Source organism: Rhizobium sp. CF142, assembly GCF_000281145.1.
Classification (GTDB): domain Bacteria; phylum Pseudomonadota; class Alphaproteobacteria; order Rhizobiales; family Rhizobiaceae; genus Rhizobium.
Window position 1 is genome coordinate 1 of the sequence record NZ_AJWE01000088.1, and the last position, 55,857, is coordinate 55,857.

Sequence of the window (55,857 nt, forward strand, 5' to 3'; positions counted from 1 at the left end):
GGCGGCTGCCGTTGCGCTGTCCTGTACAGTTGTGACCGTCAGCGCGGAACCGGTCATGACGGCTACGGACGCCGTACGCGGTGTCAAACAGACCCGCGAAATCAAGCCGCAGTTCCGCAAGCGTGTCGTCCGTCTTGCCACCAGTGAAAAGCCCGGCACCATTATCGTCGACACCAACAACAAGTTTCTCTACCTCGTCGAAGGCAATAATCGCGCTACGCGCTACGGCATCGGCGTCGGCCGCGACGGCTTCGGCTGGTCGGGTGTCGTGACGGTCGGTCGCATGGCCGAATGGCCGAGCTGGACGCCACCGGCTGAGATGCGCGCCCGCGAGGCCCGCGAGGGTCACAATCTTCCCGCCGTTCAGCCCGGCGGCCCGGATAATCCGCTCGGCGCACGTGCCATGTATCTCTACAAGGGCGGCCGCGACACGATCTTCCGCATTCACGGCACCAACCAACCCTGGACGATCGGCCTCAACATGTCGTCAGGCTGCATCCGCATGATGAATAGCGACGTGACGCATCTTTACAACCGTGTATCGGTCGGCACCAAGGTCATTGTCGTCGGCCCCGGCAACAAGCAGGGCAATGTCGCCTTCCAGGACAAGGGCATCGATATCCTGCGGACCATGTTTGGCGGTTGAGCAAGACTTTCAATAAGAAAATAAAGGCGTATCTGGTGCGCCTTTTTATTTTTTAAGATTGTGACCAGAACTCTGCCACAGACAGCGGCGACTGCCTGAAGACGAACATCGTCACCAACGCGGTCAACGTCGGTATTTCCTACCATTGGTGATTTTGAGTGCAGGCTGCGGACTATTTGGTACCGCAGCTCACCTTGCCTTCGACGACGAAGAAGCTTGTGCTGCCTTCGATCCGCAAAGCATAAGTGCCGCTAAAATTCGGTGAAGTCTTGCCGTGCTCGCCGGCGAGAACCGCGAGATCCAGAGATTCGCTTTCAGCATCGGCACCTTCCGTCGTGAAAACTTCCAGGCGCAGATCGCCATCGCGCGACCAGCGGTTTGTCAAATCCTTCGATTCGAGGATCCGCTTGCCAAAGTTCTTGGATTTATTGGCGTCCTTGAGCATCAGCGCACCACGGAAATGGATCAGTTTGTGGCCGCCTCCGTCTTCAAATGCGCTTTCTAGCGTGAAGCGCAGATCCTTGTCGTCTGCAGAACAGAAATACCTGACATCGGCGTGCGCCGCACCAGCCGCGCCGAGCAATACGGCAAGCACCATCAATCCACGCCACATAGTCAAAGCTCCTGAGATCGGCCCCGCGATCTGCCAATGAATCGGTGCTCTCAGGCTAGCGGCAAATCCCTTAATTTTTCAGGCACAGCACCACCATAAGCCCAGTCCAGGAGCTCGACGGTGTGCAGGATCGGCGTTGATGTGCCTGATCCGATCTGGGTGATGCAGCCGATATTGCCGGTGGCGATAATATCGGCCTTGGTCGCCTCGATGTTCTTGACCTTGCGAACCTTCAGGGCTGCGGAAATATCCGGCTGCATGATGTTGTAGGTGCCGGCCGAGCCGCAGCAGAGATGGCCCTCGGCCGGATCGCGAACGGTAAAACCTGCCGCCTTGAGCAGATGCTTTGGCGCCATGGTGATCTTCTGCCCATGCTGCATGGAACAGGCTGAGTGATAGGCGACTGTGATGCCCTTCGGCATATGTGCGGGCAGATCGAGGCTGGCCAGATATTCGGTGATGTCCTTGGCCAGTGCCGAGACGCGCGCCGCCTTGCCGGCATAGGCGGGGTCAAGGCGCAGCATATGGCCATAGTCCTTGATCGTCGTGCCGCAGCCGGAGGCGGTGATGATGATCGCGTCGAGGCCGCCAGCCTCGATCTCGCGGGTCCAGACATCGACATTGGCGCGCGCCGAGGCGAGAGCCTGCTCTTCGCGCCCCATATGATGGACGAGAGCGCCGCAGCAGGCCTCGCCCTCGGGGACGACCACCTCCACGCCCAATCGTGTCAGCAGCCGGATGGTCGCCTCATTGATGGCGGGATCGAGAACGGGCTGCGCGCAACCGGTGAGGATCGCGACGCGGCCGCGGCGTTCGGCCTGCGGCTCATACCGGCCAGGCCGGGCAAAAGGCGACGGCGCGGGAATGCTTGATGGCGCAAGCGCCAGCATGGCTGCAAACGGCTTAAGTGCTGCCCCGCGCATCAGGCCGGCAAAGGGACGACCAATGCGGGCAAGTGCAAGTGCTGCGCGAAACCGGCCGGGATAGGGCAGCACTGCCGCCAGAATGGCGCGCGTCAGCCGGTTCATGAACGGCCGCTTATAGGTCTTCTCGATGTGAACCCGGGCACGGTCGACGAGATGCATGTAGTCGACGCCGGAAGGACAGGTCGTGGTGCAGGCAAGGCAGGAGAGACAGCGGTCGATATGAGTGACGACTTGCGTATCTGCCGCGCGGCCGTTTTCCAGCATGTCCTTGATGAGATAGATGCGCCCACGCGGGCTATCGAGCTCATTTCCGAGCGTGACGTAGGTCGGACAGGTGGCGGTGCAGAAACCGCAATGAACGCATTTACGCAGGATCTGCTCGGATTCGGCCACATGCGGATCGGCAAGCTGGGCAAGGGTGAAGTTGGTCTGCATTTCAGTGTCCCGCCATCTTCCCCGGGTTGAAGATCCCCGCCGGATCGAACTTTTCCTTCACGCGGCGCGAAAGAAGTGCCACTGCCTCTTCCTCGGGATGGAAGGCCGATGTCGCCGCTCTTGCCTGAGCCGAGGCGCGGATGAGCGTCGCATGACCGCCGCCGAGCGCCTTGATGAAGCGGCGGACCAGACCGGCTTCCGGATCGGCTTCCATACGCATCCAGACGAGACCACCCTGCCAATCGTAGAAAGCATCGACACCGGCTTCCAGCCGGAGCGCCGCGACAAGCTGATGGCCAGTGCCCGGTGCGACGGAAGCACGCCAGACAGGTCGGGCGGTACCATCGGCATAGGGCGCGACATCGCGGACTTCCTGCCAGAGCTGGCGGCTGGCGGCCCGATCCAGGCTCGCGACCTGGCCGAAGGGCGCCATCGCCGACAGAAGCTTTGCCACGCGCGATTCCACCGAGCCGGGGAGGCCTTCGATGCGCAGCACGGTCGCCTCTCCCTCGGGCAGCTTGCCGGCGAGGAATTTCCAGGTGACGGTCAAAGGCAGATGCGCAGCACCCGAGACCTCCACCGGCAAAGCCATGGCCGCTGCCATAGCATTTGCGGCCTCGGCATCGTTGAGACCAGAGATGACGACAGTCTCCCCTGTCTTCGCACGCGGCGGTACACGGAAAGTCACCTCAGTCAGGAAGCCGAGCGTACCGTGCGAGCCGGCGAGCAGCTTCACCAGATCGAGGCCCGTGACATTTTTCATCACGCGGCCGCCCGCCTTGATGATCTCGCCTTTGCCGTTGACGAAACGGATGCCCAGCAGGCTGTCCCGCGCAGCGCCCGCCACGAAGCGACGCGGGCCGGAGACATTGGCGGCAAAGACGCCGCCGATCGTCGGTTCGCCCGAGGTGCCCATCACGGCGCGATGATCCATGGGTTCGAAAGCCAGCATCTGGTTGTTTTCGGCAAGGGCCGCCTCGACTTCGGCGATTGGCGTGCCGGCCCTCGCGGTCATCACCATCTCACCGGGATTGTAGGAGACGATGCCGGACAGACCAGTCGAGCGCAGGCGATCCTCCGCCTCGACCGCATTGCCGAAACCCGAGCGCGTATCGCCGCCGCTGATGGCGAGCCCACGCCCCTCTTGCGCATGCGCGCGGATGATCGCCGCGGCTTCTTCTTCGCTTGCAGCCACCAGATCGATCATGCGGCAGGACGCCCCTCGAGCGGGAAGACCTTGGAAGGGTTCAGCAGCCATTGCGGATCGAAGGCGGCGCGGGCCGCCATCTGCTGGGCAAGATCGACCTCGGAATATTGGTGGCGCATCAGGTCGCGTTTCTCGATGCCGACGCCGTGCTCGCCGGTCAGGCAGCCGCCGGCATCGACGCAGAGCTTCAGGATATCGTTGCCCGCCGCCTCGGCCCTGGCGGCATCCTCGGGGTCATTGGCATTGAAGAGGATCAGCGGATGCATGTTGCCGTCGCCGGCATGGAAGACATTGGCGACGCGCAGGCCGTAGCCGGCGACGATCTCGGACGTCCGCTGCAGCACATGCGAAAGCTGGCTCAGCGGCACAGTACCATCCATGCAGATGTAATCGGCGATGCGACCGGTGGCGCCGAAGGCGGACTTGCGTCCTTTCCAGATCAGCGCCGCCTCGGTTGCCGACTGGCATTCACGCACCGTCTTGACGCCGTGTTTGCGGGCGATGTCGACGATGCTTTTCAGCATGTCGTCCATTTCCGCCTCCGATCCCTCGACCTCGACGATCAAGAGCGCACCGACATCGAGCGGGTAGCCGGCATGAGCGAAGGCCTCGCAGATTTCGATCGCCGGCTTGTCCATGAATTCGATGGCGACGGGAATGATGCCGGCGGCGATGACGTCGGCGACACAGCGGCCTGCCTCTTCGGAGCTTTCGAAACCGAAAAGCACCGGCCGGGCGCCCTCCGGCTTGGCGATCAGGCGTACCGTCGCTTCGGTGACGATACCGAGCTGGCCCTCATGACCGCAGACGAGGCCGAGCAGATCGTAGCCCGCCGCATCCAGAGCCTTGCCGCCGAGTTCGATCACCGTGCCGTCGGTCAGCACCATCTTGACGCCGAGCAGATTGTTGGTCGTGACACCATATTTCAGACAATGCGCACCACCGGAATTCATGCCGATATTGCCGCCGATCGTGCAGGCCAGCTGCGAGCTCGGGTCGGGAGCATAGAAGAAACCGTCCGCCGAGACTGCTTCGGAAATATTGAGATTGGTGACACCGGCCTGAACCACGGCGCAGCGATTGGCGAAGTCGATGTCGAGGATGCGGTTCATCTTCGACAGGCCGAGCACGACGGCATCTTCCTGCGGGATGGCGCCGCCCGAAAGCGACGTGCCGGCCCCACGAGGGACGACCGGAATGCCGTAGCGATGACAGTATTTCATGATGGCTGCCACTTCCGCGGTCGAGCGCGGCAAGGCAACGGCGAGCGGCAGGCGACGGTAGGAGACGAATGCATCGGTCTCGAAGGGCACGAGTTCGCGCGCTTCGTGGATCAGACATTCCGGCGGCAGGAGATCGACGAGATCGGCAACGATTTCCTTCCGGCGCGCAAGAACTTGGGGGCGCGGAGCGAGGAACGAAATGGCGTCGGACATGGCGTTCTCCCTCGGCCAACATGACGGAAACCGGTGACAAATCCTCCCTGTGACCGGCTCTCTCGGCTTAGCACTTTCCCGAAACCGGCGCAAATGTTAAGCACTTATTCCAAAAGGGAAAAAGTTGTAAAAGCTTATGACCAATCTGGGTGATCTCGAAATCTTTGCCAAGGTCGTTTCGACCGGCAGCATGTCTCTCGCCGGCCGCGCGCTCGGCTTTTCCCCTGCCGTCGTCTCCAAGCGTATCAAGCGGCTGGAGGACCGGCTCGGCACGCGGCTTCTGCAGCGCACGACGCGGCAGATTTCGCTCACCGAATCCGGCCAGGGTTTTTACGACCGTGTTCTCGGCATCCTTGCGGGGATCGAGGAGGCGGAATTCTATATTTCCGGCCGCTCTGCGCAGATGCATGGCACGCTGAAGATCTCCGCGCCCACCTCCTTCGGCCGCATGCATATCGCCCCTTATCTGAAGGCTTTCATGGAGGCGCATCCGGAACTGGCGATCAATCTGGTGCTGACCGACGAGTTCAGCGATATCGTCGGCGGCGGCTTCGATCTTGCCATCCGGATCGCGGAGCTGACCGATTCCAGCCTTGTCGCACGCCGGCTCGCGCCTGTGCGCCGGGTGCTCTGCGCCTCGCCTGATTATGTTGCTGCCCATGGCATGCCAAAACATATCGAAGAGCTGAAGCAGCACCGCTGTCTGCCGGCCCATAACAATGATGTCTGGCGACTGGACGGCCCGGATGGCGCCTTCAGCCTGCGGCCCGAAGGCATGCTGATTACCAATTCCAGTGAGGTGATCCGCGAAACAGTCATTGCTGGCCTCGGCATTGCGCTGCGTTCCACCTGGGACATCGGCGAAGAGCTGAAGAACGGCAAGCTCGTGCAGGTGCTGCCGGCCTACGAGGGATCGCACAATGTTACGCTTTCGGCGGTTTACCCGAGCCGGCAGTTTCTGCCGGCCAAGGTTCGGCTGTTCATCGATTTTCTGGCCGAGCTCTACGGCCCGGTTCCCTATTGGGAGCGCTGAGGCTCAGGTGAGCAGGCGACTAATCAGCCAGCCGCTCGATGACGAGATCGAGAAGCGCCCTTAGCCGCGCCAGCCGCTTCATATCGCGGTGGTAGCCGACCCAGGTATCGCGGCCGGGCGGCGCTTCGCCGAGATCGACGGGCTCGATGGATGGGATGGCATCGCCGAGCGGGCGCGGCAGGACGGCAAGGCCGGCGCCGTTAGCGCAAAGGGTCGCCTGCACATCTCTGTTGTTGCTGCGCATGGCGATATCAGCCTTCGGCAGCAGACGCTTCAGCCAGCCGACATCCGGCATGCCGCCGAAGGCCTCATCCATGGTGACCAGCCGGGCGCCGGTCCCATTACCGGCCTCGGGATGTGGCAGGCCGCGGCGGATATAGAGGCGGTAATCGATATGCAGCAGCTTGCGGGATATGACCTCCGTCTCGGTGAATGGGGCGATGCGGAAGACGATATCGGCCTCGCGGCGCGCGAGACTCATGAGGCGGCTGTCGGTCAGGAGTTCGATGACGACTTTCGGATAGATAACCGAGAACTCCGCCAAGACAGGTGAAAGCACATGCGCGCCGAACCAGTCCGACGATGAGAGCCGTAGCAACCCGTCGAGCTGCCTGTTCTGGCCGGCAAGTTCGCGCTCCAGGCCGAGCGCTTCCTCTTCCATACGTTCTGCATGGGCAAAGACGGTCGCACCCTCATCCGTCAGGATGAAACCATCAGCGGTACGCTGGAAGAGCGTCTGGCCGAGCGAGATTTCGAGTGCACGCAGCCGCCGGCCCATGGTCGGCTGCGTCAGGCCGAGGCTGCGGGCGGCAGCACCCAGCGTTCCAAGACGCGCGATGGCGAGAAAGAGTTTGAGATCGCTCCATTCCAAGGGTCTAGCCTCAAACAAAAATGCATGATCTACATACGTTATCTTTGATTTTCATTCAGAATTCAATGCGGCATTCTGCATCCAACAGATCAAGGAGACGTTCCATGAGCAGCATGAAAGCAGCGCTTGTCGAAGCGCAGAATGCCGAATTCACCATTGCCGATATTGCAAAGCCTGTCGCGGAAGCCGGTCAGATTCTCGTGCGCATCAAGGCCGCCGCGCTCAATCCGCTGGATATGAAGATCCGGGCCGGCGAGGCCGCCCATGCACGCCATCCCCTGCCCGCCATTCTCGGCATCGATATGGCCGGGATCGTCGAGGCGGTAGGTGCCGGTGTGACCAGTTTTCGCATCGGTGACGAAGTCTATGGCATGACGGGCGGCGTCGGCGGGTTGCAGGGATCGCTAGCGGAATATGCCGCCGTCGATGCCGATCTCGTTGCGCTGAAGCCGCGCAATCTCACCCTGCGCCAAGCGGCGGCCCTTCCGCTAATCGCGATCACCGCCTGGGAAGGTCTGGAGGAGCGCACGCAGGTCAAGGCAGGGCAAAAGGTGCTGGTTATCGGCGGCGGCGGCGGTGTGGGCCATATCGCCGTGCAGATGGCGGTTGCCGCCGGTGCACAGGTCTATGCCGTCGATGGAGCTTCGAAAGGTGACTATATCAGCAGTATCGGTGCGACGCCGATCGACTATGCGAAGGAGACGACGGAAGAGTATGTCGCCCGCATTACTGGCGGGAAAGGCTTCGCCATCGTCTATGACACGATCGGCGGAAAGGGTCTCGACGCCGCCTTCCAGGCCGTCGCCAAGTTTGGCCATGTCGTCAGCAGCCTCGGCTGGGGCATGCACTCGTTGGCGCCGCTCTCCTTCAAAGGCGCCAGCTATTCCGGCGTTTTCACGCTGGCGCCGTTGCTGACCGGCGAAGACCGCACCCACCACGGCGAAATCCTCAAGCAGGTTGCACAGCGCGTCGAAGCCGGAACGCTGAGGCCAAACCTAGACCCGCGGCCGTTTTCTCTCGCCGAGGTAAGCGATGCCTATCGCCTGCTCGAAAGCCGGCGAGCCGAGGGCAAGGTCGTCGTGGAGATCTGACGCTCTATCTATTCGTTTCCCGCAATTCCACACGCAAAACCGCCAGACACCTTTACTGGAATTGCTTAGCGCGCCAGATCGAGATAGGCGCTCGCGACCATTGCATCGATATCCGCGGGCACCGGCACGATACAGGATTCGGCGCCGACACCGCGCTTTGCGACCCGCTCCAGGCAGCGGGCCTGCAGGGTGAAGCCGAGGTCCATGGATTCGACCGAGTTCCCAAGCGGGCGCGGGCCGGCAAGATTGGCCATATGGCCGCCACCGAGCACGTGGAAGGACCGACCATCCTTCAGATGGAAGGTCTCGATAAAATCGGCCTCGTAGCGGTCGATATCAACGACATCGGGATGGCTGCGGAAGGCTGCGACATCGATCTCATGGGGGAAATGACCCCCGTTCATGAGGATCGCGCCGTCCTTGATCAGCGGCAGATCGGCGGCAGTGACGATGCCGGGGAAACCCGTGACGGTGGCGATCACGTCCGCCGAGCGGATCGCCTGTTCGCGGAGCGGCGTGATGAAGCCGTCGAGATGCGCCTCGAGGCTGGTAACGGGATCGATATCGACGACGCTGACCGTCGAGAAGGCATTGCGGAAGGCGGCGGCCGTGCCCTTGCCGCAGGCGCCGTAACCGAAGACGGTCACACGCTTGCCATTGGTGGAGCGGTTGGTGAAGCGCATGTAGCTTTCGAACAGGCTCTGGCCGACGGCATGCCGGTTTTCGGCAAACTGCTTGATCGGGCTGTCATTGATGACAAGGATCGGCATTGCCAGCTTATCGCGCATCGGCAGCAGGCGGGTCCGGCCGGAGGTCGTTTCCTCCGTGCCGCCGAGCAAATTGGCATAGGGCCTCTCGGTTGCGATCGCGAAGAGATCACCACCATTGTCCAGCAGGAGATCGGGTTTTTCGGCAACGACGGCTTCAAGGCTCTGGTGGTGGGCGACGGGATCGGTCGTCTGGGTTGCGAAGACAGTGATGCCCTGCGCGCGCAGGAATTCCACAGTTGCCGGCTGGGTGCTGTTCAGATTGCCGGTGCAGATCAGGCGCGCCCCACCTGCCCGCAGGGTCATCAGCAGAGCGACCGTCTTCGGTTCCAGATGGATGCCGGTGCCGATTGAAAGATCGGCAAAGGGGCGCGTCGTTTCGAATTCCGCCGCCGTTGCCTTCAGCAGGCGGCAGCTATTGCCGATCCAGTCTATGCGTGTCGCAGGTTTTTCCATCTCGTGCCCTTTGGTTCCCCTCTGTTCTAGCGAGGCAAAGATGGGGCGGGCATGGAGATATTTCTGATGAAAGGGCAGAAAAACTGCCCTTTCAGGATGCGCCGCCCGAGCGAAGCAGCCAGTTGCGGAGCGCTGCGAAGGCCGGCCGTTTCGCATCCGATGTCCGGCAGCAGAGGCTGTAACCAGCCGGCCGGCGGATGAAGCCGTAAGGGGCGGCCAGAATGCCGCGGGCGAGATCGTCCTCGATCGAAGCTTTCGGCGCCAGCGCAACGCCGAGGCCCGCACGGGCAGCGCCCACTGCCAGAAGAAGATCCTCAAATTCCCGAAGACGGGAAAAGGCAACAGGGGGCGTACCGCTTTCTGCAAACCATTCTGTCCAGAGTTTCGGCGCGCTGCGGCTGACAAGGATGTTTGCTTCCGCCAAGGCCGCGGCGTCGCCTGCAAGTCTGCCGGCCATTGCGGGCGTTGCAACCGGGCCGAATTCATCCTCCATGAAGCGTGTTTCGGTGATACCGGCAGAAGATCTGATCTCGCCGCCCATGATCACGGCGTCGAAATCCGGATGTTGCGACAAGGGTTCGACTACCGTCATCGGCACGATATCGATCTCGATATTGCCAAGGCTTGCCTGCATGTCGGCCGCTCGCGGCATCAGCCACCAGATGGCGAAAGCCGACGGCACGCCAAGGCGGATGCGCTGCCTGCCCGCCTCTTCGAATTCATCGGCGGCGCGTTTCAATATGGTCAGGGCAGCACCGGCAGCCTCGGCAAAGGCGCTTGCCTTCTCGGTCGGAACCAGCCTGCGGCCGTCACGCACGAAGAGCTTGCTGGCGAGGTGATCTTCGAGCGTCGATATCTGCTGGCGCACGGCGCCGCGCACCACGCCCAGCTCTTCGGCCGCCTTCAAAATGCTACCGTGACGACAGACAGCTTCAAAGGCGCGGATCGCGTTGAGGGGTGGGAGTCGCATGGTTACCACATTGTAGAAAATCACGGTGGATCAGAAGATCTCGCCATTGAATGAAAGGCAAGGTCGGGCCATATTGTACAGCTGTGCAAAACGACGCATTCGGGACAGGAAATGGCGAGATTTCCGAACCTGCCTGGTCTCGATTTTTCCTATGTACAGTGGATAAAATAGTTTTTCGGTTCGTTTTGCACGTATGGATCGCGCAAGCTTTTCATATCATACTAATATAATAACGACTCAGCCTAACGAACGTAAAGGTGACCCGACAATTGACCCTTCTTGCCCGCCTGGCTTCTGATGTGCAACTCATGTTTCGGCGTCCGCCGCGACAGCAATATGCTGCGCTCTGTTACCGGGTCAAAAAGAAGACGGGTGAGCTCGAAGTTCTGCTGATGACCAGCCGCGATACCGGGCGCTGGGTGATCCCCAAGGGCTGGCCGATGAACCGCAAATGTGCCTATGAAGTTGCGGCACAGGAAGCCCTGGAAGAGGCTGGCGTACGCGGCACGGTGGAGACCGAAACGCTCGGCGACTATACCTACCCCAAAGTTTTGCGCGACGGCATGAAGGTGACCTGCAAGGTCCAGGTCTATGCCCTCGAAGTGACTGGTGTGGCGAAGAATTTCAAAGAAAAGGGCGAGCGGACCGTCGAGTGGGTTTCCTGCGACGAAGCGGTCAAGCGCGTCCAGGAACCCGAACTGCGTAACCTGTTCCTCGCCTTTAAACGGCGCATGGCTGAAAAACTTTCTGGCGGCATTCCGAAACAAATTCCGGCGGAATAAGTCTTGCCATCTTGTGCCGCTAGAAAAGGCGGCGCAAAAGCAGGACTTAGCCAGGAAACAGAATGCCGCAACGCAACGCCGTCCTTACGAAACGCACGCTTGATAAGGATCTCGACAAGGTCACCCATGTCGAGGATGCGGCCAAATATGTCTCGCGACGGCTGGTGGCGCCCGGGCTTGGCTTGATCTTTCTCGGCCTGGCGATGCTTTTTGCCGGTGTCTATGTGTTTGACAGGCCCGGCGCGGTGCTGGTGATTGCGGCTGCAGCACTTGCCGCCTACATGGCGATGAATATCGGCGCCAATGACGTGACCAACAATGTCGGCGCAGCGGTTGGTGCACGCGCCATCACCATGAAACAGGCGCTCATCATCGCCGCGATCTTCGAGGTGCTGGGCGCGACGATTGCCGGCGGCGAGGTCGTCAAGACAATTTCGTCCAGTATAGTCGATACGGTTCAGGTCCCGCCGGCAACACTCGGCTGGATCATGATGGCGGCGCTCACGGCTGCCGCACTCTGGATCAACCTCGCCACCTGGATGAATGCGCCGGTTTCGACGACGCATGCGATCGTCGGTGCTGTGATCGGTGCCGGCGTGGGAGCGGTCGGATTCGAGCCGGTCAATTGGCGGGTCATGCTGGAAATCACCGCGAGCTGGATAACCTCGCCGTTGATCGGCGGGCTGGTCGCCGCGGGGCTCCTCTATCTGGTCAAGACCCTCATCCTCTATCGCGAGGACAAGATCGCCGCCGCCAGGCAATGGGTTCCCATCATGATCGCCGTGATGGCCGGCGGTTTCATGGCCTATATGGTGCTGCAGCTCGCGCCGCGGGGCCGATACTCGTCGCTGACGATCCTCCTGATCGGCATCGGGATCGGTCTCGTCAGCTGGCTCGTGGTGCGGCCGGTCGTCTTGCGGCAGGCAGAGAATCTCGAAAACCGCAACAGCTCGCTTCGCACATTGTTCCACTTTCCGCTGATCGGTTCGGCCGCCCTGCTCTCTTTCGCGCATGGCGCAAACGATGTCTCCAATGCGGTCGGTCCGCTTTCGGCGATCGTTCACTCTGCCGGTATTGCCGACAACAGCATGATCGGCCACCCGCCGCTCTGGGTGATGCTGATCGGCGCCTTTGGAATCTCGGTCGGCCTTTTGCTTTTCGGGCCGCGCCTTATCCGGCTCGTCGGTGAGGAGATCACCAAGCTCAATCCGACGCGCGCCTATTGTGTAGCGCTCTCGACCGCCTTCACGGTCATCGTCGCCTCCTGGCTCGGCCTGCCGGTGAGCACCACCCATATCGCCGTCGGCTCGGTGTTCGGCGTCGGCTTTTTCCGCGAGTGGTACACGCGCAATTCGAAGCGCCGTATCAAATTCATACGCCGCAAGACTGAAAGCTTCGAGATCGACGAACTGGAGCCGAACGTTCATGAAGCCCGACGGCGTTATCTGGTTCGCCGGTCGCATTTCATGACGATTGTCGGGGCGTGGGTCATCACAGTGCCGGTCTCGGCCGCGCTTGCGGCGGTGATTTATTGGGCTATGTTCGCGCTCTTCATGTGAGTCAGGGTCTCAGAATGCGCGCCAATTTCCGCATGCAGCGGCTTTTCATCAATGCTCCCCTGTCAAAAGGTGCCGCCGTCGAGGCCAATTCGGAGCAGTTCAACTATCTCGCCAATGTCCTGCGCATGGACGAGGGTGCGGAAATTCTGCTCTTCAACGGCCGCGACGGCGAATGGAAGGCGAGCCTCTCCTTCCCGACCCGCAAGCGCATCCTGCTCGCGGCGACGGAAGAGACCAGGCCGCAGCCTGCCCCATCCGACCTGCACTATCTCTTTGCGCCGCTGAAGGTCGGCCGCATGGATTATCTGGTGCAGAAGGCGGTGGAAATGGGCGCCGGCTTTTTGCAGCCGGTCATGACCCAGCATGTGCAAGGCAAGATCACCAATCTCGACAAGATCCGCGCCAATGTCATCGAAGCGGCGGAACAGTGCGGCATCCTCGGCATTCCCAATGTGGCCGAGCCCGTGCGGCTTGCCGATCTGCTCGACCGCTGGCCTGCGGACCGGCGCATCATCTATTGCGATGAGGGCGACGCCGGGCAGAACCCGCTGCCGCTGCTTTCCAAAGTGACCGAAAGGAAGCTCGCGCTTCTGGTTGGCCCGGAAGGCGGCTTCTCCGGGGAGGAGCAGACGCGCCTGCGCAGCCTGGATTTCGTGACCGCAATCCCGCTTGGTCCACGCATCCTGCGCGCCGATACGGCGGCGGTCGCGGCAATGGCAGTGATACAGGCTGCAATCGGCGATTGGAATTAACTGCCGAAGGCCGATCGAAAGGAAAGTGCTGCTATTTTTTTGATGACATATTGAAAGAATTTCACTTGCAACTTAGCTGGCTTGGGCACTAATCACCCTTCAAATTGCCCCGGCCCCGGCGCCTTCCCGAATACAGGTATTTTCATGGCTCGCGACACCACCGACCAGACGCCGATCTCTTCGGTTCAGGAGCTGACCGACTATCTCGCCGCCGGCAATAAGCCGAAGGACCGGTTCCGCATCGGCACGGAACATGAGAAGTTCGTCTTCTTCCGCAAAGACAACAGCCCGGTTCCCTATTTCGGCGAAGCCAGCATCTCCGCGCTGCTGAAGGGTCTGCAGGCCAAGTCCGGCTGGGAGCCGATCACGGACGGCGACAATATCATTGGTCTTGGCGAGCAGAATGGCATGGGTGCCATCTCGATCGAGCCCGGCGGCCAGTTCGAGCTCTCGGGAGCGCCACTCGAAAACATTCACCAGACCTGCAAGGAATCCAACCAGCATCTGGCGCAGGTGCGCGAGATCGCAGAGCCCATGGGCATCGGTTTCCTCGGTATCGGCGGCAGCCCGACATGGACCTATGCGGAAACCCCGCATATGCCGAAGTCGCGCTACGAGATCATGACCAGCTACATGCCCGACGTCGGCAGCCGCGGTCTCGACATGATGTATCGCACCTGTACGATCCAGGTGAACCTCGATTTCTCCTCGGAAGACGACATGCGCCGCAAGATGCGCGTCTCGATGAAGCTGCAGTCGCTGGCGACCGCGCTCTTCGCCTCCTCTCCCTTCACCGAAGGCAAGCCCAACGGCATGCTCTCCTGGCGCGGCGATGTCTGGCGCGACGTGGACAACAGGCGCAGCGGCCTCCTGGACTTCACCTTCCGCGACGATTTCGGCTTCAAGGACTATGCCGAATGGGCGCTCGACGTGCCCATGTATTTCGTCATGCGCGACGGGCACTATCACCGGGCGACCCACGTCACCTTCCGCCAGTTCATGAACGGCGCGCTGAAGGGCGAAATCGCGGCCTATGAGCCGACGATGGGCGACTGGACGAACCATCTTTCGACGCTTTTCCCGGATGTGCGCCTGAAGCGGTTCCTGGAAATGCGCGGCGCGGATGGTGGCCCGTGGCGTCGCATCTGTGCCCTACCGGCCTTCTGGGTCGGCCTGCTCTACGATGATGATGCGCTCGCCGCCGCCGATGAGCTGACCAAGGACTGGGGCTTTGCCGAAGTGAATGCGCTGCGCAACACGGTGCCGGAGGAAGGGCTGAAGGCCACGTTCCGCGGCCATCAGCTGATCGGCACGGCGCGCGAAGTCGTCAATATTTCCCGGGTCGGCCTCAAGGCACGCAACAGGCTAAACGGCGACGGCGTCGACGAGAGCATCTTCCTGGCACCACTCGACGAGGTTCTGGCCAAGAAGGCGACGCTCGCCGAGGATCTGCTGGCGCTCTATCACGGCCGCTGGAACGGCTCGGTCGAGCCGGTCTTCCAGGAATATCAATACTAAGAGGCAAGCCGTCCCTTCCAAAAAGCCGTTTGCGCAATCCCATTTCGAGCTATAGTGGCGCGAATATGCGCCGCTATCCGGGAAAGGGACTTTCATGCTGCCACTCTTCGACATGATGATGCAGGCGCAGAATGGGGCGGCGATGGATGCCGTTGCCAAGCAGTTCAACCTCGCGCAGGAACAGGCAACGAAGGCGATGGCCGCGCTGACGCCGGCTTTTTCCGCCGGCCTCAAGCGCAGCACCAGCAACCCTTACGATTTCGTCGGCCTTATGCAGGCCGTGGCGTCGGGCAATTATGCCAAATATTTCGAGGACATGAGCAAGGCTTTTACCCCCGAAGGCATTTCCGACGGCAACAATATCCTCGCCCAGCTTTTCGGCTCCAAGGAGGTCTCACGCGCCATCGCCGCGCAGGCGGCGCAGATGACCGGCATCGGTCAGGAAATCTACAAGCAGATGCTGCCGGTCATGGCGGGCACGCTGATGGGCGGGTTGTTCAAGCAATCGATGGGGCAGATGGCCACGCCGGTCAATCCCTTTGTCAATACCGCCATGGGCGAGACGATCCAGAAATGGCTTGAGAGCACCGGTTTTGCGCCGAAGCCGAAGGCAGCACCCGAGCCCAGCATTTTCGATAATCCGTTCACACAGGCCATGCAGCTGATGTTCAGCGTGCCGAAGCCGGAAGCCGCACCGCAGCAGCCGGTCAATCCTTTCCTCGACAATCCCTTCGCCAAGGCATTCCAGGAAATGATGGCCGGCTTCCAGCAGCCGGCAGCCAAGGCCCCGCTGCCCAAGGAAGAACCGAAAGCCGGCGACAGCTATACCGAGATGCTGAACGCCATGTTCGACAGCGGTCTCGAAGTGCAGAAAAGCTATCAGAAGAACCTGGAAGCGATCTTCGAAGCCTATCGGCCGAAGACTGCCCCCTCGCCTGACAGCCCTCCTGGCAACAAGGCATAAAAAAACCCGGAGATGGCTTGGGAAAGCCGATCACCGGGTTAAGCAGCAGGGCTATTGGCTATCACCCTGCGGGGAAAAGACTTGCTCAGTCCCTGTAAGGGCGCCTGATCGTGAGCAGGTGGCGGCGCTTGGCCGCCTGCGTCAGGTGCTCCGACGGATCTTCAAAGAAGGTCGAAGCGAGGAATGCGGAGGTGACGTCGGCCCGCGACAGGCCGATATCCCGCAACTGATTGTCATCGAGCTCGTGCAGCCCATTCACCTGCGAGCGATTGCGCAGAATGCGAAGAGCGGTTGCCAGCGGCGCAAAGGCGGCCATCAGACGCTGCATGAGCGTCGGGGCGAGCTTGCCGCAGTCGAGTTCTAGTGTCTGTTCATGAGTGCGCATCGAACTCTCCTTTCTTCGGGGCGCAGAACAGCCCGCCCCGCCTGCGAGGTCGAGCAGGAAGGGTCAGCTGGTCACAGGCTGGACAGGCAGGGCGTCTGTCCTTCACTTTGCTTGATTTGCATCCCGAAGATGCCAAAGACCTATTGATCAGTCCAACGAATGTTTCTAATGATTAACATCAGAGATCTTTATGGATGGAGAGGATCATGTCGGCGCCGCTTGATATCGACCAGTTGCAGACCTTCATCGCGATCGTGGATTCCGGCAGCTTCACCAAGGCGGCCGACAAGGTCTACAAAACACAGTCCGCCGTCTCCATGCAGATGCGGCGCCTGGAAGAACGCATCGGCAAGCAGCTCTTCATCAAGGACGGCCGCGGCAACCGGCTGACGGTCGAAGGCGAGAAGCTGCTGAATTATGCGCGGCGCATGATCCGCCTGAACAATGAGGCGATCGCCGCCTTCGACGACAACAGGCTGGAAGGCACGTTGCGCATCGGCACGCCCGACGATTATGCCGACCGCTATATGCCCGAGATTATTGGCCGCTTTGCCAAGACGCATCCAAATGTCGAGCTCTATATCGTCTGCGAGCCTTCGGTCGACCTTGCCGAACGCATGCACAAGGGCGAGCTCGATATCGCACTTGTCACCCACAATCCGCGCGAGCGCATTTCGGATGTGGTGCGGACAGAACCGCTCTGCTGGGTGAGTTCCGCCAACCATCCGATCCGCGACGATGCGCCGGTGCCGCTTGCCGTCGGCCGGCGCGATTGCCAGTGGCGCCAGCTCGCCTGTTCGGCACTCGATGCCGTCGGCCGTGAATATCAGATCCTGTTCACCAGCTGGTCCTGTACCGTGGTCGCCTCGGCCGTGCTCGCCGGCATGGCGGTTTCGATCATGCCGGAATCGGCACTTCGGACAGGGATGAAGGTGTTGAGCCAGGCAGACGGCTTCCCGGCACTGCCGCCGGTGCAGATCGGGATCATGAAGCGACCCGGCGTTTCGCTGTCGCTGATGAACGCGATTACGGCACATATCACCGCCTGCCTCGACAACATCACGCCGACCGTCATCGAAGATGGGCTGGAGCAGGATGGGAAGACAGGCTACGCCCGCCACTATCCACGGCTCAAGGCTGCGGCGAGCATGATGCCGAGCTGGTAGGTCGTCTCAAGGTGCCGAAGCGGACGTCGGAGCAAACAGGGAAGCGCGGATCACGCGCTTCCATTCGTCGAGGATGCGCTCGCCGTCTTCGCTCAGCACCGCAAGGCGGATCGCCGCGCCGATCAGGTGGCTGAAAAGGTAAGTGCGCGCTTTCATCTGCTCATTGCAGAGTTCCGGCGACAGACGACGCACAGCCTCCTGGAAGATCTCGGCGACCTGGCCGCTATGCTCAATGTTCAGGCGCAGGAGATCCTGGTCTGTCTCCGTGCCCATCCAGACGCCGAGATAGGCGGCATCGTTGCGGTATTCGGCATAGTACCAGTCGATCATCGCCGAGATCAGGTCGAGCGCTTCATCGAAGGACCGAACATCCGCAAACATCTCCGCCGTCTTCTGCTGGATCGCCTGCGCATGGCGGTCGAATAGCGCTTTGACGATCGCCGCCTTTTCCGGGAAATACTGATAGACCGAACCGATCGGAACTTTTGCGGCGACGGCAAGCTCAGTCATCCGCATGGCGCTGACGCCCTTTTCGGCGATGATGGTGGCTGCCGCGTTGAGGATGAGATCCAGCCGCTGGATGCTTCGCTCCTGTTTCGGCTTCCTGCGAAGAGCAATACGATCCGAAATGTCCGCGCCCATGTGGTTCCCATCTGTCTCGTTATTGAGCGGCGGAGATGATGTGTCATACCGGCGCGTCGGGCGGATATGACATGCAGGTATTCATCCGTCGTAAAGGGAAATGGTCGGATTTTAAGCAATGGCAAGAGCGCAGGGGCAAAGGGGCGTTACGCCCCGTTTTGGCCTGTGTAAAAGTCAGTCTTAACACTTCATTCAGCAAGGCAGGCTGCGCACTTGTCACCCTGCCTTTTTCGCCTTGCGGCACACTCTCCAGGCCTGGTCAGGCGAGGTTCTGCTTCAGAAATTCGACCGTGCGGCTCCAGGCGAGATCGGCTGCCGCCTTGTCATAGCGGGCAGCGGACGTGTCGTTGTTGAAGGCGTGGTTGACCCCCTCATAGACGTAGATCTCAAATTTTTTACCATTCTCCTCGAGCGCCTTCTTGTAAGCGTCGATGCCGGCATTGATGCGATCGTCGAGGCCGGCATAGTGGAGCAGCAGCGCCGCCTTGATTTTGGGAACGTCAGAGGCCGGCGGCTGTGCACCGTAATAGGCCACGCCTGCCTTTAGCTCGGGTGACTTGACCGCGAGGTTGTTGACCGCGCCGCCGCCCCAGCAAAAGCCGATCGCGCCGACATTGCCGTTCGCAGCCTCGAGCTTGGAGAGGTAGACGACGGTCGCCTCGCCGTTCGCGACGGTTGTGGCCGCATCGAGCTTGCTGAACATATCGCGCGCCTGATCCTCGTTTTCAGGTGTGCCACCCTGCGGCGAAAGGAAATCCGGCGCGAGCGCCACGAAGCCTTCGAGCGCCATGCGGCGGGCGACATCGCGGATATGCGGATTGAGGCCGCGGTTCTCATGGATGACGATGACGGCGCCGAGTTTGCCGGACGCATTCTTCGGCTGCACCAGATAACCCTTCATGTCGCCGCCGCTGCCGGGATAGGTAATATCCTTAGCGGTCAGGCGATCGTCGTTTTCAGCGACGACCTCGGCGGCTGCCTTGTTGGCGGCCAAGAGCGGCGCGATTGCCGCGGCAGCGGTTGCCGTGCCGGCAAGCTTCGTGAGCTTGTCCATGAAGCTGCGGCGATCCAGCGTCAGGTGCGTATATTCATCATAGGCATTGATCATTGCCTGCGTAATGACGGGCTTTTCCATAACAGTCCTCCTCAGTTCCCACCCCATGCCCAATTGGCAAGGGGGAACTTAGGTCAGCAGCCGGTAACGCAGGAACAAAACTGTGTTACCGGCTTATCTGGAGGAAATCGCCCGGATCAGGAGAACAGCATCCAGCCGGCAAGCCAGGCCCACATGGCTCCCAGCACGACAAAACCGGCAGCAAAAAGCGGGCTGCGATAGCGCAGATCGTTGCTGGTGACATGCACATAGGCATGAACATACCGCAGGACGACGAAAAGCCAGGCAAGCACGACGGACACCAGATTATCGGCCTCGGTGATATAAAGAAGAATGCTGCAGGCATAGAAGAGCACCGGCAGCTCGAACTGGTTGGCGAGGTTGTTCTTGACGAAAAGGCATTCGGGCGGTTCGTCACGGTTCTCGCGATAGCCGGATTTCTTCATCCGCCCCTCACGAACCGCCTTGCCACGGCGCAGACCAAGCACTCCGTAAAGGATGTAGACCAACAGGACGTGGGCAAGCAGAGGCCAGAACATCTCAAAGCCGGTCATCATCATTCCTCTTACTTCGGCGACGGCGGGAGCAGTAGCGGAAAGACCGGACAGATACCAGAGCCATGACGGCCCGCCGTGGAGCGGGCCGTCTTCAGGGTCAGATCATCTTCGGATTTAGACCTGGGCGATACCGCCGTCGACGAAGATCTCGGCGCCGGTGATGAAGCTCGAATCTTCTGTCGCGAGGAAGAGGGCCGTTGCGGCGATTTCTTCCGGGCGGCCGACGCGACCCATCGGAACCTGTGATGCCATATAGTCCAGCAGGCCCTGCTGCTGTGCCTTGTCCTGGCCCGCGAGCTCAACGAGGCCTGTCGTTTCGGTCGGACCAGGGCTCAGCGTGTTGATGCGGATGCCGCGGTCCTTCAGGTCGAGGATCCAGTTACGGGAGAAGTTGCGGATCGCTGCCTTGGAGGCGGCATAGACGCTGAAGGCCGGCGTGCCCGATACCCCCGCCGTGGAGCCGGTCAGGATGACAGAGGAACCATGCCCGAGCAGCGGCAGCGCCTTCTGCACCGTAAAGAGCACGCCCTTCACATTGCGACCAAAGGTATCGTCATACTGTTCTTCGGTGATGGTACTGAGCGGCGCAAACGAGCCGCCACCGGCATTGACGAAGAGCACGTCAATGCGGCCGGCCTCCGCCTTCACCTGCTCATAGAGGCGATCGAGATCGGCAAGCTTTGCCGAGTCCGCCTGGATGCCGGTGACATTGCCGCCGATCTCGGCGACAGCCGCATCAAGAACCTCCTTGCGGCGGCCGGTGATGAAGAGGCGTGCGCCTTCGGCTGCGAAGCGCTTTGCGGTGGCAAGGCCGATGCCCGACGTGGCGCCGGTGATGACCGCGATCTTTCCGTTCAGTCTCCGTGTCCCATTCAGTGTCTGGTTCATTGTCGTCGTCTCCTGTTCTGTTCGACTGAACTGAAGATGTGGACGGGTCTTTCGTTTCTGAATAGAAAGAAATGAAAGATATCATTGCAGGAATGAAACGATGGGTTTTCCGGATTTCGAGGGCCTCGCCATGTTCGCCAAAGTGGCGGAGGAGCGCTCCTTCGCCCGCGCGGCCAAGACGCTCGGCGTTTCCGTACCGACGGTGTCGCGGGCGGTCAGCCGGCTGGAGGACCGGCTCGGCGCGCGGCTCTTCAACCGCACTTCCCGGCAGCTGGCACTCACCGATTTCGGGCTGCGGCTGGTCGGCCGCGCCCAGCGCATCTATGCGGAGGCGGAAGCGGCCGAGGATGCGGCGCGCGAACTTTCCACCCAGCCCCGCGGGCTGATCCGTCTCGCCGTGCCGATGGTCTTCGGGCGGCAATGGCTGGCGCCGATCCTGCCTGACTTCTTCGAACTCTATCCCGATATCTCCATCGACATGCATATGAGCGATGCGGTGGTCGATCTCGTGGGCGAAGGCTTCGATGCGGCACTGCGCATCGCGGTGCTGCCCGATTCCTCCCTCGTGGCGAAGAGGCTGGCGCCTGTCGCGCCCTTTATTCTCGCAGCCCCCTCCTATCTCGAAAGATACGGCTGTCCACGGCATCCGCGAGACCTCGCCGCCCATCATTGCCTCGGTTACGCCTACCGGCCGCGGCAGGATGTCTGGCGCTTCAGCAACAAGGCAGGGGAAGAGGAGATCGTGGTGCCGACCGGACCGCTGAGGGCCACCAATTCGGAGGCGCTGATCCCGATGGCGTTGCGCGGCCTCGGCATCGTCGAACTGCCGGAATTCATGGCTTACGAATACCTTAGCGACGGACGCCTGAAGGCGATCCTGACGGAGTGGACCTTGCCAAAGGGCGCCCTTTATTTCGTTACGCCGTCAGCGCGTGCCCGGCCGGCGAAAGTGGAAGCACTCGGAGATTTCTTTGCGGCAAGGCTTTCACAGCCGGTGTGGCGCTGGCCGCGATAAGCAATTCCAGCAAAAGTGTGCAGCGATTTTGCGTCCGGAATGCGCAAAGGAAGTGCTGCAAGCACTCAGTTTTCATGCGTTTGGTGGAGAATTGCGCCTCTCGCTATCAGAATGGCGCAGATGGCAAGGCTTGCGAATTTCAGCTTCGTCATCCACGGCAGGATCTGCGCGGCAAAGCCTGCCGCACCACTGTCGCTGAAGGCAACGAGGCTTGAGATGTTTTCTGCGTAATCGGCGAAGCCGTAAATGAATGGCAGGACGTAAGTGATCCGGCCGAGCAGGCGGGGCGCCTGCCGGCCGCGCCATGTCTCGATCGGGCCGAGCCGCAGGAAAATCAGGAATAGAAGGGCTGTCAGCAGGGCCGGAAAGATCAGCTCCGGGCCGAAATACATGGTCCGGAGAACGCGGCTAGCCGTCACGTTCTGGTCGAGCAGTGTCTGCATATGGAAGACGGCGGACTCATCATAGCCTACAAAATAGGTATCGAGCACCGCCTGCCCCGTCTCATGCTCGAAGGGCACGGTGTAGCCGAAGGTTGTCCAGCCGAGGACGACGAGGCAGAGGGCCGTGAGCAGCGCGATGATCCAGAGCGGAACCCGGCTGCCCGTTTCCATGATTAGACGCCGACGCCCGGATAGTTCGGGCTTTCGCGGGTGATCGTCACATCATGCGGATGGCTTTCGCGCAGGCCGGCGCCGGAGATACGCACGAAGGTGGCGCGCTCCTGGAACTCCTTGATGTCCTTGCCGCCGACATAGCCCATGGCAGCTTTGAGGCCGCCGGCGAGCTGATGCAGGACGCCGGAGACCGGCCCCTTGTACGGCACCTGTCCCTCGATGCCTTCAGGCACGAGTTTCAGCGTGTCGCGCACTTCCGCCTGGAAGTAGCGGTCTGCCGAACCGCGCGCCATGGCGCCGACGGACCCCATGCCGCGATAGGCCTTGAAGGAACGTCCCTGATAGAGATAGACCTCGCCCGGGCTTTCATCGGTACCGGCAAGCAGCGAGCCGATCATGACGGCAGAAGCGCCCGAAGCGATGGCCTTCGCCACGTCGCCCGAGAACTTGATGCCGCCATCGGCGATGACAGGAATATCCTGCGCCCTTGCGGCTTCGACCGCCGACATGATCGCAGCAAGCTGCGGAACGCCGACGCCGGCGACGATACGCGTCGTGCAGATCGAACCCGGACCGATACCGACCTTGACGGCATCAGCACCGGAATCGATCAACGCCTTGGTGCCATCGGCCGTTGCGACGTTACCGGCCATGATGCGGACGGAGTTGGAGAGCTTCTTGACGCGGGCGACGGCTTCCAGAACGCGAGCCGAATGACCATGGGCCGTATCGACGACGAGCAGGTCGACGCCGGCATCGATCAGCCGTTCGGCACGCTCGAAACCATCGTCACCGACGCCGACGGCAGCGGCAGCACGCAGGCGGCCCTGCGCATCCTTGGAGGCGTTCGGGTTCAGCTGCGCTTTTTCGATATCCTTGACGGTGATCAGACCGACGCAACGGCCCTCACCATCGACGACCAGCAGCTTCTCGATGCGGTGTGAGTGCAGCAGGCGCTTGGCCTCCTGCTGATCGACGTTTTCCTTGACCGTCACCAGATTCTGATGGGTCATGAGTTCGTAGATCTTCTGGGTCGGGTCAGATGCGAAGCGGACGTCGCGGTTGGTGACGATGCCAACGAGGCGGCCGGATTTCTCAACGACCGGGATGCCGGAGATGCCGTGCATCTTCATCAGCGCCAGGGCATCGGCAAGCGTAGCGTCCGGGCCGATGGTCACGGGATTGACGACCATGCCGCTTTCGAACTTCTTGACCTGACGAACCTGCTCCGCCTGCTCGACGGGGGTAAGGTTCTTGTGAATGACGCCAAGTCCGCCGGCCTGCGCCATAGCAATCGCCAGACGGCCTTCCGTGACGGTGTCCATCGCTGCTGATATGATCGGGATATTCAGCTCGAAGTCGGGTGCGAGGCGCGTTGCGACACTCGTCTGACCCGGCAGGACTTCGGAATGACCGGGTTGCAGGAGCACATCATCGAAGGTGAGTGCGTCGAGTCCGGTTGGCGTTTCAATGATGCGAGCCATGGCCAAATTCCTTCAAGAAAGAAAAATGCGTTCCACCCGGTACGAATCGTCCGCACCGGCGGTGTGCATGAGTTTATGGAAGTTGGCGAGGGCTGGTAACACGTCTATGACAGGAAGGAAATAGTAAAAAAGCCCGGCTGGTGGCCGGGCTTGGCATAGGTGCCATGCAGATAACGCGTGTCGCATGTCGTTCTCGCAAAACCGCTTCACACTTTTGCGCGACATGCTTTGTTTCACGCATGCCGTTCTCGCAAAACCGCGACGCACTTTTGCGCGACATGCTTTGGCTCAGATGTCGAACTGGTAGGTCTTTGGCACGAAGCGGTAACCGGCCTCTTGCTTTTCGACAAAACCGACTGACGGGAACGGCATGTGGTAGCCAAGGAAGGCGATTTTGTCGGTGGCGATCATGTCGAACACCTTCTTGCGGGTTGCGGCTGCCTGCGCCTTGTCCATGTCGAAACGCACTTCCCAGTCCGGCCGTTGCAGCGACAGGATGTAATGGTTTGCCGTATCACCCGTCATGACCAGCCGCTTGCCCTCGGATTCGACATGAAAGACCATGTGGCCGGGCGTATGGCCGGTTGCGAGCATCGCGGTCAGACCGGGCGCGATCGCATCGCCTTCCTTGACGAAGGTCGCCTTTTCGGCAAGCGGCACGACATTGGCAAGCACCGCCTTGTGGCCGCCTTCGGCCGGCGTGCCTTCCCGCGCCTTATCCGACCAGAAATCGTATTCGGCCTGCCCGATGACATAGCGGGCATTCTTGAAGGCCGGAGCACCACCTTCCATCAGACCGCCAATATGGTCCCCGTGCAGGTGCGTCAGGGCCACGACGGTGACGTCGTCAGGTGAATAACCTGCCGCCTTCAGCCCGGCGGTGAATTGGCCCAAGCCGCGTTCGCGGCCGGCCGCACCGAAGCCGGTATCGACGACGATGACGTCGGAACCCGTATCGACTACCGCAGGCGCATAGCTGTTTGCGAACTTGTCGGTTGGCAGGAAATTGGCGGCGAGAAGCGCCTGGACGGTCTGCGGATCCTGATTGGAACCGAAGGTCTCATAGGGCTTTTCGAGCACGTTGAAACCGTCGCGGACGGCAGTGAATTTGAAGGAGCCGAGCTTGAACTGATTGATCTGCGGCTGCGGGGTAACTTCCATATTGCCTGTTTCTCCAGTTGCAGCCGCATAGGCCGTTCCTCTCAGGATGACCGGTGCGGCGAGCAGACCGAGGCCTGCGGCAAAAAGCGCGCGTCGCTTTATTCCATGAAAAATCGTCATATATCCATCCTCGACACTGTGCGGTGTGTCACCGCACGACCCCCGATATTCCAGCCGGATCGATACAGGATTTCTGGCCCCGGCCGGGTAAGCATATGTCAATCTTGAGAGGCGAAAGTGTCAGGCAAGTCGTCTCACGCAGTCGTGATCCAAACGTGTAATGGAAACCGATTGAGGGATTGGCACAGCCCGTAACTGGGACTACACAGCACGGGCCTCCCAAGCCCCCCTCCGCATCCATCAAGGCATTCGCCTATGAACCGCATCGTCCCGCTGATCCTTGCCGTTGCTCTCTTCATGGAACAGATGGACTCGACTGTAATCGCGACGGCCCTGCCGGCGATCGCGGCCGATCTGCATGTCGGGCCGATCACGCTGAAACTGGCGCTGACCTCTTATATGGTGGCGCTTGCAGTGTTCATTCCGATCAGCGGCTGGATGGCAGACCGGTTCGGCGCAAAGAATATCTTCCGGCTGGCGATCTGTGTTTTCGTCGTCGGCTCCATCTTCTGCGCCTTCTCCTCCAATCTGATCGAATTCGTCTTTGCGCGCTTCCTGCAGGGCATGGGCGGCGCGATGATGACGCCGGTCGGGCGTCTGGTGCTGGTGCGGACGACGCAGAAGAGCGAACTGGTCTCAGCCATGGCGCTGCTGACGATCCCGGCCCTTGTCGGCCCGCTTGCCGGCCCGCCGCTTGGCGGCTTCATCACCACCTATTTCAGCTGGCACTGGATCTTCCTGATCAACGTGCCTGTCGGCGTCATCGGCGTTTGGCTTGCGACAATCTACCTGCCGGAAATAGAGGCGACGGCCCCGCCGAAGCTCGATTTCAACGGTTTTATCCTGACCAGTCTTGCTGCTGCAGGCGTCGTCTTCGGCCTCTCGGTCGTCAGCCTTCCGGCCCTGCCGCCAATCATCGGTATTGCGGCCACCGCGATCGGCATCCTCTGCGGCGTGCTCTATGTGCGCCACGCCAGGCGCTACCCGACGCCGATCCTCGATCTCAACCTGTTCAAGAATTCGACCTTCCGGGCCTCGACAAGCGGCGGCACGCTGTTCCGCATCTGTGTCGGCGCCATGCCGTTTCTGACGCCGCTGATGCTGCAGCTCGGATTTGGCCTTACGCCCTTTCAATCAGGCCTCATTACGTTTGCCGGCGCGATCGGGGCGATCACCACGAAGTTCATCGCGCGGCGCGTCTATAAGGCGATCGGCTTCCGCACCACGCTTCTCTGCGCCGGTGCGGTGACGACGGTCGTGACCGCCGTCACCGGCCTCTTCACGCCGGAGACACCGCATCTCGTCATCATCGGTGTGCTGCTGCTTGGCGGCTTTTCCCGCTCCTTCATGTTCACCGGCGTCAATGCGCTGGCCTTTGCGGATATCGACGATGCGCAGGCAAGCCAGGCGACATCCATGGCCTCGGTGATGCAGCAGATCAGCCTGGCGCTCGGCGTCGCGGTTGCCGCCTCGATCCTGGAAACCTCGATCTATTTCCGCGGAGCCGAGCTGCAGGTCATCGATTTCCACATCGCCTTCTTCGTCATCGCCGGCCTGACTGTCATCGCCACCATCCCCTTTGTCCGCATGGCCAAGGACGCAGGGGCTTCCGTGTCCGGCCACCGCGCCAAGCGCGTGCCGCCGACGATCAACGCCGAGCAGCAGCCGGTCAAGTAAGCATCTCCGTTTTTCTTCGAATCACGGAGATGCTCTATCTCGTTGTTTTTACGCAATTCCGGACGCAAAACCGCTGCACACTTTTGCTGGAATTGGTAGGGCTATTCAGCCTTCTCGCAAACGGCGCATAGCTTGTTGCCGTCGAGATCCCTGACATAGGCTGCGTAGAAATGCGCGTGATAGGAGCGCAGTCCCGGCTCGCCTTCATCGATAGCGCCGGCAGCAATCGCCGCTGCATGGAAGGCATCGACCGCCGCCCGCGTTTCCGCCTCAAAGGCGACCATGGAGCCGTTGCCGTTCGTCGCCCGGCGTCTGTTGAAAGGGGTTACGACCCAGAAGCGGCAGCGCGTATCGCCATCGGCGGCATAGCCGATCTCCTCCTCCGAATGGCGCTGGCGCCGGTAGCCGAGCACTGGCAGAACGGCATCATAGAAATGCCGGGCGCGATAGAGATCGTTGGTTCCGAGTGTAACGTAAAGAAGCATGGGATCGGCGGGCATCCAGTCCTGGGAAATTAATCATTCACAGGACTGACACAAAGATCAAGCGCCCTCGGGCTCTGCCTCGGCCTTGCGGCCCTTGAAGCCTTTCGCCAGCAGGAACATCTCGACCGATTCCGCGCGCGACGAGGCCGGCTTGACGTGCACGACCTGGCGGAAATGCTGCTTCAGCATGGCGAGCAGATCTCGCTCCGTGCCGCCCTGGAAGGTCTTGGCGAGGAAGTGGCCACCCTCGCCCAGCACCTCGACGGCGAAATGGGCCGCGACCTCACAAAGATGCATGGTGCGCAGATGGTCGGTGCGATGATGGCCGGTCGTCGGTGCCGCCATATCCGAAATCACCAGATCCGGCGTGCCGCCGACGGCCGCCATCAGCTTCTCTGGCGCCGTCGGATCGAGAAAGTCGAGCTGCAGGATCGTGACGCCGGGAAGCTGCGTCATTTCCAGAAAGTCGATGGCGGCCACACGGATATCCTCATCCGTCGATCCGGTCACTTTTGCGGCTATCTGCGACCAGCTGCCGGGAGCGGCACCGAGGTCGATGATGCGTCTTGCACCCTTCAGGATGTTATATTTCTCGTCGATCTCAAGGAGCTTGAAAGCCGCGCGGGCGCGATAGCCTTCCAGCTGGGCGCGCTGCACATAGGGATCGTTGATATGGCGCTCCAGCCACTGGCGTGAGGAAGCCTTGAGCTTCTTCTTCTTGACGCGTTGGCCGAGCTTGCGGCCGGTGCGGCTTCCCGCGATCGTTGGCTTGGTCATGCCTACCCCTTGTTTCCCCGCTGGCCGCGGCGGTTGCGATGCCGCCGCCAGACGCCGTCATCGGCCATCATGTCGGTGAGCAGGCCTTCCCTCAAGCCACGATCGGCAACCCGCATGCGCGGGCTCGGCCAACGGCGGCGGATCGCCTCCAGAATGGCGCAGCCGGCAAGCACGAGATCGGCGCGATCCGGCCCGATGCAGGGATTGGCGGCGCGGCTTTCAAAATTCCAGGAGAGAAGCTTCGCCTGCATGGCGGAGACTTCTCCATCCGACAGCCATATGCCATCGACCTTGCGACGGTCGTAACGCGGCAGGTCGAGATGCACGCCGGCAAGCGTCGTCACCGTGCCCGAGGTGCCTATCAGATGAAAATCGCCGTCCTCGCCAATCTCGATCTCCGGGCAGTCGAAATTCGACAGCATGCCCGCGACTTCGCTCACCATGCCCTCGAAAACATCAGGCGTCACATCGCGCCCGCCGTGGCGCTCCGAGAGGGTGACGACGCCGACGGGCAGCGAGGTCCAGTGGGTGATGTGATTGGCAAGGCGGGCGAAGCGGTTATCGCCGATGCGGATGACGGCAATTTCCGAGGACCCGCCGCCGATGTCGAAAAGCACGACGGAGCGCGCCTCGCGGCCGACCAGCGAGGAGCAGCCGGAAACGGCAAGCCGCGCCTCGGTTTCACGATCGATGATTTCGAGTTCCAGTCCGGTCTCGACCACGACGCGCTTCAGGAATTCCTCGCCATTGGCCGCCTGACGGCAGGCCTCGGTCGCAATCAGCCGCATGCGGCGGATCTCGCGGTTCCGGAGCTTGGAGGCGCAGATCCGGAGCGCATCGACCGCCCTCTCCATCGCCTCGTCGGACAGCCTGCCGCTGGCGGCAAGCCCTTCACCGAGGCGCACGATACGAGAAAAGGCATCGACGACACGAAACTGGCCGGGACGTGTGGGTTGGGCGATCAGCAGGCGGCAATTGTTGGTGCCGAGATCAAGCGCGGCATAGAGTTCGTCGGGCCAGGGGTGTTCGCCCCCTGCCCGTTCGTCTTCATGACCTGACTGACGGCTCCTGCGATTTGCCGCTTCGGTATCCTGCAGCACAGGGCGCGACGGCGCTTCAGCGCGATGTTCGGGCCTTGCGGACGGCGGCGCCTGCACAGGAGCCAGCGGCCTGCCCTGCAGACCCCGCTTGCTGCGATGCTTGCGTCGGTTACGTCGGCTGGAGGACGAATCGCCATCCGGCCGCGGACCATGGCCGTGAGCGACGGCCTGAACGACAGGCATCGACTGGACGACAGTATCGGGCTGGGATGGGCCACGCCCACCGCGACGGCGGCGTTTCCGCTTGCGGGCCGGGTTTTCCGCATCTTCCTTCGGGCGCGCTGCCTCCCCGGCATGGCCGGAGAGATCATGCGAAGCGGGATGAGCGGCGTTGCGGGATTGCCCGCCACGCTTGCCCTTGCGACGCCTGGACTTCTTGCCGTCCTTGCGCCCTGCCGCCGACGCCCCGTCAAATTGCGGCCTTGCGCCGCCTTCGGGGTCTTCCACGTTTGTTTTCCATCGCGCCGCGCAAGTCCAGAAAGGTATGCAGCAGGCGCTCATTCGATTTTTGCGTTGGCGCGAAGATATCAGTGACCGGCGAAATCACCAAATTCTTTTTGATTCCGGATTTTAGCCACCCCATTTTCACCCGGTGCGAAGGGATCGAATTTTTTCAAAACGGGTATTTGCAATCCGCCCGGTTTTGGTTATAAGCGCCGCACGGCAGCCAAGCCATGCTTCGGCAGCGACTGCTGGGGAATAGTTCAATGGTAGAACGACGGACTCTGACTCCGTTAATCTTGGTTCGAGTCCAGGTTCCCCAGCCAAATTTCTCCTCCTAATTTTAGCTGTCTTGAATTGAGAGTTTTCTGCGCCCATTCCCGCACAACCGCAGTAGCAAAACCTCAACCTTCCGCCGTTAGAATCACTCCAGCTCCCTGGAGACGATTCGTGCCATGAAGACCTTTTCTGCCCTATTGCTGACGACACTTCTCATTCCAGCCGCAGCCCGGAGCGAGACGGAATGGATGGGTGATGCGCGGCAGTGGTCGGTCGGGTTCGTCGGCGAGAAGCCGTCCTATTGCCGGCTGGTCTGGAACAACGAGCTCGGCAAGACGGTCGAATTCCGCCAGAGCCTCGACAGCGTCATGTGGCTGGTTTCGAAGGATGGCTGGGATATCCCCGAGGGCACGACGACCAAGGTGACGCTTGTCGGCTATTCCGGCACCAAGGCCGTTCCGGCCGAAGCCTTCGACAGCAAGACGCTTCGCATCCTGCCGGCCTCTGAGAAGACGGGTGTGGCGCAGATCAAGAAAGTCCTCAAGAATTCCTTTGTCGGCACGCCGGATATGGAGCTGGATTTTGCCGGAAATGAAGAGCCTTGGGTGGTGCCTCTGTCGCGGCTGCAACAGATGTATACGACCTACATCAACTGCCTGAACCGCCTCGTCCCGGCCAATCAGGCCAGCCAGGTTTCGGACAAGACACAGCCGTTCTAAAGCGTGTCGCGATCATTCGGATTCGCTTTCCAGACTTTACCTCCTCATCTCCCGCACGTCGTTATCGCAAAACCGCTGAACACTTTTGCGCGATATGCTTTCGGTGCTCGCTTTCTGCGTCGCCACGCCGCAGCAGCGCGCCACAAATTCGGCCTGCGCCACAATGATCCTCACGGCCGTGCCCGCTGCACTTCGTTCGTGCGGACAGTTGGATTGGTGTTCTTCCTATCTTAGGAGGCCCTTATGCAAAGGCTTCATATTGCAATTCTCGTGAGCGCCGCGGCGATCGCAGCCGCCGAGCTTGTCGGTCCCGCAGAGGCTCAGACGGTCTCCCACAAATCAACCGATACCCATGTGCTCGTCGTGCGACTACCCGATGGTTCGCTCGAACGCATTCGTTACGCCGGCAACCAGCCGCCGCAAATTCGGTTCGACAGTCAGCCGGATTCGGGCTTTTTCGATCCGTTCTGGCCTTCCGCCCCCTTTGCCGATCTGGACCGGATAACCGCGGCGATGGACCACGAAGCTGCTGCGCTGATGCAACAGGCCGACAGTATGATGCAGGCATCGCCTGGAAATCTGACTGATGTCGACCTCAACAGGCTGTCGGCCGGCGTGCAGGGCTATTCGATGGTTTCGACGATGTCCGACAACGGTGTCTGCACCCGTAGCGTCCGTTACTTCAGCCCCGCTGACAGCAAGCCGCATGTCGAGAGCAGCGCGTCAGGGAATTGCTCAGCCGGCAAGGCGGCAGGCGCGCCGGTGCTTGCCAAGGCGCCGCGGCCAGGCCTGAAGCCAAAAACCTCTGGTGTCATCGAGGTCAACGTCCGGCCGCCGGTAACAGATGGCAGGGTATCACAGACAAATCTCCGGCTTGCGAGCGCGGTGAACTGATGGATTACAGCCCGGTGTCGTCAGTTGCACGTCAGACGGCAATCTTGCTCCTGACAGCGTCGGCGATCTCGGTCATGCGGTCGACGGGGGCATGGCCGATGAGCATGAAGGCGTGGGTGGCGTTCGCCCAGTAGACGACATTCATGCCCTTGCGGCCCTCGATATCAGGGGCCTTGGGGCCGCCGTCGGAGGCGACGATGCAGAGCGCCATGGGGCCGGTCTCGGGATCCAGATAGGCGATCTGGGCGAGCGGCTTGCCATCATATTGCAGGATCTGGGCGCGCTTGAAATCGACATCCGGCAGGGCGACCTGCTCTGGCGAGAGTTGCAGGCCGAGGTTGCCGTCCAGACTGGCGAGCTGCGCTGCCTGCACATCTCTGGACGGGACGGGACCGGCGAGCGTCTCCGGCGTATAGAGCGAGATATATTGGGCAACGACGGCGCGCCACTCGCTGTTTTCGTCCTTGCCCGAGAGCCCCGTGCTGAGGCCGATCACGGCGCGGTCGACGGCGATGCCGGCAACGACCGAAGCAGCAAGTGCGCCGAGAAAGCCTCGACGGCTCACGAAGGCAGCCGGTCTTGCAGGCCGGGCGGCGGGAATGGCCGATAGCATGGCTTCGAGCTTTGCCTGCGGAGCGGCATCGAGCAGCGGCGCAAAGACTTGCTTGTAAGGCAGGCTTGCACGCGCCAGGAATTCCAGCCGTTCGGCGACAGCTTCGTCGGCCTCGACCATAGCTTCGATGCGGGCAGCCTCTTCAGGCCCAAGTTCACCATCGATGAAGGCGGTCAGTTCCTCGTTGGAGGGCACTATGTGCTTCGCGCTCATTCAAATCCTCCTGCCGATACGGTTTCGGAGAGCTTCGCGCGGGCGGCTGCCAGCCGGCTCATCACGGTGCCGATCGGAACATCCAGTATGGCGGCGACCTCGCGATAGGAAAGTCCTTCCACATAGGCGAGGAAAACCGCCGATCGCTGCGCGTCGGGCAGCGCATTCACCTGTTTCAAAATCTGGTTCGCCATGACATGCGTTTCGGTGTCATGGGCGCCATCGAAACTCAGCGTATCCTGGGCATCGACGAAGCCCTGCCCCTGGCGGACGCGGCGAGCGCGGATCTCATTCAGCCAGATCGAATGCAGGATCGAAAACAGCCAGCGGTCGAGCCGCGTGCCTGCTACAAACTGATCGGCCCGTTCCAGCGCGCGAACGCAGGTCGCCTGCACGAGATCATCGGCCACATCGCGCTGATGCGAAAGAACGAGGCCATAGCGCCATAGACGGACGAGGTGTTCCGTCAGGCCGCTCCTGATATCCGCTTCGCTCGCGATGGCCGCCTCCGCGCGTATTGGCTGTTTCGGAACCGCCGGCCGGGCCGGCGATTCCGTTCTGGCGCGACTATAGGCAGGAAATGTGGTGTGTGCGACCGACATCCGGAAATACCCTTCAATCAACCTTATCTCTCCCCTGCCTCACGCAAGTGTACAGCTTTGTTTCACGCAATTCCGGACGCAAAACCGCTGCACACTTTGCTCGAATTGCTTTAGATCTTCGACGGATCAAGGATGGCGGCGTTGAGGTCCTGATATTCCTCGCAGCCGGTGCCGCAGATCGCCTTGATGGTGGTCAGCTGGTCCTTAGCGAGATTGAGCTCACCTTTGATGACATAGGCTTCGCCGAGATATTCGCGGACCTTGGCATATTGCGGATCGAGCTTCACCGACTGCAGATAATAGGAGATACCCTCATCCGTGCGGCCGAGCTTGCGCGTGGCGTAACCGCGATAGTTCAGCCATTCGGCATTGTTCTGATCCTTGACGGTGTCGAGCATGGCGAGCGCTTCTTCATAGCGGCCGGCCTTGGCGAGCGAGTAGGCGTAATCGGTACGGTTTTCGTCCGTCACGTTGGCGCTCTGCTGTTTGACGCACTTCTTTGCCTTCTTGTCATAGATCTCGCCCTTCTTGCAGACCGGCATGGTGCTGCTATCGTCGCCGATAGCGAAGACGGGACCGGAAAGGACAGATGCGGCAATGCAGCTGCCGAGCACGAGAGAAGCGATGCGAACAGTCTTGGTCGTCATGGGATAACTCCTCGGAAAATGACGTTGCGAGGAGTGAACACCGCTATTGCCAGCTTTATTCGGTGAGCTCTCGCGTTTTTTCGATCACTGCTTCGTGAAGAGTAGCGTACTGAATAAACCTTCGCGCCCGCGTGTTTTCCGCTCGTTCCGCCGGGAACGACAAGGAGCATACCGTGACTCAATCCGTCAGACTTTTAAGTCTCGCCACTGCAGTGCCTGACCATATCATCACCCAGAGCCAAGCCGCCGAGGCCTCCGCGCGCCTCTTTGCCGACCGTTTCAAGGAATTCCGCCACCTCGCGCGCGTGTTCGACAATGCCGGTATCGGAAAGCGGCATGCCGCCCGTCCCCTCTCCTGGTTTGAAGAGACGCATGGCTGGCAGGACAGGATGGAGGCCTATGAAGAGGTCGCCAGTTCGCTGTTCGTCGCGACGGCAACGCGCGCGCTTGGTCAGGCCGGGCTGACGGCTGATCAGGTTGATTGCGTGGTAACGGTTTCCTCCACCGGCATCACCACGCCGAGCCTCGATGCGCGGCTCGCCGGCCAGCTCGGCTTTCGCGCGGATATCGAGCGTGTGCCCGTTTTCGGGCTTGGCTGCGCTGCCGGCGTTTCCGGCTTTGGCATCGCCTCGCGGCTGGCGCGCAGCCGCCCGGGTGCCGTGGTGCTCTTCGTCGCCATCGAGCTCTGCACGCTGGCCTTCCGTCTGGATGAGCTGACGAAACCGAATATCATCGCCACCGCCCTCTTCGGTGACGGGGCGGCAGCCTGCGTGCTACGCGCCGGCCAAGGCGGTATGGCGGAAGTGGAATCGGCGGGCGATCACCTGTTTCCCGATACGCTCGACATCATGGGCTGGAAGATCGATGAAACCGGGCTCGGCATCCTGCTGGCGCAATCGCTGCCGCCCTTTGCGGAAAGGGAGCTCGGCCCGGCGATCGACGGCATCCTGGCGCGGAGCCGGCTCAAGCGTGGTGATATCGACCGTTTCATCTGCCATCCCGGCGGCACGAAGGTGCTGGCGGCAATGGAGAACACGCTTTCCATGGTGCCTGATACGCTCGACATCGAGCGGTCGGTGCTTGCAGACTACGGCAATATGTCCTCGCCGACAGTGCTCTTCGTTCTGGAGCGCGCAATCAGCAGAGGCCTGCCGGACCGGGCGGCGATGATCGCCATGGGGCCGGGCTTTACGGCAAGCTGCGTGACATTGCGGAGGGTCGCATGATGTGGCCTTCCATCGCATTGCTGACCTTCGTGACCGCCCAGCGGCTCTCGGAACTGGTTATCGCGCGCCGCAACACGATGGCGCTGTTTGCAAGGGGGGGGTGCGAGATCGCGCCCGATCATTACCCCTACATGGTGGCGCTCCATACGGGCTGGCTCGCCGGGCTATGGATGCTGGCGACGGGACAGCCAGTTCAGCTCTTCTGGTTCGGTCTTTTCATGCTGCTGCAGGTGCTGCGGCTATGGGTGCTGACCACACTTGGGGAGCGCTGGACGACGCGTATCATCATTCTGCCCGGTGCGCCGCTCGTGACAAGCGGCCCCTATCGCTTCTTCAAACATCCGAACTATGTGATCGTCATCGGCGAGATCGCCGCCCTGCCGCTTGCCTTCGGCATGCCGCTTTATGCGCTCGTCTTTTCGCTCCTCAATGCCGTCATTCTGACTGTTCGCATCAGGGCCGAAAATGCCGCACTCAAAAGCGCAATGATTTTGAAATGAAATGCGATTTTTCGTTTGCGCCGCAGCATTGAGATGGGCATTTTAGGGCCTAAAACATAGCGGAATGCAGGGGAAAATGACGAAAAACGCAATCGTGCTCGGCGCCGGCATCGTCGGGGTTTCGACGGCTATTCATCTTCAACGCCGCGGCTGGCAGGTTACACTCATCGACCGCAAGGAGCCGGGTAACGAAACCTCCTTCGGCAATGCCGGCCTGATCCAGCGCGAAGGCGTCATGCCCTACGGTTTTCCCCAGCAGCTCAGCCTGTTGCTGCGCTATGCGCTGAACAATCGCATCGATGCGCATTATCACCTGAAGGCGCTGCCGAGCCAGCTCACCTTCCTCGCCCGCTACTGGTGGAACTCCAATCCGAAGCGGCACGAGATGATCACCAAGGCCTATGCGCCGCTGATCGAGAATTCGATCACCGAGCACAAGGACCTGATCGAGGCATCACATGCCGAAGCGCTGATCCGCAGGGATGGCTGGATGAAGATATTCCGCACCGAGGCCAAGCGTGACGAGGCCTTTGTGGAAGCTGCCCTCTGGAAGGATCAGTTCGGTGTCAGCTATGAGAGCCTGAATTCGGCCGATATCGCTCGACTGGAGCCCAATATTACCGGGGATTTCGTCGGTGGCCTGCGCTGGATCGATCCCTGGTCGGTTCTCGATCCGCATGCACTGACGCGTGCCTATCGCAGCTATTTCGAAAGCCTCGGCGGCCGGTTCGTGACCGGCGATGCGGCATCGCTCGGGCCGGCCGGATCCGGCTGGAAGATCATGACGTCGGAGGGGTCGCTGGAGGCTGACGATGCCGTGCTCGCGCTCGGCCCCTGGGCGGCTGTCGCCACCCGCCGGCTCGGCTATTCTTTCCCGCTCGGCGTCAAGCGCGGCTATCACATGCATTATGGCGTCAAGGGCAATGCAGTGCTCAACAACTGGACGCTCGATTCCGAGCGCGGCTATTTCCTGGCGCCGATGAACAAGGGCGTGCGCCTGACGACAGGTGCGGAATTCGCAACGCTCGATGCGCCAAAGACGCCGGTGCAGCTCGACCGGGCCGAAGCTGTAGCGCGCACGATATTCCCGCTGGGAGAAAGGCTCGATCCGGAACCGTGGATGGGCGCCCGCCCCTGCACGCCCGACATGATGCCGATCATAGGCAAGGCGCCGCGGCATCAGGGCCTGTGGTTTGCCTTCGGCCATGCCCATCATGGGCTGACGCTCGGGCCGGTGACCGGACGAGTGCTCGCGGAACTGATGAGCGGTGAGACGCCGTTCATCAATATCTCGGCCTATTCGCCCAACAGGTTCAATCCGTAACGCCAAGAGCGGCGAGAGCCTTCAGAGCTTTCGCCGCGATATCGTCGATCGTGTCGTCGATATCGACGGTGACGACGCCTTCTTCGCCGGTCGGCACTTCCAGCGTCTGCAGCTGGCTTTCCAGGAGCGAGGTCGGCATGAAATGACCCTTGCGGTGACCCATGCGCTCCGTCAGCAGTTCTTTCGAACCTTCGAGATAGACGAAATAGAGATTGCCGCCGGTAGCGGCTCGCAGGCGGTCGCGGTAGCTGCGCTTCAGCGCCGAGCAGGAGACGATGATGCCCTCGCCCTTGGTAAGCGACGCCTTCATCTCCTTGCCGATCCGGTCGAGCCAGGGCACGCGGTCCTCATCGGAAAGCGGAATGCCCCTCGACATTTTCTCGACATTGGCGGCGGGATGCAGCGCATCGCCTTCGACAAACGACAGGCCGAGGCCTGCCGCTATCTTTTCGCCGATCGAAGATTTGCCGGAACCGCTGACGCCCATGACGATGATTGCATGGAGAGTTCCGTTATTCTCGGTCATCGCTCATCTCGGTCATCGTTGCAGCGTGAGACATCTGCGGCCTTACTGGGCCGCAGAGACGGCAGCGGCCTTGCGTGCAAGACGTGCCTTGATCGTATCGACATCCGCCCGCGGGGTCGCCGCAAAAAGGGTCTTGGTATAGTTGTGCTGCGGATCGCTGAAAACCTGCTCCCGCGTGCCATATTCGACCGCCTCGCCGAAATACATCACCATGACCTCGTCTGCCATATAACGAACGACCGAGAGGTCGTGGCTGATGAAGACATAGGTCAGGTTCAACTCGTCCTGCAGGTCTGCGAGAAGGTTGAGCACCTGCGCCTGCACCGACAGATCGAGTGCGGAGACCGGTTCATCGAGAACCAGGAGCCGCGGGTTCAGCATCAGCGCACGGGCAATGGCGATACGCTGGCGCTGGCCGCCCGAGAACATGTGCGGGTAGCGGTTGAAATGAACGTCCTGCAGGCCGACCTTTTTCAGCATCGCCATCGCCAGGTCGCGCCGCTCGGAAGCCGGCGTATTGGTGTTGATGATCAGCGGTTCCATCAGAATGTCGCCGATCTTCTTGCGCGGATTCAGCGATCCGTAGGGATTCTGGAAAACGATCTGGACCTTCCGTCGAATTTCCGGCGTCAGATCACCCTGGAAGATATCGACCTTCTTGCCGTCGATGAAGAGTTCGCCCGACGTGGCCGGGTCGATCATCGTCACGATGCGGGCCAGCGTCGACTTACCGCAGCCGCTTTCGCCGACGATCGCCAGCGTCTTGCCTTGCTCGACGCTGAAGCTCACGCCCTTGACCGCATGGACCGTCCTCGCCTTCTTGAAGAGGCCGCCCGGCAGATAATAGTCGCGAACGATGTTCTTTCCTTCGAGAACTGGCGTCATCAGGCCGCTCCCTCCACAGTCTTGTTCGGATTGAAAAGCTCGCCGATGGTCGGCAGCCGGTCGCCAGTCGCATTATCAGGAAGGGCGGCGAGCAGTGCCCGCGTGTAATCGCTCTTCGGCGCTTCGAAGAGCGAGAGCACGTCGGCCTCTTCCATCTTGCGACCCTTGTACTGGACGATCACCCGGTCTGCCGTCTCGGCAACCACGCCCATATTGTGCGTGATAATGATCAGGCCCATGCGATGCTCCGTCTGCAGGCGCATCAGAAGATCGAGGATCTGCTTCTGGATGGTCACGTCGAGCGCCGTGGTCGGCTCGTCGGCGATCAGGAGCTTCGGGTTGCAGGCAATCGCGATGGCAATCATGACGCGCTGGCACTGACCGCCCGACATCTGATGCGGGAAGTGGCCGAGTCGTTCGGCGGGATCGGGAATGCCGACCGCCTGGAAAAGCTCAATCGCGTGCTTGCGCCGCGCCGCCTTGTCGAGACCGAGGTGAATTCTCAGCACTTCTTCGATCTGGAAGCCGACGGTGAAGCAGGGATTGAGGCTGGCGATCGGTTCCTGGAAGATCATCGACATATCCTTACCGATGATCTCACGTCGCTTGGCACCGGACATGCCAAGCAGGTTCTGGCCGTCGAAGACCATCTTGTCGGCCGTCACCTTTGCCGTCCAGGGCAGAAGGCCCATGGCAGCCAGCATCGAAACCGACTTGCCTGAGCCGGACTCGCCGACGATCGCCAGAACTTCGCCCGCATCGACCTTCAACGAAACGCCGTCGACGGCGCGGAAAGGTCCGGTCGAAGTCTGAAACTCAACGACGAGATTTTCAATTTCGAGAAGCGCCATCTCAGGACCTCTTCATCTTGGGATCGAGCGCATCACGCAGGCCGTCGCCCATCAGGTTGATGGCGAGAACGGTGATCAGGATCGCAAGACCCGGAAATGTAACGACCCACCAGGCGCGCGATATGAACTCGCGGGATTCGGCAAGCATCGTACCCCATTCAGGTGTCGGCGGCTGGGCGCCCATGCCGAGGAAGCCGAGAGCGGCTGCATCGAGGATCGCGGCGGAGAAGGCGAGTGTTGCCTGGACGATAAGCGGTCCGAGGCAGTTCGGCAGGATCGTCTTGAACATCAGCCGGAAGGTGCCGGCACCCGCGACGCGGGACGCTACCACATATTCCTTCTCACGCTCGCCCATCACGGCGGCGCGCGTCAGGCGCACGAAATGCGGCTGGTTGACGATCGAGATCGCGATCATGGCGTTGAGCAGGCCGGGACCGAGAACCGCAACGAGCACGAGGGCCAGAAGCAGCGACGGGAAGGCCAGGATGATATCCATGAGGCGCATGATGACGATGTCGACACGACCGCGGAAATAACCGGCGACGAGGCCGATCAAGACGCCCGAGATCACCGACAACGTCACGACGACGACGCCGATGAACAGCGAGAAACGCGCGCCGAAGATCAGACGCGAGAAAATATCGCGCCCGACGGCATCCGTTCCGAGCGGATAGGAGGCGCTGCCGCCATCCATCCAGAAGGGAACGGAGAGCAGAAGCTGGCGGTTTTGCTCATTCGGCGCATGCGGTGAAACGAGCGGCGCGAAAATCGCCATGAGAAGGACGATGACGAAGACGAAGAGGCCGATGACGGCGCCCTTGTTTCGCGAGAAGTAGTACCAGAATTCCGTCAATGCGGAGGGCTGGTCGGATTTTGCAGTAGCCATGCTCATGGACCGCTCCTAGTGCCTGATACGCGGGTTGACGAAGCCGTAGGTCAGGTCGACGAGCAGGTTCACCAGCATGATAATGCCGGCGATCATCAGAAGACCGCCCTGGACGACAGCATAGTCGCGTTTGAAGACAGCATCGACCATCCACTTGCCGATGCCCGGCCAGGAGAAGATCGTTTCGGTAAGAATAGCGCCCGCAAGCAGCACGCCGACCTGCAGGCCGATCGTCGTGATGACCGGGATCATGGCGTTTCGGAGCGCATGAACGCCAACAACACGTAAGGGTGCGAGACCCTTGGAGCGGGCGGTGCGCACATAATCCTCGCCCAGCACTTCGAGCATTGCCGAGCGCGTCTGGCGGGCGATAACCGCAAGCGGAATGGTAGCAAGCACCACGGTCGGCAGGATGAGATAGCTGACGGCCGAGGCGAAGGCGCCCTTCTGGCCGGAGAGCAAACTGTCGATCAGCATGAAGCCGGTGACAGGTTTGAAGAAATACATCAGCGAGATGCGGCCGGAGACGGGCGTCCAGCCGAGATAGCCGGAGAAGAAGATGATAAGCAGCAGGCCCCACCAGAAGATCGGCATCGAATAGCCGATAAGGGCAACGCCCATCACGCTCTGATCAAACCATGTTCCACGCTTGACGGCAGCGAAGACGCCGGCCGGCACGCCGAGAAGGATTGCCACCAGGATGGCGCAGAGCGAAAGCTCAAGCGTTGCCGGGAAGAGCGTGAAGAATTCGCCGAGGACCGCACGTTTGGTGACGATCGAGGTACCGAGATCGCCGTGCAGCACTTTTCCGAGATAATCGAAATACTGCACGTACATGGGCCGGTCGAAACCGAGATCGTGCATGATCTGGGCGTGACGTTCGGGTGCCATGGTTCGTTCGCCCGACAACAGCATGACGGGATCGCCAGGAAGCAGGCGGATGAACGAGAAGGCAATGAGCGAAACGCCGAGGAAGGTCGGTATCAGGACTGCGAGGCGCCCGATGAGAAATCGCAACATAGCAGGTTGTCCAATAGTTTCCGGCGGTCAGGTGGAGACCTGACCGCCGGTCGAGCCCGGTTTCAGCCGGGCAGTTTATCATTTTTCTTATTCGGCGATATCAACGCCGTCGAAGCGGTGGATGCCGAGCGGATCCATATGGAAGCCCGATACCTTCTTGCTGACCGGGACGAAGACCAGCGAGTGGTCGAGCGGAGCCCAGGGAGCTTCCTTCTTGAAGATTTCCTGTGCTTCTTCGTAGAACTTCGTGCGGGCAGCAACGTCAGCCGTTTCCTTGGCCTTCGTCATCAGAGCGTCGTAGTCCTTGTTGCACCACTGAGCGCGGTTGTTGCCGCCGACAGCGTCGCAGCCGAGCAGGGTGTCCATGAAGTTATCAGGGTCGCCGTTGTCGCCGGTCCAGCCGAGGATGACGGCGCCATCACGCTTCACGTCGGAGGAGAGCTTCAGGTATTCAGCCCATTCATGGGTGACGATCTCGACCTTTACGCCGGCCTTGGCAAAGTCTGCCTGGATCAGTTCGGCGGCGCGGCGAGCGTTCAGCATGTAGGGACGCGAAACCGGCATTGCCCAGACCTTCATCGACAGGTCCTTGACGCCAGCGGCTTCAAGGGCCTTCTTGGCGGCTTCCGGATCGTACTTGTCGTCCTGAATCTTGTCGTTATAGGACCACATGGTCGGCGGGATCGGGTTCTTGGCAACCTGGGCAGCGCCCTGGAAGACGGCGTCGATGATCGCCTGCTTGTTGATCGCCATGTTCAGCGCACGGCGGACTTCCGGCTTGTCGAACGGAGCCTGCTGGGTGTTGTAGGCGAGGAAGCCGACGTTCAGGCCAGCCTGTTCCATGACCGTGAGGTTCTTATCCTTCTTGAGCTCGGCAACGTCAGCAGCGTTCGGGTACGGGACGAGGTGGCATTCGCCAGCCTTCAACTTCTGGGCGCGGACAGCGGCGTCCGGGGTGATCGCGAAAACGAGATCGTCGATCTTTTCCTTGCCCTTGAAGTAGGTTTCGTTGGCCTTGTAGCGGATGACGGCATCCGTCTGGTAGGCAACGAAGGTGAACGGGCCGGTGCCGAGCGGCTGCTGGTTCAACTGGGCCATCTTGCCGTCAGCGGCGAGCTTGTCGGCATATTCCTTGGAAACGACGGATGCAAAGTCCATCGCGAGGTCGGCCAGGAACGGAGCTTCCGGATGGTTCAGCGTGAACTTGACCGTCAGATCGTCGACCTTCTCGACCGACTTGATGAGATCAGGGAAGCCCATGCCGGCAGCATATTCGTAGGAACCGCCTTCGACATACTTGTTCCACGGATTGTCCGACTTGATCTGGCGCTCGAACGAGAAAACCACGTCATCAGCGGTCAGATCACGCGAGGGGGTGAAGAAATCGGTCGTCTGGAACTTCACGCCGGGATGCAGCTTGAAGGTATATTCCTTGCCGTCGGGCGAAACCGTCCAGCTGTCAGCAACACCCGGCTCGATCTCCGTACCGCCGTGCTTGAATTCAACGAGGCGGCTGTAAACCGTACGCGAAGACGCGTCGAAGGTCGTGCCTGCCGTGTAGAGGCTTGGATCGAAGCCTTCCGGCGATCCTTCGGCGCAATAGACAAGCGTCTTGGAATACGCGGCGGTGGCCATGACCGAAGCCAGGGCTGTCGCTGCGAGCAGGACAGAGAACTTTTTCATGATATCGTTTCCCAGGTTTGTTCTTTTTTGATCTTTAGAGATCGGGCGCTCATTACCCCGATCAGCGGGCCGATGGAACGATATTTATTTGCTGAACGCAACGGCATCCGCAGAAAATTTTTCCAGAAAAGCAATTTTAGAAATTTTCGGTCAAAAATAGGCCAAAATTTGTAAGATTGAGGCACGTTCAACCGCATTTTTGTCGCTTTTGGTACAATTTGGCGTCGCGGAAGGTGTTGAGAACGGTTTCAGCGGGCTCTGATATATCAACAATCCGTGCGTGCAAATGAAAAACCACGGCTATCGAAAACAGCCGTGGTTCATGACGATATCGGAATATTAAAGTATCAGGCGGCCGGTGCCGGAATGACGGGCTTGCGATAGTGCTGTTCGCCGGTGAGGCCGAGCAGGAAGTTGATCTGCGGCCGCGCCTTTACCAAGTCATCGATCGAATATTCGGTCAGCACGTCGAAGAAGGCGTTCAGCGCCTTGCGCAGCGCCGAATTCAGGCCGCAGCTATCGACCAGCGGGCACTCGACCACACCGTCTTCGAAGCATTCCGCCATGGCGAAGCTGTCTTCGGTGACCCTTACCACGTCGAAAAGGCTGATATCGGCCGCCGGCTTGCCAAGGCGCACACCGCCGTTGCGGCCGCGCACCGTCTCGACAAGGCCTGCCTTGTTGAGAGGCTGCAGAATCTTGAAAAGGAAGAGCTCGGAAACACCGTATGCTCTGGCAATCTCCGGAATCCGGCTCAAATGTCCTTCATTGGCTGCACAATACATCAACATGCGAACCGCATAGTTGGTCTGCTTCGTCAACCGCATGCCGATCTCCTGAATCGTTTGTAAACCGTATATAGTGGCTTTCACAGTTTTGAACAATTCCAAAATATGAAATTCACATTCACGTTTCCCGCGACTGCTCGCCGCAGCGTTTAAAACGAAAACGGGCCCTTCTCGGGCCCGTTTCCAAAATGGGGAAGGTTATCTGGATCACTTCATCGTCGGCATGACGAATTCAGCATCACCCTTGATGCCCGAGGGCCAGCGGGCCGTGATGGTCTTGGTCCGGGTCCAGAACTTGATGGAATCCGTGCCATGCTGGTTGAGGTCGCCGAAGCTCGAAGCCTTCCAGCCGCCGAAGGAGTGGTAGGCGAGCGGCACCGGGATCGGAACATTGATGCCGATCATGCCGATATTGATGCGGGAGGCGAAGTCGCGGGCGGCGTCACCGTCACGGGTGTAGATCGCGACACCGTTGCCGTATTCGTGCTTCATCGGCAGGGAGAGCGCTTCTTCATAGTTATGGGCGCGAACGACTGACAGAACCGGTCCGAAGATCTCGGTCTTGTAGATTTCCATCTCGGGCGTGACGTTGTCGAACAGGCAGCCGCCGACGAAATAGCCGTTCTCATAGCCCTGCAGCTTGAAATCGCGGCCATCGACGAGAAGCTTTGCGCCTTCTTCGATACCCTTGTTGATCAGTCCCTGGATGCGGTTATAGGCATCCTTGGTGACAACCGGACCCATGTCTGCCTTGTCGTCGGTGTAAGGACCGATACGTAGGGATTCGATCTTCGGGATCAGCTTCTCGACGAGACGGTTTGCGGTTTCCTCGCCGACCGGAACGGCAACCGAGACAGCCATGCAGCGCTCGCCAGCCGAACCGTAGCCGGCGCCCATCAGCGCGTTGACGGCCTGGTCCATATCGGCATCTGGCATGATGATCATGTGGTTCTTGGCGCCGCCGAAGCATTGGGCGCGCTTGCCGTTCATCGCAGCCGTCCCGTAGACGTAGCGGGCAATCGGCGTGGAGCCGACGAAGGAGACGGCGCCGATATCGGGATCGGTGAGGATCGCATCGACGGCCGTCTTGTCGCCGTTGACGACGTTGAGGATGCCTGCCGGCAGACCGGCTTCGATCATCAGTTCGGCGAGACGGATCGGAAGGGATGGATCGCGCTCGGAGGGCTTCAGGATGAAGGCGTTGCCGCAGGCGATCGCCGGGGCAAACATCCACATCGGGATCATGCCCGGGAAGTTGAAAGGCGTGATGCCGGCGCCGATGCCGACGGGCTGGCGGATCGAATACATGTCGATCGCCGGGCCGGCGCCTTCCGTGAATTCACCCTTGGCAAGATGTGGGATACCGCAGACGAATTCGCAGACTTCGAGGCCGCGGATGACATCGCCCTTGGAATCCTCGACCGTTTTGCCGTGTTCGCTGGAGAGCAGGGTCGCAAGCTCATCCATGTGCTGGTTCAGGAGATCGACGAACTTGAAGAAAACACGGGCGCGGCGCTGCGGGTTGGTGGCGGCCCATTTCGGCTGCGCGGCCTTGGCGTTTGCGACAGCGGCGCGAAGTTCTTCGACGCTCGCGAGCGCGACCTTTGCCTGCACTTCGCCTGTCGCCGGATTGAAGACATCGCTGGTACGGCCGCTGGTGCCGGCGACCTTCTTGCCGCCGATGAAATGACCAATCTCACGCATGGGTGTTCCTCCTGATCTCTTTTGGACGGCGCAACAATCGCACTTCAATTTGCACAAATCAATGCGCTGGAATAAGCAACCGTTGTGCGTATATTATAGTTCTATCGCTATAACCGGCGCTCCTGCATCAAAACTGGAACGGCACGCGGACAAGTCAAAGGGAGGTCGAACCGATGAGCTGGAAACCTGTCGTCAGAATGGCGGAACTGGAGATCGATCCGGGCGCAATCGAAACTTATCGCGCGCTGCTTGCCGAGGAAATCGAAGCATCCGTCGCGCTGGAAGATGGTGTCCTTTCCCTGAATGCCGTCTCCATCAGGGATAATCCGAACAAGATCCGTATCCTCGAGGTCTACGCCAACAGGGAAGCATACGAAGCTCATCTGCAGACGCCGCATTTCCTTAAATACAAAACCGAGACATCAGGCATGGTGACAGCGCTGACGCTCATCGACGTCGATCCGATTGCGATGCGCTCAAAGCCATGAACTGGGATGACGTTCGCATTTTCCTGGCCGTCGCCCGCACGGGGCAGATCCTCGCTGCATCGAAGCGGCTGGGGCTCAACCACGCCACGCTGTCGCGCAGGTTGACCTCGCTCGAAGAGGCGCTGAAGACGCGGCTTTTCATCCGGCGCACGAATGGTTGCGAGCTGACCGCCGAAGGCGCAGTCTTTCTTGCCTCGGCCGAGCGGATGGAAACGGAGATGCTTGCAGCGCAGGCCAATCTTGGACACACCGACACGGCAATTGCCGGAACGGTGCGCGTCGGCGCACCCGATGGATTTGGTGTTTCCTTTCTTGCGCCGCGTATGGGCCGGCTGATTGAACGCTATCCGGAGCTGAAGATCCAGCTCGTGCCTGTGCCCCGCTCCTTCTCGCTGTCGCAGCGTGAAGCGGATATCGCCATCACGCTGGAGCGTCCGGAACAGGGACGGCTCGTCTCGTCCAAGCTGACCGACTATACGCTCGGCCTCTACGCGTCGCGGGATTATCTGGCACAGCATGGAAAGCCCGAAGATGTCGATGCTTTGAAGGCCCATCCGCGCATCGGCTATGTCGAAGACCTGATCTTCACTGCTTCCCTGAATTTCTCTGGCGAGGTGATGCGCAGCTGGGATGCGGGCTTCGAGATCTCGACGGCGATCGGCCAGACCGAGGCCGTACGTTCCGGCGCCGGCATCGGCATCCTGCACGACTATATCGCCCGGCAATACCAGGAACTGGTGCGCATCCTGCCGGAGGTTTCCATCCGCCGCGCCTACTGGACGACCTACCACGAAAGCGCGCGAGATCTGGTGCGCGTGCGCAGTGTTATCGATTTCCTGCAGGAACTCGTCGACGAGGAAAAGCAGATCTTCCTCTAGCGATCAAAGAGATGCTTCAGGATCTCGATCCCGATCATTTATCATGCCTGACGGCTTCGGCTGCGCGTACCGGCATGCTGTCGATGATGGCGAAAAGTTCGTCCGATGTGATCGGCTCACTGGCCTTCAGCTTCACGGTGCCATCCTTGCCAAGCAGGAAGGCGGCAAATTCGCCTGCGTCAGGCATGTCCAGCTCCTGCCGGAGCGCCTCGCCGTCCAGCCCGTCGCCGCTTCCAAAGAGCGGCTTTATGCTCGATCCGGCAAGCTTGAGAATGACCATATCCCGCTCCTCAAGAGCGGCGCGATCGGCAAGCAGTTGGTTTTCCTGGCGGGCTGCGCGGAAATTGTCCTGGTCGGCAATCACAATGAAGACGCGGTTCTTCCACTGGAACTGTTCGAGACTGGCGACAGCCGCGTAGGCCGCATTCGTCTCATCGATCTTCGTTGCGCTGTAAAGAAGGGTCTTGGACATACACATACTCCCGTCGACCGTTGAACGGCGCGGGAGCGCAAGAGTTCCAATCATGTTCCTTAAAAGGGGACGACGGCCGATCAGAAAATGCTGATCGGCCTTGTCGCCTCATCAGATATGCAAAAAGGCAGAAACCGGAACCTGCAGTGCTGCAGCAATACGCCTCAGCTTTGCCGGATCGGCGCTTTCACCATTTTCGATTTCGAGGATTTCCCCGTTGGCCAGACCGCAGGTGACTGCGAGGTCTTCAATGCTGTAGCCAACCGCACTGCGTGCGTCCCTAACCGCAGCTGCCACGTCAATCGGGGAAACAGCGGTCGATTCCTCTATATTCTGAACAGAAATGGACATCAAATTCTCCTTAATGCCTCGGTGGACTGTCCCTACCCCCAGGCGGCAAGCCGCCAGCATTTCGCAACGCAACGAAGACATTGGGCAATTGCTGCATCGCACCGCACATAAATAGGTAAACTAATGTTAACGGCAATAGCAAAATGCGAGCAGGCATCATTTTGACATCAAAAAGCGCTGATGCCGTGCATTGCCGAACAGGAAAACCAACTTATGGGAGAGAATGGTACGGTTGGGGGGTCTCGAACCTCCGACCTCAGGTGCCACAAACCTGCGCTCTAACCAACTGAGCTACAACCGCACAATGTCACGCTCGGCGCGACGGGGGTCACATACGAGGACTTGAACTTTAATTCAAGCCCCGATTTGCGCTCAATATACAAAAAGGCTGAACGTGCGGTCCAGCCTTTATTGTCTATCGAGCCTGATAGATCAGGCAACCTTGAAGGATGCCATGGCCTTTTCAGCTGCTTCCTTGGAAGGCTTTGCAACCTTTTCGGCAACCTGCTTGGTGGTTTCCTGCAGCGACTTCGCCTGCTCGACGGTCAGTTCGGCCTGCTTACGCAGAAAAGAGGTCTGCAGCTCGAAGAATTCGGCGACAGACTTGACGCCGAGAAGCGCTTCCATGTGGGAGAGCGAGCTTTCGGCATTGACGCGGAGCGCGTCGATTGCCTTGAGGCCGATTTCAACGCTGCCAGCCTGTGCGGTCTGAACCGTTGCTTCAAGCGTCTTGCCGGCTTCTTCGCCTGCAGTCTTCAGCTTGGCATAGGCTTCCTTGGACTGCTGAGCACCCTTTTCGGCGAAGTCACGGAAGGACTCAGCCAGCTTGCTGGGGTCAAAAGAGGCGATTGAAAAAACGTCGTCGGTCTTTATGGTAGCCATCGGATCGTGTTCCTTTAGGATGGGCAGATCTTGTGCCCGCGATAAATCGGATAATTCTTATATAGCGCATCTTATTGTGCATTGCAACATCATTGTGCATCGCACAATACGTTAACCTTCCCGGCCGAAAGCTCCCCGCTCTGCTGGACCGGTCGCAGACCTGCAGTTATTAATAAGCAGTTAATTCTAAGAGGCCGAAAGCGACAGGTTCGATCATGCCCGCAGTCCAGTATCCGTTCATCGATATTGCCGTTCATGCGCGGGTTCGTGAGCGATTTTCGCGTGGCGAGGCCATGGTTCTGTTCTCGGGCGACCTTTCCCACTTGCTGTGGGCAAACGGTGCCGGCGCCGAGCTTTTTGGCCATACTGCGGTCTATGATCTGCTTGATCAGGGCGTCAGCCGCGCCGACATTACCTTCCGCCAGCTCGAGGCGACTGCCCGCCAGCTTGGCGAAGTCGGCGACCAGAGAACTTTTGTCATTCGCATCGCCAAGGGCTTCCAGCGCGTTCAGGCTCAGGCTTCCTCGGAGCTCATCCGTCTCGCTTCGGGCGAGAAGGCCATCCTGTTTTCCGTTCCGGTCTCCACGCACCCGCTGACGGCTGGCGCAAGTGCTGCGCAGATGCTGCAGGGCCTCGATGATCCGGATACGCATATGGCAGTGATCGGGGCCGAGGGCGAAGTCATTGCCGCATCGCCAGGCTTCGCCTCGCTCGGCATCACGCAGCAGGCGGCAAGGACGCTCATCACGCTTGCCGGCGTCCATCCAGACCGGCTGGTGAAGCGCCCGGTTGCGACCGGGCGTGGCCACTTGCCGGCTGCCGTCGGCAAGCTCAACGACGAGCCCGCACTCCACCTTATCTTCGCCGTCGAAACGTCGATCGGTCATCTCGATCCGATTGAGCCCTCCGCCAGCGTCGAAGAGCCTGCGCCGCAGGAAATTGCACCAGCAGAAGCCACAGCGGATGAAATCGCTGGTGTTGCCGCGCCTGTGGCCGGTTTTACTGAAGCCGAAGCGATCGACGCCGTTTCCGGCATCGAAGAAGTCGGGGAGACGCTGGAGGAAATCACCGGCGAGGCAGAGGAGCCGGTTGAAGTCAGCGAACCGGCCGAGATCGAAGCCCGTTCCGGGCCGTCGGCAGCTGACAGCATTTCCGAGCCCGAAGCAGCGGTCGTCGAAGACTCCGGCGAGCAGCAGGTGGATCAGCCGAGCGAAACTTTTGCCTCAGCGGAAGAAACCGTTGAAACAAGCGCAGAGGCTCCGGTTGTGGAACAGGTTGAGCCGGCCGCTTCCGTCGCCGAAAACTTCGCGGCAGCACCGGTTGTCCCGGAAGAGCCTGAAAGCGCGCCAAAGAGCAGCTTCGTCTTCAAGACCAACAGCCGCGCCACCCGATTCGTCTGGAAGATCGATGCGGAAGGCCGCTTCAGCGAAGTTTCGCATGAATTCGCCGAGGCCGTCGGCCCGCATGCGAGCAACATAATCGGGAGCGCTTTCTCCGACGTTGCCGCCCTCTTCAACCTCGATCCGGAATCAAGGCTCTCCGAGGCCTTAGCGCGGCGCGATACCTGGTCCGGCAAGACGATCTACTGGCCGATCGAGGGCACGAGCCTGGTCGTACCTGTCGATCTCGCCGCCCTGCCGACCTATACGCGCAACCGCGACTTCGATGGTTTCCGCGGCTTCGGCGTGGTGCGCCTGTCGGACGCGCAGGAAGATCCTCTGGCACTCGGACTGACGCTCGGGCCTGACGGCATCGGCCATGATGCTTCCTATCTTGGCCCGGTCAATGAAACCGCGCCGGAAGAGGCTGAACTGCCGCAAGAGCAATCTGAAGACATTGCCGAAGCTGTGCCGCAGGCCGAAGATGCAGTGAATCCAGAGCCTGATGTCGAAGAGGACACCGGAGCGGTGGTGGAAGCAGCTACAGAAGTAACCACCCCGGAAGAGACGGCAGCAGAACCTGTCGCCGAGGAGCAATCCGCCGCTGAGCCTGATGTTGCCGAGCAGCGGGAAGAGCCGCCGGCGCTACGCCTTTCCGAAACGCCGAGCCGCCGCTTCACCGACAAGATCGTGCAGCTGCACAGTGCCAGCAGCGGTCTGACGGCTGCCGAGCAGGCGAATTTCCGCGAGATCGCCAAGCGCCTCGAAGCCTTCGGCGCGCGCAGCGAAGAGCCGGTCGTGGCCCCACAGCCGGAACCCGATGTCGAACAGGCATCGGTATTCGAAGACGTTGTTGCCGAAACTTCTGTTGTCGAGCAGGCGGCACCGCAGGAAGCGATCTACGAAGCCGCAGCAGAACCGCTGCCGGAAGAGGCTGCTGCGCAAGCCGAAGAAACATCCGCTGCTGAAGCGGAAGACGACGTCACCGAAGGTCTGCAGGAGACCGTCAGCCAGATCGAGGTTCTGACCAGTTTCATTCCGCCGCGCGTGAAGATGACGGACGGGCTCTCGGCTGTGACCGTCGATCTGCTGCCTGTTGCCGTGCTGATCCATGCCGGCGATCAGCTGATCCACGGCAATCCGGAATTCCTGCGGCTGACGGGCTACGGCTCCGTCGAGGCCCTCTCCGAAGTGGGCGGCATCGATGCCTTGCTGCAGCGCCACGACCTCGAAAACGGTTCGGGCACGATGATGCTCGTCAAAGCCGACGACAGGCTGGTGCCGGTCACGGCCCGTCTGCAATCGGTTCGCTGGGAAGATTCCAACGCCCTGATGCTGGCGCTGATGCCGGTCGAAAACCGGGAAGAAGGCAAAGGCGAGGTTATCAGGCTCGACCAGCGCTCCGACCGGATGATCGAGAAGGTCGCCAAGCTGCAGGTCGAGGTGGAGGAGCTGCGCTCGATCCTGGAGACGGCAACCGACGGCGTTGTTGTCATCGGCACGGAAGGCGATATCCGCTCGATGAACCGCTCGGCAAGCGCCCTCTTCAACTACGACGAACAGGAAACGCGTGGCAAACCCTTCGTCATGCTGTTTGCCCATGAGAGCCAGAGGGCGGTTCTCGACTATCTGCATGGGCTTTCCGGCCATGGTGTGGCAAGCGTGCTGAACGACGGACGCGAAGTGATCGGCCGCGAGGCAGCCGGCGGTTTTGTGCCGCTGTTCATGACCATGGGTCGCCTGACCTCATCCAACGGCTATTGCGCCGTCATCCGCGACATCACCCAATGGAAGCGCACCGAAGACGAGTTGCGTAATGCCAAGGGTGCAGCCGAAACCGCCAATGCCCACAAGACGGATTTCCTTGCGCGCGTCAGCCATGAGATCCGCACTCCGCTCAACGCCATCATCGGCTTTTCCGACATGATGGCGAGCGAGCGCTTCGGGCCGATCGGCCATCCGCGCTATATCGAATATGCCAACGATATCGGTCGCTCCGGCCGGCATGTCCTCGATATCGTCAACGACCTGCTCGATATTTCCAAGATCGAAGCGGGCGAGATGGATCTCGACTTCGCCTCCGTCGGCCTCAACGAAGCGATCTCGGAAGCAGTGGCGCTGGTGCAGCCGCAGGCAAACAGCCAGCGGGTCATCATTCGCACCGCGCTTTCGCAGTCGGTGCCCGATGTCGTGGCCGACCTGCGCTCCATCAAGCAGATCGCGCTGAACATCCTGTCGAACGCCATCCGCTTTACGCCATCAGGCGGGCAGATCGTCGTTTCCACTTCCTATGAGGCGAACGGCAGCGTCGCGATGCGGGTCCGCGATACCGGCATCGGCATGACGCGCAGCGAACTCGATCAGGCGATGAAGCCATTCCGCCAGGTATCGTCCACGCAGTCACGCCATCGCGGCGACGGCACCGGTCTCGGTCTGCCGCTGACCAAGGCAATGGTCGATGCCAACAGGGCGATTTTCTCGATCAATTCTGCGCCGAACGAAGGCACGCTGGTGGAAATCACCTTCCCGTCGCAGCGCGTGCTGGCGGGCTAAGCAATTATTTTCGCGCAATTCCGAACGCAAAACCGCTGTACACTTTTGCTGGAATTGCTCGCCAAAGAAAAGGCAGCCAATGGCTGCCTTCGAGAGTTGGTGCTGGTAAAACAAGAGCTTAGTCTGAGAACGTCATGTTTCGGGAACCGCAGTTCCAGACCATCTCTTCATGTATGGTCTCCAAGTTGGCTTCACCTTTGACAAACCTTTCTTAACGAAAGGTTTCCAAAATGGGGAATTGATCAACGGCAAAAGCTTGTAGTTTAGCAGCCGCTATCAGACCTTCAGCTCTTCCAGTCCGGCAAAAAGCGTGAGCGCCTCAGGGTTGGCGAGCGCCTCCTGATTTTTCACCGGCCGGCCGTGGACGACCTCGCGCACGGCAAGTTCGACGATCTTGCCGGACTTGGTACGCGGGATATCGGCAACCGCGATGATCTTGGCGGGCACGTGGCGGGGAGAGGCGCCGACACGGATGCGGGTCTTGATCGCGTTGATCAGATCCTCGCTCAAGGTGACGCCGGCCGCCAGGCGGACGAAGAGCACGACGCGCACGTCGTCATCCCAGTCCTGGCCAATGCAGAGCGCCTCGGCCACTTCGTCCATCTGCTCGACCTGATTGTAGATCTCCGCCGTACCGATGCGCACGCCGCCAGGATTGAGCGTAGCATCCGAACGGCCGTGAATGATCAGGCCGCCATGTTCGGTCCATTCGGCAAAATCGCCGTGGCACCAGACATTGTCGAAGCGCTCGAAATAGGCGGCGCGGTACTTGGCGCCATCAGGATCGTTCCAGAACATGACCGGCATTGACGGGAAGGCCTTGGTGCAGACCAGTTCGCCCTTCTCCTGACGGACCGGCCTGCCTTCGTCATTCCAGACGTCGACGGCAAGGCCGAGGCCAGCGCCCTGGATCTCACCGCGCCAGACGGGCTGCAGCGGATTGCCGAGCACGAAGCAGGACACGATATCCGTGCCGCCGGAAATCGAGGCGAGCTGGACGTCTTCCTTGATACCGTCATAGACGAAGGCGAAACCTTCAGGCGACAGCGGCGAACCGGTGGAAGTAATCAGCCGCAAGCTCGACAGATCATGGCTCGTGCGCGGCGTCAGTCCGCTCTTGCGCACGGCGTCGATATATTTGGCCGAGGTCCCGAAGATCGCGAATTTCTCCTCGGCCGCATAGTCGAATAGCACATTGCCATCAGGCGCGAAAGGCGATCCGTCGAAAAGGCAGAGCGTGGCGCCGGAGGCAAGGCCGCTCGCCAGCCAGTTCCACATCATCCAGCCGCAGGTGGTGAAGTAGAAAAGCTTGTCCCCCGGCTGCAGTCCGCAATGCAGGCGATGCTCTTTCAGGTGTTGAAGCAGCGTGCCACCGACCGAATGGACGATGCATTTCGGTACGCCGGTTGTGCCCGAGGAAAACAGAATATAGGCCGGATGGGCGAAAGGCAGCTGCACGAACTCGATCGGCTTCGGTGCATAGGGAGCAACGAATTCTGAAAGCGTCTTGCCGCCGGCGGTTTCGCGCGCGACCTCTTCGGCGTTGCCGGCATAATGGACCACCAGTGTCGGCACACCGAGGCTCTTTGCGACGTTCGCCACCTTCGACTTCACGTCCTGCAGCTTGCCATTGTACCAATAGGCATCGCAGGCGATGAAAAGCTTCGGCGCGATCTGCCCGAAACGATCGAGCACGCCTTGTTCGCCGAAATCCGGAGAACAGGACGACCAGATGGCGCCGATCGAGGTTGCCGCCAGCATGGCAGCTATCGTTTCCGGCATATTGGGCATCATGGCCGCGACACGGTCACCCTCGCCGATGCCGAGCGCGCGAAAGCCCTGCTGGAGCTGTGATACAAGTGCGCGCAGGCGATCCCACGACCAGCGGTCTTCAACTTTGTCTTCACCGCGGAAAATGATGGCATCGCCCTGCCCGCTTCCGCTCAGCAGGTTTTCGGCGAAGTTCAGGCGCGCCTCAGGAAAGAAGCGCGCTTCCAGCATGCGGTCGCCGTGAACGAGAATATCCGCGCCGCGCGCTCCCTTCACGCCGCAGAAATCCCACAAAGCTGACCAGAAGCTCTCCCGATCGGCGATCGACCAGGCATGCAGATCCTCAAAGCCTTTCAAGGCGAGACCGAAGTCTCCATTGCAGCGCTGCATAAAGACATGGATCGGGCTATTTTCGATCCCATCTTCCGTGGGCTTCCAAAGCGGCTGATTTTCCTGCATTCAATCCTCCTCCCCAATCCGGAACTTATAGCATGCTGCATTGCATTATAAAGTGTGCAGCGACGCGATCCGCCGCGCGTGGGATTTGCATATGCCCGGTATTTCATATATCCGGCAAAATCAGAAAATAACGGGTAACCGGCTGAAGTTCCGGCGGAGCTCATGGGTACGTCAAGACAAGGCAGATGGCGAAAGAGGATCGGCCCCGTCTCACGCTGGCTGCCGGCATTTGCCCGTGTCTCCACCATCATATTGTTAATCGGGCTTGCCTTCTTCCTCGCGCTCAGGATCGCCGCTCCCTATCTTATTTCCACCGGCTTCGTGCGCTCCGGCATCGAGGATGCTCTGTCGAAATGGACGGGCTATCACGCCGAGATCAAGGGTAATCCGGTCCTCGAATTCTGGCCGACGCCACGCATTACGCTCAACGACGTCACCATCCGCCAGCCGCGCGAAAGCGGCGACAGACTGCTCGGCCGCATCGAGAGCCTTTCAGCCGATTTCAGCCTGATCGATGCGCTGCGCGGCCGCACTCGCTTCCACGAATTTCACCTGCTGCGGCCTAGCCTCTCGCTGACGCGCGATGAGAACGGCCTGATCGACTGGAGCTATGCCGGCCTTTTGGCGCGGGCCATCGCAGGTGTGCAGGACAACAACGGCACCGAGGTTCTCGCTCCGAAGCTCGACGCCGATATCGGCGCTGTGACGGTCGAAGACGGCACGCTGACCCTGACCGATACGCGGACGGGCAATGTCTACCACTTCGACAGCGTCGCAGCCGATATCGCCTGGCCGAAGCTGTCGAGGGCAATTTCAGCCGTCCTCATTGCCCGGTTCAACGGTGAGGACCTGAAGGTCGATTTTGCCTCGGCCGCGCCGCTGCTCGTCTTCGCCGGCAAGAATGCCGAGATGAAGGCCTCGATCGCTTCCAATCTGATGACCGCGCGTTTCCAGGGCGTCGGCAGCATGGTGAGCCTCTCTTCGGTCTCAGGCAATATCAACGCCAGCTTTCCGGATGTGCAGGCCCTCCTGAAATGGTCCGGCAGATCTATCCCGGGGATCGAGTCGCTGAAGAGCGCGTCGATGACTTCGGATGTGACGTCGGTATCCAACGGTTTCCGCTTCAACAATGTGAGTATGGCGCTGAACGATGCGAGCGCCACCGGTGTGATGGATTTCACCGTCGCACCTGGCAAGCGGCCGAAGATCGGCGGGACGCTTGCCTTCGACCAGATGAACCTTAAACCGTTCCTCGATGCCTTCGCGCTCAGACTTGCTGCCGGTGGCCTCGGCGACTTGCTGCTACCGAGCCCTCTCGGACCGCTGCAACTTCTTGATCTCGATGTGCGGCTTTCCGCGCGACAGGCGCAGATGGGTATCTTTTCGCTTGCGGATGTCGGCGCCAGCGTGATCGTCGCCGGCGAGGAAGCGAAGTTCGATATTGGTGACAGCCAGTTCGAGGGCGGCGAAATGACGGCCCATCTGGAAGCGACCCGCCGCGATTTTGATGGCGGCGGCAAGTTGCAGCTTTCGATCCGCGATGCGGATTTCAATGCACTTGCCGAAAAATTGCAGCTCAAGGGGCCGCTGCCGCATGCGACCGGCTCCCT

At 60.5% G+C, this 55,857-nt stretch carries 53 protein-coding genes and 2 tRNA genes (1 of these 55 only partly in view); 21 read left to right on the forward strand and 34 right to left on the reverse strand.

Going from position 1 to position 55,857, the window contains the following annotated elements:
- Positions 1-31: 31 nt before the first annotated feature.
- Positions 32-646, forward strand: coding sequence for a L,D-transpeptidase (locus PMI11_RS16835; protein WP_244430594.1), 615 nt, complete (start codon positions 32-34; stop codon positions 644-646).
- Positions 647-818: 172 nt separating this feature from the next.
- On the opposite strand, the gene PMI11_RS16840 is transcribed toward PMI11_RS16835, so the two are convergent.
- The 4 genes from PMI11_RS16840 to PMI11_RS16855 are packed head-to-tail and all read right to left on the reverse strand — an operon-like array spanning position 819 to position 5,263.
- Entirely contained in the window at positions 819-1,259 is a 441-nt protein-coding gene (locus PMI11_RS16840) for a hypothetical protein (RefSeq protein ID WP_007819193.1), read from the reverse strand.
- A 50-nt stretch (positions 1,260-1,309) separates the two neighbouring features.
- On the reverse strand, positions 1,310-2,620 hold the full coding sequence (gene glcF / locus PMI11_RS16845; protein WP_007819194.1) for a glycolate oxidase subunit GlcF: 1,311 nt from the start codon (positions 2,618-2,620) through the stop codon (positions 1,310-1,312).
- A 1-nt stretch (position 2,621) separates the two neighbouring features.
- Positions 2,622-3,827: an FAD-binding protein gene (locus PMI11_RS16850; RefSeq protein WP_007819197.1), complete on the reverse strand. Its 1,206-nt coding sequence runs from the start codon at positions 3,825-3,827 to the stop codon at positions 2,622-2,624.
- The gene (locus PMI11_RS16855; protein ID WP_007819199.1) at positions 3,824-5,263 is read right to left on the reverse strand and encodes an FAD-linked oxidase C-terminal domain-containing protein; all 1,440 of its coding nucleotides are present in this window, start codon (positions 5,261-5,263) and stop codon (positions 3,824-3,826) included. The genes PMI11_RS16850 and PMI11_RS16855 overlap by 4 nt, the downstream gene beginning before the upstream one ends.
- Before the next feature lie 136 nt (positions 5,264-5,399).
- On the opposite strand from PMI11_RS16855, the gene PMI11_RS16860 reads away from it, so the two are divergent.
- Entirely contained in the window at positions 5,400-6,296 is an 897-nt protein-coding gene (locus PMI11_RS16860) for a LysR family transcriptional regulator (protein ID WP_007819201.1), read from the forward strand.
- Positions 6,297-6,315: 19 nt separating this feature from the next.
- Here PMI11_RS16860 and PMI11_RS16865 read toward each other — a convergent pair whose 3' ends face one another.
- Positions 6,316-7,167, reverse strand: coding sequence for a LysR family transcriptional regulator (locus PMI11_RS16865; RefSeq protein ID WP_007819207.1), 852 nt, complete (start codon positions 7,165-7,167; stop codon positions 6,316-6,318).
- Between the two features lie 104 nt (positions 7,168-7,271).
- Between PMI11_RS16865 and PMI11_RS16870 the strand changes: the two genes are divergently transcribed.
- On the forward strand, positions 7,272-8,258 hold the full coding sequence (locus PMI11_RS16870; RefSeq protein WP_007819209.1) for a zinc-dependent alcohol dehydrogenase family protein: 987 nt from the start codon (positions 7,272-7,274) through the stop codon (positions 8,256-8,258).
- Between the two features lie 65 nt (positions 8,259-8,323).
- On the opposite strand, the gene PMI11_RS16875 is transcribed toward PMI11_RS16870, so the two are convergent.
- Both PMI11_RS16875 and PMI11_RS16880 read right to left on the reverse strand, forming a co-directional pair.
- The gene (locus tag PMI11_RS16875) at positions 8,324-9,481 is read right to left on the reverse strand and encodes an adenosylhomocysteinase (protein WP_007819211.1); all 1,158 of its coding nucleotides are present in this window, start codon (positions 9,479-9,481) and stop codon (positions 8,324-8,326) included.
- Between the two features lie 91 nt (positions 9,482-9,572).
- Positions 9,573-10,451 carry a LysR substrate-binding domain-containing protein gene (locus tag PMI11_RS16880; protein WP_085990548.1) on the reverse strand — a complete coding sequence of 293 codons (879 nt, stop codon included), beginning with the start codon at positions 10,449-10,451 and terminating at the stop codon, positions 9,573-9,575.
- Positions 10,452-10,720: 269 nt separating this feature from the next.
- On the opposite strand from PMI11_RS16880, the gene PMI11_RS16885 reads away from it, so the two are divergent.
- The 5 genes from PMI11_RS16885 to PMI11_RS16905 all read left to right on the forward strand — a co-directional run bounded on the left by PMI11_RS16885 (position 10,721) and on the right by PMI11_RS16905 (position 16,026).
- Positions 10,721-11,233: an NUDIX hydrolase gene (locus PMI11_RS16885; protein WP_007819215.1), complete on the forward strand. Its 513-nt coding sequence runs from the start codon at positions 10,721-10,723 to the stop codon at positions 11,231-11,233.
- A gap of 62 nt (positions 11,234-11,295) precedes the next feature.
- Positions 11,296-12,792, forward strand: coding sequence for an inorganic phosphate transporter (locus tag PMI11_RS16890; protein WP_007819217.1), 1,497 nt, complete (start codon positions 11,296-11,298; stop codon positions 12,790-12,792).
- A gap of 14 nt (positions 12,793-12,806) precedes the next feature.
- The gene (locus tag PMI11_RS16895; protein WP_007819219.1) at positions 12,807-13,544 is read left to right on the forward strand and encodes a 16S rRNA (uracil(1498)-N(3))-methyltransferase; all 738 of its coding nucleotides are present in this window, start codon (positions 12,807-12,809) and stop codon (positions 13,542-13,544) included.
- Positions 13,545-13,688: 144 nt separating this feature from the next.
- Positions 13,689-15,062 carry a glutamate--cysteine ligase gene (locus PMI11_RS16900; protein ID WP_007819221.1) on the forward strand — a complete coding sequence of 458 codons (1,374 nt, stop codon included), beginning with the start codon at positions 13,689-13,691 and terminating at the stop codon, positions 15,060-15,062.
- Between the two features lie 94 nt (positions 15,063-15,156).
- Positions 15,157-16,026: a DUF937 domain-containing protein gene (locus tag PMI11_RS16905; protein WP_007819223.1), complete on the forward strand. Its 870-nt coding sequence runs from the start codon at positions 15,157-15,159 to the stop codon at positions 16,024-16,026.
- 85 nt (positions 16,027-16,111) lie between these two features.
- Here the strand turns inward: PMI11_RS16905 and PMI11_RS16910 are convergent, their stop codons facing one another.
- Positions 16,112-16,411 (reverse strand): DUF1127 domain-containing protein, encoded by a 300-nt coding sequence (locus PMI11_RS16910; RefSeq protein WP_007819230.1) that lies wholly within the window; start codon positions 16,409-16,411, stop codon positions 16,112-16,114.
- Positions 16,412-16,617: 206 nt separating this feature from the next.
- Between PMI11_RS16910 and PMI11_RS16915 the strand changes: the two genes are divergently transcribed.
- Positions 16,618-17,577: a LysR substrate-binding domain-containing protein gene (locus PMI11_RS16915; RefSeq protein WP_007819231.1), complete on the forward strand. Its 960-nt coding sequence runs from the start codon at positions 16,618-16,620 to the stop codon at positions 17,575-17,577.
- 6 nt (positions 17,578-17,583) lie between these two features.
- Here the strand turns inward: PMI11_RS16915 and PMI11_RS16920 are convergent, their stop codons facing one another.
- The 4 genes from PMI11_RS16920 to PMI11_RS16935 form a co-directional block, all read right to left on the reverse strand.
- Positions 17,584-18,219, reverse strand: a complete 636-nt coding sequence (locus tag PMI11_RS16920) for a TetR/AcrR family transcriptional regulator (RefSeq protein ID WP_007819232.1) — start codon at positions 18,217-18,219, stop codon at positions 17,584-17,586.
- A gap of 259 nt (positions 18,220-18,478) precedes the next feature.
- On the reverse strand, positions 18,479-19,354 hold the full coding sequence (locus tag PMI11_RS16925; RefSeq protein ID WP_007819234.1) for a dienelactone hydrolase family protein: 876 nt from the start codon (positions 19,352-19,354) through the stop codon (positions 18,479-18,481).
- Between the two features lie 116 nt (positions 19,355-19,470).
- A complete protein-coding gene (locus tag PMI11_RS16930; RefSeq protein WP_007819236.1) occupies positions 19,471-19,887 on the reverse strand; it encodes an MAPEG family protein in 417 nt (138 codons plus the stop codon).
- 117 nt (positions 19,888-20,004) lie between these two features.
- Positions 20,005-20,778 (reverse strand): SDR family NAD(P)-dependent oxidoreductase, encoded by a 774-nt coding sequence (locus PMI11_RS16935; RefSeq protein WP_007819237.1) that lies wholly within the window; start codon positions 20,776-20,778, stop codon positions 20,005-20,007.
- Between the two features lie 100 nt (positions 20,779-20,878).
- Between PMI11_RS16935 and PMI11_RS16940 the strand changes: the two genes are divergently transcribed.
- Positions 20,879-21,793 (forward strand): LysR family transcriptional regulator, encoded by a 915-nt coding sequence (locus PMI11_RS16940; protein ID WP_007819238.1) that lies wholly within the window; start codon positions 20,879-20,881, stop codon positions 21,791-21,793.
- A 65-nt stretch (positions 21,794-21,858) separates the two neighbouring features.
- Here PMI11_RS16940 and PMI11_RS16945 read toward each other — a convergent pair whose 3' ends face one another.
- The 3 genes from PMI11_RS16945 to PMI11_RS16955 all read right to left on the reverse strand — a co-directional run bounded on the left by PMI11_RS16945 (position 21,859) and on the right by PMI11_RS16955 (position 25,175).
- Entirely contained in the window at positions 21,859-22,407 is a 549-nt protein-coding gene (locus PMI11_RS16945; RefSeq protein WP_007819239.1) for a hypothetical protein, read from the reverse strand.
- A gap of 2 nt (positions 22,408-22,409) precedes the next feature.
- Entirely contained in the window at positions 22,410-23,894 is a 1,485-nt protein-coding gene (guaB, locus tag PMI11_RS16950) for an IMP dehydrogenase (protein WP_007819240.1), read from the reverse strand.
- Positions 23,895-24,182: 288 nt separating this feature from the next.
- On the reverse strand, positions 24,183-25,175 hold the full coding sequence (locus tag PMI11_RS16955; RefSeq protein WP_007819241.1) for an MBL fold metallo-hydrolase: 993 nt from the start codon (positions 25,173-25,175) through the stop codon (positions 24,183-24,185).
- 255 nt (positions 25,176-25,430) lie between these two features.
- Here PMI11_RS16955 and PMI11_RS16960 point away from each other — a divergent pair, with 255 nt between their 5' ends.
- On the forward strand, positions 25,431-26,852 hold the full coding sequence (locus tag PMI11_RS16960) for a DHA2 family efflux MFS transporter permease subunit (protein WP_007819246.1): 1,422 nt from the start codon (positions 25,431-25,433) through the stop codon (positions 26,850-26,852).
- A gap of 101 nt (positions 26,853-26,953) precedes the next feature.
- On the opposite strand, the gene PMI11_RS16965 is transcribed toward PMI11_RS16960, so the two are convergent.
- The 3 genes from PMI11_RS16965 to PMI11_RS16975 are packed head-to-tail and all read right to left on the reverse strand — an operon-like array spanning position 26,954 to position 29,661.
- On the reverse strand, positions 26,954-27,337 hold the full coding sequence (locus PMI11_RS16965; RefSeq protein WP_037071591.1) for a VOC family protein: 384 nt from the start codon (positions 27,335-27,337) through the stop codon (positions 26,954-26,956).
- 57 nt (positions 27,338-27,394) lie between these two features.
- Positions 27,395-28,114 carry an RlmE family RNA methyltransferase gene (locus PMI11_RS16970; protein ID WP_007819249.1) on the reverse strand — a complete coding sequence of 240 codons (720 nt, stop codon included), beginning with the start codon at positions 28,112-28,114 and terminating at the stop codon, positions 27,395-27,397.
- A 2-nt stretch (positions 28,115-28,116) separates the two neighbouring features.
- The gene (locus tag PMI11_RS16975) at positions 28,117-29,661 is read right to left on the reverse strand and encodes a Ppx/GppA phosphatase family protein (protein ID WP_007819251.1); all 1,545 of its coding nucleotides are present in this window, start codon (positions 29,659-29,661) and stop codon (positions 28,117-28,119) included.
- A 246-nt stretch (positions 29,662-29,907) separates the two neighbouring features.
- Between PMI11_RS16975 and PMI11_RS16980 the strand changes: the two genes are divergently transcribed.
- The 3 genes from PMI11_RS16980 (at position 29,908) to PMI11_RS16990 (ending at position 31,547) form a co-directional block, all read left to right on the forward strand.
- Positions 29,908-29,981: transfer RNA gene (locus PMI11_RS16980), tRNA-Gln, on the forward strand.
- Between the two features lie 129 nt (positions 29,982-30,110).
- Entirely contained in the window at positions 30,111-30,653 is a 543-nt protein-coding gene (locus PMI11_RS16985; protein ID WP_007819253.1) for a hypothetical protein, read from the forward strand.
- Between the two features lie 243 nt (positions 30,654-30,896).
- Entirely contained in the window at positions 30,897-31,547 is a 651-nt protein-coding gene (locus tag PMI11_RS16990; protein ID WP_007819255.1) for a hypothetical protein, read from the forward strand.
- A 31-nt stretch (positions 31,548-31,578) separates the two neighbouring features.
- On the opposite strand, the gene PMI11_RS16995 is transcribed toward PMI11_RS16990, so the two are convergent.
- From PMI11_RS16995 to PMI11_RS17005, 3 genes are all read right to left on the reverse strand, one after another.
- Positions 31,579-32,373 carry an anti-sigma factor family protein gene (locus PMI11_RS16995; RefSeq protein ID WP_007819257.1) on the reverse strand — a complete coding sequence of 265 codons (795 nt, stop codon included), beginning with the start codon at positions 32,371-32,373 and terminating at the stop codon, positions 31,579-31,581.
- Positions 32,370-32,975: an RNA polymerase sigma factor gene (locus PMI11_RS17000; RefSeq protein ID WP_037071583.1), complete on the reverse strand. Its 606-nt coding sequence runs from the start codon at positions 32,973-32,975 to the stop codon at positions 32,370-32,372. The genes PMI11_RS16995 and PMI11_RS17000 overlap by 4 nt, the downstream gene beginning before the upstream one ends.
- A 110-nt stretch (positions 32,976-33,085) precedes the next feature.
- Entirely contained in the window at positions 33,086-33,622 is a 537-nt protein-coding gene (locus PMI11_RS17005; protein ID WP_007819264.1) for a tetratricopeptide repeat protein, read from the reverse strand.
- A gap of 173 nt (positions 33,623-33,795) precedes the next feature.
- On the opposite strand from PMI11_RS17005, the gene PMI11_RS17010 reads away from it, so the two are divergent.
- The 3 genes from PMI11_RS17010 to PMI11_RS17020 all read left to right on the forward strand — a co-directional run bounded on the left by PMI11_RS17010 (position 33,796) and on the right by PMI11_RS17020 (position 36,672).
- Positions 33,796-34,848 carry a type III polyketide synthase gene (locus PMI11_RS17010; protein WP_007819265.1) on the forward strand — a complete coding sequence of 351 codons (1,053 nt, stop codon included), beginning with the start codon at positions 33,796-33,798 and terminating at the stop codon, positions 34,846-34,848.
- Complete coding sequence (locus tag PMI11_RS17015; RefSeq protein WP_007819267.1) at positions 34,845-35,348, forward strand: isoprenylcysteine carboxyl methyltransferase family protein; 504 nt, start codon at positions 34,845-34,847, stop codon at positions 35,346-35,348. Before PMI11_RS17010 ends, PMI11_RS17015 begins: the two co-directional genes overlap by 4 nt.
- 76 nt (positions 35,349-35,424) lie before the next feature.
- Positions 35,425-36,672, forward strand: a complete 1,248-nt coding sequence (locus PMI11_RS17020; RefSeq protein ID WP_007819269.1) for an NAD(P)/FAD-dependent oxidoreductase — start codon at positions 35,425-35,427, stop codon at positions 36,670-36,672.
- Here the strand turns inward: PMI11_RS17020 and PMI11_RS17025 are convergent.
- The 8 genes from PMI11_RS17025 to PMI11_RS17060 form a co-directional block, all read right to left on the reverse strand.
- Positions 36,662-37,198 (reverse strand): gluconokinase, encoded by a 537-nt coding sequence (locus PMI11_RS17025; protein ID WP_007819271.1) that lies wholly within the window; start codon positions 37,196-37,198, stop codon positions 36,662-36,664. The genes PMI11_RS17020 and PMI11_RS17025 overlap by 11 nt on opposite strands.
- Before the next feature lie 42 nt (positions 37,199-37,240).
- On the reverse strand, positions 37,241-38,083 hold the full coding sequence (locus PMI11_RS17030; RefSeq protein WP_007819273.1) for a dipeptide ABC transporter ATP-binding protein: 843 nt from the start codon (positions 38,081-38,083) through the stop codon (positions 37,241-37,243).
- Complete coding sequence (locus tag PMI11_RS17035) at positions 38,083-38,934, reverse strand: ABC transporter ATP-binding protein (RefSeq protein ID WP_007819275.1); 852 nt, start codon at positions 38,932-38,934, stop codon at positions 38,083-38,085. Before PMI11_RS17035 ends, PMI11_RS17030 begins: the two co-directional genes overlap by 1 nt.
- A 1-nt stretch (position 38,935) precedes the next feature.
- Positions 38,936-39,826 carry an ABC transporter permease subunit gene (locus PMI11_RS17040; RefSeq protein ID WP_007819277.1) on the reverse strand — a complete coding sequence of 297 codons (891 nt, stop codon included), beginning with the start codon at positions 39,824-39,826 and terminating at the stop codon, positions 38,936-38,938.
- A 9-nt stretch (positions 39,827-39,835) separates the two neighbouring features.
- Entirely contained in the window at positions 39,836-40,840 is a 1,005-nt protein-coding gene (locus PMI11_RS17045) for an ABC transporter permease subunit (RefSeq protein WP_007819278.1), read from the reverse strand.
- An 87-nt stretch (positions 40,841-40,927) separates the two neighbouring features.
- A complete protein-coding gene (locus PMI11_RS17050; RefSeq protein WP_007819280.1) occupies positions 40,928-42,523 on the reverse strand; it encodes an ABC transporter substrate-binding protein in 1,596 nt (531 codons plus the stop codon).
- 347 nt (positions 42,524-42,870) lie between these two features.
- Positions 42,871-43,350: an iron-responsive transcriptional regulator RirA gene (rirA, locus tag PMI11_RS17055; protein WP_007819282.1), complete on the reverse strand. Its 480-nt coding sequence runs from the start codon at positions 43,348-43,350 to the stop codon at positions 42,871-42,873.
- A gap of 168 nt (positions 43,351-43,518) precedes the next feature.
- Positions 43,519-45,015 carry a CoA-acylating methylmalonate-semialdehyde dehydrogenase gene (locus tag PMI11_RS17060; RefSeq protein ID WP_007819292.1) on the reverse strand — a complete coding sequence of 499 codons (1,497 nt, stop codon included), beginning with the start codon at positions 45,013-45,015 and terminating at the stop codon, positions 43,519-43,521.
- Between the two features lie 173 nt (positions 45,016-45,188).
- On the opposite strand from PMI11_RS17060, the gene PMI11_RS17065 reads away from it, so the two are divergent.
- Together PMI11_RS17065 and PMI11_RS17070 are read left to right on the forward strand one after the other, a co-directional pair.
- Complete coding sequence (locus PMI11_RS17065) at positions 45,189-45,503, forward strand: putative quinol monooxygenase (RefSeq protein WP_007819294.1); 315 nt, start codon at positions 45,189-45,191, stop codon at positions 45,501-45,503.
- Positions 45,500-46,381 carry a LysR family transcriptional regulator gene (locus tag PMI11_RS17070; protein ID WP_007819296.1) on the forward strand — a complete coding sequence of 294 codons (882 nt, stop codon included), beginning with the start codon at positions 45,500-45,502 and terminating at the stop codon, positions 46,379-46,381. The genes PMI11_RS17065 and PMI11_RS17070 overlap by 4 nt, the downstream gene beginning before the upstream one ends.
- Positions 46,382-46,415: 34 nt before the next feature.
- On the opposite strand, the gene PMI11_RS17075 is transcribed toward PMI11_RS17070, so the two are convergent.
- The 4 genes from PMI11_RS17075 to PMI11_RS17090 form a co-directional block, all read right to left on the reverse strand.
- The gene (locus tag PMI11_RS17075) at positions 46,416-46,853 is read right to left on the reverse strand and encodes a DUF4174 domain-containing protein (protein ID WP_007819306.1); all 438 of its coding nucleotides are present in this window, start codon (positions 46,851-46,853) and stop codon (positions 46,416-46,418) included.
- A gap of 111 nt (positions 46,854-46,964) precedes the next feature.
- Positions 46,965-47,204, reverse strand: coding sequence for a helix-turn-helix domain-containing protein (locus PMI11_RS17080; RefSeq protein WP_007819308.1), 240 nt, complete (start codon positions 47,202-47,204; stop codon positions 46,965-46,967).
- A gap of 224 nt (positions 47,205-47,428) precedes the next feature.
- A tRNA-His gene (locus PMI11_RS17085) sits at positions 47,429-47,505 on the reverse strand.
- A 131-nt stretch (positions 47,506-47,636) separates the two neighbouring features.
- The gene (locus PMI11_RS17090) at positions 47,637-48,086 is read right to left on the reverse strand and encodes a phasin (RefSeq protein WP_007819309.1); all 450 of its coding nucleotides are present in this window, start codon (positions 48,084-48,086) and stop codon (positions 47,637-47,639) included.
- Positions 48,087-48,301: 215 nt separating this feature from the next.
- On the opposite strand from PMI11_RS17090, the gene PMI11_RS17095 reads away from it, so the two are divergent.
- Positions 48,302-52,018 (forward strand): sensor histidine kinase, encoded by a 3,717-nt coding sequence (locus PMI11_RS17095; RefSeq protein WP_007819310.1) that lies wholly within the window; start codon positions 48,302-48,304, stop codon positions 52,016-52,018.
- A gap of 276 nt (positions 52,019-52,294) precedes the next feature.
- Here the strand turns inward: PMI11_RS17095 and PMI11_RS17100 are convergent, their stop codons facing one another.
- Positions 52,295-54,247, reverse strand: coding sequence for an acetoacetate--CoA ligase (locus tag PMI11_RS17100; protein WP_007819311.1), 1,953 nt, complete (start codon positions 54,245-54,247; stop codon positions 52,295-52,297).
- Between the two features lie 162 nt (positions 54,248-54,409).
- On the opposite strand from PMI11_RS17100, the gene PMI11_RS17105 reads away from it, so the two are divergent.
- A protein-coding gene (locus PMI11_RS17105) for an AsmA family protein (protein WP_007819312.1) crosses the window boundary here: on the forward strand, positions 54,410-55,857 show its 5' portion. It continues 451 nt past the right edge of the window; the window shows 1,448 of its 1,899 coding nt (coding positions 1-1,448); it begins with the start codon at positions 54,410-54,412; its stop codon lies beyond the right edge, outside the window.

Coding starts and splice junctions, on each gene's coding strand:
- PMI11_RS17090 (WP_007819309.1), bottom strand. CDS start 48,086: ATGGCTACCATAAAGACCGACGACGTTTTTTCAATCGCCTCTTTTGAC.
- PMI11_RS16945 (WP_007819239.1), bottom strand. CDS start 22,407: ATGGAAACGGGCAGCCGGGTTCCGCTCTGGATCATCGCGCTGCTCACG.
- PMI11_RS16855 (WP_007819199.1), bottom strand. CDS start 5,263: ATGTCCGACGCCATTTCGTTCCTCGCTCCGCGCCCCCAAGTTCTTGCG.
- PMI11_RS17000 (WP_037071583.1), bottom strand. CDS start 32,975: ATGTCGGTCGCACACACCACATTTCCTGCCTATAGTCGCGCCAGAACG.
- guaB (WP_007819240.1), bottom strand. CDS start 23,894: ATGGCTCGCATCATTGAAACGCCAACCGGACTCGACGCACTCACCTTC.
- PMI11_RS17035 (WP_007819275.1), bottom strand. CDS start 38,934: ATGGCGCTTCTCGAAATTGAAAATCTCGTCGTTGAGTTTCAGACTTCG.
- PMI11_RS17025 (WP_007819271.1), bottom strand. CDS start 37,198: ATGACCGAGAATAACGGAACTCTCCATGCAATCATCGTCATGGGCGTC.
- PMI11_RS17030 (WP_007819273.1), bottom strand. CDS start 38,083: ATGACGCCAGTTCTCGAAGGAAAGAACATCGTTCGCGACTATTATCTG.
- PMI11_RS16985 (WP_007819253.1), top strand. CDS start 30,111: ATGAAGACCTTTTCTGCCCTATTGCTGACGACACTTCTCATTCCAGCC.
- PMI11_RS17075 (WP_007819306.1), bottom strand. CDS start 46,853: ATGTCCAAGACCCTTCTTTACAGCGCAACGAAGATCGATGAGACGAAT.
- PMI11_RS16935 (WP_007819237.1), bottom strand. CDS start 20,778: ATGAACCAGACACTGAATGGGACACGGAGACTGAACGGAAAGATCGCG.
- PMI11_RS17100 (WP_007819311.1), bottom strand. CDS start 54,247: ATGCAGGAAAATCAGCCGCTTTGGAAGCCCACGGAAGATGGGATCGAA.
- glcF (WP_007819194.1), bottom strand. CDS start 2,620: ATGCAGACCAACTTCACCCTTGCCCAGCTTGCCGATCCGCATGTGGCC.
- PMI11_RS17015 (WP_007819267.1), top strand. CDS start 34,845: ATGATGTGGCCTTCCATCGCATTGCTGACCTTCGTGACCGCCCAGCGG.
- PMI11_RS17050 (WP_007819280.1), bottom strand. CDS start 42,523: ATGAAAAAGTTCTCTGTCCTGCTCGCAGCGACAGCCCTGGCTTCGGTC.
- PMI11_RS16895 (WP_007819219.1), top strand. CDS start 12,807: ATGCGCGCCAATTTCCGCATGCAGCGGCTTTTCATCAATGCTCCCCTG.
- PMI11_RS17005 (WP_007819264.1), bottom strand. CDS start 33,622: ATGACGACCAAGACTGTTCGCATCGCTTCTCTCGTGCTCGGCAGCTGC.
- PMI11_RS16960 (WP_007819246.1), top strand. CDS start 25,431: ATGAACCGCATCGTCCCGCTGATCCTTGCCGTTGCTCTCTTCATGGAA.
- PMI11_RS16910 (WP_007819230.1), bottom strand. CDS start 16,411: ATGCGCACTCATGAACAGACACTAGAACTCGACTGCGGCAAGCTCGCC.
- PMI11_RS16965 (WP_037071591.1), bottom strand. CDS start 27,337: ATGCTTCTTTACGTTACACTCGGAACCAACGATCTCTATCGCGCCCGG.
- PMI11_RS16850 (WP_007819197.1), bottom strand. CDS start 3,827: ATGATCGATCTGGTGGCTGCAAGCGAAGAAGAAGCCGCGGCGATCATC.
- PMI11_RS17080 (WP_007819308.1), bottom strand. CDS start 47,204: ATGTCCATTTCTGTTCAGAATATAGAGGAATCGACCGCTGTTTCCCCG.
- PMI11_RS16900 (WP_007819221.1), top strand. CDS start 13,689: ATGGCTCGCGACACCACCGACCAGACGCCGATCTCTTCGGTTCAGGAG.
- PMI11_RS16905 (WP_007819223.1), top strand. CDS start 15,157: ATGCTGCCACTCTTCGACATGATGATGCAGGCGCAGAATGGGGCGGCG.
- PMI11_RS17020 (WP_007819269.1), top strand. CDS start 35,425: ATGACGAAAAACGCAATCGTGCTCGGCGCCGGCATCGTCGGGGTTTCG.
- PMI11_RS17040 (WP_007819277.1), bottom strand. CDS start 39,826: ATGAGCATGGCTACTGCAAAATCCGACCAGCCCTCCGCATTGACGGAA.
- PMI11_RS17065 (WP_007819294.1), top strand. CDS start 45,189: ATGAGCTGGAAACCTGTCGTCAGAATGGCGGAACTGGAGATCGATCCG.
- PMI11_RS16995 (WP_007819257.1), bottom strand. CDS start 32,373: ATGAGCGCGAAGCACATAGTGCCCTCCAACGAGGAACTGACCGCCTTC.
- PMI11_RS17095 (WP_007819310.1), top strand. CDS start 48,302: ATGCCCGCAGTCCAGTATCCGTTCATCGATATTGCCGTTCATGCGCGG.
- PMI11_RS16940 (WP_007819238.1), top strand. CDS start 20,879: ATGGGTTTTCCGGATTTCGAGGGCCTCGCCATGTTCGCCAAAGTGGCG.
- PMI11_RS16930 (WP_007819236.1), bottom strand. CDS start 19,887: ATGACCGGCTTTGAGATGTTCTGGCCTCTGCTTGCCCACGTCCTGTTG.
- rirA (WP_007819282.1), bottom strand. CDS start 43,350: ATGCGGTTGACGAAGCAGACCAACTATGCGGTTCGCATGTTGATGTAT.
- PMI11_RS17070 (WP_007819296.1), top strand. CDS start 45,500: ATGAACTGGGATGACGTTCGCATTTTCCTGGCCGTCGCCCGCACGGGG.
- PMI11_RS16870 (WP_007819209.1), top strand. CDS start 7,272: ATGAGCAGCATGAAAGCAGCGCTTGTCGAAGCGCAGAATGCCGAATTC.
- PMI11_RS16875 (WP_007819211.1), bottom strand. CDS start 9,481: ATGGAAAAACCTGCGACACGCATAGACTGGATCGGCAATAGCTGCCGC.
- PMI11_RS16990 (WP_007819255.1), top strand. CDS start 30,897: ATGCAAAGGCTTCATATTGCAATTCTCGTGAGCGCCGCGGCGATCGCA.
- PMI11_RS16955 (WP_007819241.1), bottom strand. CDS start 25,175: ATGACGATTTTTCATGGAATAAAGCGACGCGCGCTTTTTGCCGCAGGC.
- PMI11_RS16920 (WP_007819232.1), bottom strand. CDS start 18,219: ATGGGCGCGGACATTTCGGATCGTATTGCTCTTCGCAGGAAGCCGAAA.
- PMI11_RS16970 (WP_007819249.1), bottom strand. CDS start 28,114: ATGACCAAGCCAACGATCGCGGGAAGCCGCACCGGCCGCAAGCTCGGC.
- PMI11_RS16880 (WP_085990548.1), bottom strand. CDS start 10,451: ATGCGACTCCCACCCCTCAACGCGATCCGCGCCTTTGAAGCTGTCTGT.
- PMI11_RS16840 (WP_007819193.1), bottom strand. CDS start 1,259: ATGTGGCGTGGATTGATGGTGCTTGCCGTATTGCTCGGCGCGGCTGGT.
- PMI11_RS16915 (WP_007819231.1), top strand. CDS start 16,618: ATGTCGGCGCCGCTTGATATCGACCAGTTGCAGACCTTCATCGCGATC.
- PMI11_RS16925 (WP_007819234.1), bottom strand. CDS start 19,354: ATGGAAAAGCCCGTCATTACGCAGGCAATGATCAATGCCTATGATGAA.
- PMI11_RS17045 (WP_007819278.1), bottom strand. CDS start 40,840: ATGTTGCGATTTCTCATCGGGCGCCTCGCAGTCCTGATACCGACCTTC.
- PMI11_RS17060 (WP_007819292.1), bottom strand. CDS start 45,015: ATGCGTGAGATTGGTCATTTCATCGGCGGCAAGAAGGTCGCCGGCACC.
- PMI11_RS16890 (WP_007819217.1), top strand. CDS start 11,296: ATGCCGCAACGCAACGCCGTCCTTACGAAACGCACGCTTGATAAGGAT.
- PMI11_RS16860 (WP_007819201.1), top strand. CDS start 5,400: ATGACCAATCTGGGTGATCTCGAAATCTTTGCCAAGGTCGTTTCGACC.